Annotated in this window: 50 protein-coding genes, 4 tRNA genes and 2 rRNA genes (1 of these 56 running past the window's edge); 55 read left to right on the top strand and 1 reads right to left on the bottom strand. The window is 55.2% G+C overall.

Annotated elements, in window-relative coordinates; translation table 11 throughout:
• The 51 genes from AD670_RS24370 to bfr form a co-directional block, all read left to right on the top strand.
• Positions 1 to 118: ribosomal RNA gene (locus tag AD670_RS24370) — 23S ribosomal RNA — on the top strand; the annotation flags it as partial.
• 157 nt (positions 119 to 275) lie between these two features.
• Positions 276 to 391: ribosomal RNA gene (gene rrf / locus AD670_RS24365) — 5S ribosomal RNA — on the top strand.
• A gap of 166 nt (positions 392 to 557) precedes the next feature.
• Positions 558 to 1517: a bifunctional biotin--[acetyl-CoA-carboxylase] ligase/biotin operon repressor BirA gene (gene birA / locus AD670_RS24360; protein ID WP_053138327.1), complete on the top strand. Its 960-nt coding sequence runs from the start codon at positions 558 to 560 to the stop codon at positions 1515 to 1517.
• Positions 1507 to 2256 carry a pantothenate kinase gene (locus AD670_RS24355; RefSeq protein ID WP_053138324.1) on the top strand — a complete coding sequence of 250 codons (750 nt, stop codon included), beginning with the start codon at positions 1507 to 1509 and terminating at the stop codon, positions 2254 to 2256. The genes birA and AD670_RS24355 overlap by 11 nt, the downstream gene beginning before the upstream one ends.
• Before the next feature lie 7 nt (positions 2257 to 2263).
• Positions 2264 to 2707 (top strand): hypothetical protein, encoded by a 444-nt coding sequence (locus tag AD670_RS24350; protein ID WP_053138321.1) that lies wholly within the window; start codon positions 2264 to 2266, stop codon positions 2705 to 2707.
• A gap of 142 nt (positions 2708 to 2849) precedes the next feature.
• Positions 2850 to 2934, top strand: a tRNA-Tyr gene (locus AD670_RS24345).
• A gap of 23 nt (positions 2935 to 2957) precedes the next feature.
• A tRNA-Gly gene (locus AD670_RS24340) sits at positions 2958 to 3031 on the top strand.
• 25 nt (positions 3032 to 3056) lie between these two features.
• Positions 3057 to 3132, top strand: a tRNA-Thr gene (locus AD670_RS24335).
• A gap of 161 nt (positions 3133 to 3293) precedes the next feature.
• Positions 3294 to 3369: transfer RNA gene (locus AD670_RS24330), tRNA-Trp, on the top strand.
• 45 nt (positions 3370 to 3414) lie between these two features.
• Positions 3415 to 3783: a preprotein translocase subunit SecE gene (secE, locus tag AD670_RS24325; protein ID WP_053138319.1), complete on the top strand. Its 369-nt coding sequence runs from the start codon at positions 3415 to 3417 to the stop codon at positions 3781 to 3783.
• Positions 3784 to 3792: 9 nt separating this feature from the next.
• A complete protein-coding gene (nusG, locus tag AD670_RS24320; RefSeq protein ID WP_053138316.1) occupies positions 3793 to 4326 on the top strand; it encodes a transcription termination/antitermination protein NusG in 534 nt (177 codons plus the stop codon).
• A 117-nt stretch (positions 4327 to 4443) separates the two neighbouring features.
• On the top strand, positions 4444 to 4875 hold the full coding sequence (gene rplK, locus AD670_RS24315; protein ID WP_003176435.1) for a 50S ribosomal protein L11: 432 nt from the start codon (positions 4444 to 4446) through the stop codon (positions 4873 to 4875).
• Positions 4875 to 5570, top strand: a complete 696-nt coding sequence (rplA, locus tag AD670_RS24310; protein WP_003176434.1) for a 50S ribosomal protein L1 — start codon at positions 4875 to 4877, stop codon at positions 5568 to 5570. The genes rplK and rplA overlap by 1 nt, the downstream gene beginning before the upstream one ends.
• Before the next feature lie 199 nt (positions 5571 to 5769).
• Positions 5770 to 6270 (top strand): 50S ribosomal protein L10, encoded by a 501-nt coding sequence (gene rplJ / locus AD670_RS24305; protein ID WP_003176433.1) that lies wholly within the window; start codon positions 5770 to 5772, stop codon positions 6268 to 6270.
• A gap of 78 nt (positions 6271 to 6348) precedes the next feature.
• Positions 6349 to 6714 (top strand): 50S ribosomal protein L7/L12, encoded by a 366-nt coding sequence (gene rplL, locus AD670_RS24300; RefSeq protein ID WP_053138313.1) that lies wholly within the window; start codon positions 6349 to 6351, stop codon positions 6712 to 6714.
• 219 nt (positions 6715 to 6933) lie between these two features.
• On the top strand, positions 6934 to 11007 hold the full coding sequence (gene rpoB / locus AD670_RS24295; RefSeq protein WP_053138310.1) for a DNA-directed RNA polymerase subunit beta: 4074 nt from the start codon (positions 6934 to 6936) through the stop codon (positions 11005 to 11007).
• Between the two features lie 64 nt (positions 11008 to 11071).
• A complete protein-coding gene (gene rpoC / locus AD670_RS24290) occupies positions 11072 to 15271 on the top strand; it encodes a DNA-directed RNA polymerase subunit beta' (RefSeq protein ID WP_053138307.1) in 4200 nt (1399 codons plus the stop codon).
• Between the two features lie 216 nt (positions 15272 to 15487).
• Positions 15488 to 15859, top strand: a complete 372-nt coding sequence (gene rpsL / locus AD670_RS24285; protein ID WP_002555494.1) for a 30S ribosomal protein S12 — start codon at positions 15488 to 15490, stop codon at positions 15857 to 15859.
• A 118-nt stretch (positions 15860 to 15977) separates the two neighbouring features.
• Complete coding sequence (gene rpsG, locus AD670_RS24280) at positions 15978 to 16448, top strand: 30S ribosomal protein S7 (protein ID WP_002555493.1); 471 nt, start codon at positions 15978 to 15980, stop codon at positions 16446 to 16448.
• Between the two features lie 30 nt (positions 16449 to 16478).
• Complete coding sequence (fusA, locus tag AD670_RS24275) at positions 16479 to 18584, top strand: elongation factor G (RefSeq protein WP_003210087.1); 2106 nt, start codon at positions 16479 to 16481, stop codon at positions 18582 to 18584.
• 30 nt (positions 18585 to 18614) lie between these two features.
• Positions 18615 to 19808, top strand: a complete 1194-nt coding sequence (tuf, locus tag AD670_RS24270) for an elongation factor Tu (protein ID WP_027605166.1) — start codon at positions 18615 to 18617, stop codon at positions 19806 to 19808.
• A 157-nt stretch (positions 19809 to 19965) separates the two neighbouring features.
• Positions 19966 to 20277, top strand: a complete 312-nt coding sequence (gene rpsJ / locus AD670_RS24265) for a 30S ribosomal protein S10 (RefSeq protein ID WP_003186070.1) — start codon at positions 19966 to 19968, stop codon at positions 20275 to 20277.
• An 81-nt stretch (positions 20278 to 20358) separates the two neighbouring features.
• A complete protein-coding gene (rplC, locus tag AD670_RS24260) occupies positions 20359 to 21003 on the top strand; it encodes a 50S ribosomal protein L3 (protein WP_053138304.1) in 645 nt (214 codons plus the stop codon).
• A gap of 12 nt (positions 21004 to 21015) precedes the next feature.
• A complete protein-coding gene (gene rplD / locus AD670_RS24255) occupies positions 21016 to 21618 on the top strand; it encodes a 50S ribosomal protein L4 (RefSeq protein ID WP_003176424.1) in 603 nt (200 codons plus the stop codon).
• Complete coding sequence (rplW, locus tag AD670_RS24250) at positions 21615 to 21914, top strand: 50S ribosomal protein L23 (protein ID WP_002555488.1); 300 nt, start codon at positions 21615 to 21617, stop codon at positions 21912 to 21914. Before rplD ends, rplW begins: the two co-directional genes overlap by 4 nt.
• Positions 21915 to 21928: 14 nt before the next feature.
• Positions 21929 to 22753, top strand: a complete 825-nt coding sequence (rplB, locus tag AD670_RS24245) for a 50S ribosomal protein L2 (protein ID WP_003210080.1) — start codon at positions 21929 to 21931, stop codon at positions 22751 to 22753.
• A gap of 16 nt (positions 22754 to 22769) precedes the next feature.
• Entirely contained in the window at positions 22770 to 23045 is a 276-nt protein-coding gene (rpsS, locus tag AD670_RS24240; RefSeq protein WP_003232420.1) for a 30S ribosomal protein S19, read from the top strand.
• Between the two features lie 11 nt (positions 23046 to 23056).
• Positions 23057 to 23389 carry a 50S ribosomal protein L22 gene (rplV, locus tag AD670_RS24235; protein WP_003103908.1) on the top strand — a complete coding sequence of 111 codons (333 nt, stop codon included), beginning with the start codon at positions 23057 to 23059 and terminating at the stop codon, positions 23387 to 23389.
• Positions 23390 to 23402: 13 nt separating this feature from the next.
• On the top strand, positions 23403 to 24089 hold the full coding sequence (rpsC, locus tag AD670_RS24230; protein WP_003176422.1) for a 30S ribosomal protein S3: 687 nt from the start codon (positions 23403 to 23405) through the stop codon (positions 24087 to 24089).
• Positions 24090 to 24101: 12 nt separating this feature from the next.
• Positions 24102 to 24515 carry a 50S ribosomal protein L16 gene (gene rplP, locus AD670_RS24225; protein ID WP_003232424.1) on the top strand — a complete coding sequence of 138 codons (414 nt, stop codon included), beginning with the start codon at positions 24102 to 24104 and terminating at the stop codon, positions 24513 to 24515.
• A complete protein-coding gene (gene rpmC, locus AD670_RS24220) occupies positions 24515 to 24706 on the top strand; it encodes a 50S ribosomal protein L29 (RefSeq protein WP_002555481.1) in 192 nt (63 codons plus the stop codon). Before rplP ends, rpmC begins: the two co-directional genes overlap by 1 nt.
• Before the next feature lie 2 nt (positions 24707 to 24708).
• Complete coding sequence (gene rpsQ, locus AD670_RS24215) at positions 24709 to 24975, top strand: 30S ribosomal protein S17 (RefSeq protein ID WP_003176419.1); 267 nt, start codon at positions 24709 to 24711, stop codon at positions 24973 to 24975.
• A gap of 23 nt (positions 24976 to 24998) precedes the next feature.
• On the top strand, positions 24999 to 25367 hold the full coding sequence (gene rplN, locus AD670_RS24210) for a 50S ribosomal protein L14 (RefSeq protein WP_002555479.1): 369 nt from the start codon (positions 24999 to 25001) through the stop codon (positions 25365 to 25367).
• 11 nt (positions 25368 to 25378) lie between these two features.
• Positions 25379 to 25693 carry a 50S ribosomal protein L24 gene (gene rplX, locus AD670_RS24205; protein WP_033059465.1) on the top strand — a complete coding sequence of 105 codons (315 nt, stop codon included), beginning with the start codon at positions 25379 to 25381 and terminating at the stop codon, positions 25691 to 25693.
• Positions 25694 to 25715: 22 nt separating this feature from the next.
• Positions 25716 to 26255 (top strand): 50S ribosomal protein L5, encoded by a 540-nt coding sequence (gene rplE / locus AD670_RS24200; protein ID WP_003194642.1) that lies wholly within the window; start codon positions 25716 to 25718, stop codon positions 26253 to 26255.
• Positions 26256 to 26268: 13 nt separating this feature from the next.
• The gene (rpsN, locus tag AD670_RS24195; protein WP_003176414.1) at positions 26269 to 26574 is read left to right on the top strand and encodes a 30S ribosomal protein S14; all 306 of its coding nucleotides are present in this window, start codon (positions 26269 to 26271) and stop codon (positions 26572 to 26574) included.
• 206 nt (positions 26575 to 26780) lie between these two features.
• Positions 26781 to 27173 (top strand): 30S ribosomal protein S8, encoded by a 393-nt coding sequence (gene rpsH, locus AD670_RS24190; RefSeq protein ID WP_003176413.1) that lies wholly within the window; start codon positions 26781 to 26783, stop codon positions 27171 to 27173.
• 12 nt (positions 27174 to 27185) lie between these two features.
• Positions 27186 to 27719 (top strand): 50S ribosomal protein L6, encoded by a 534-nt coding sequence (gene rplF / locus AD670_RS24185; protein ID WP_003176412.1) that lies wholly within the window; start codon positions 27186 to 27188, stop codon positions 27717 to 27719.
• A 10-nt stretch (positions 27720 to 27729) separates the two neighbouring features.
• Complete coding sequence (rplR, locus tag AD670_RS24180; protein WP_003186037.1) at positions 27730 to 28080, top strand: 50S ribosomal protein L18; 351 nt, start codon at positions 27730 to 27732, stop codon at positions 28078 to 28080.
• A 3-nt stretch (positions 28081 to 28083) separates the two neighbouring features.
• On the top strand, positions 28084 to 28584 hold the full coding sequence (rpsE, locus tag AD670_RS24175) for a 30S ribosomal protein S5 (protein ID WP_003186035.1): 501 nt from the start codon (positions 28084 to 28086) through the stop codon (positions 28582 to 28584).
• A gap of 2 nt (positions 28585 to 28586) precedes the next feature.
• Complete coding sequence (gene rpmD / locus AD670_RS24170; protein ID WP_003176408.1) at positions 28587 to 28763, top strand: 50S ribosomal protein L30; 177 nt, start codon at positions 28587 to 28589, stop codon at positions 28761 to 28763.
• 3 nt (positions 28764 to 28766) lie between these two features.
• Entirely contained in the window at positions 28767 to 29204 is a 438-nt protein-coding gene (gene rplO / locus AD670_RS24165; protein WP_003176407.1) for a 50S ribosomal protein L15, read from the top strand.
• Positions 29205 to 30533, top strand: a complete 1329-nt coding sequence (gene secY, locus AD670_RS24160) for a preprotein translocase subunit SecY (RefSeq protein WP_003176406.1) — start codon at positions 29205 to 29207, stop codon at positions 30531 to 30533. It begins immediately after the preceding gene.
• A 27-nt stretch (positions 30534 to 30560) separates the two neighbouring features.
• Complete coding sequence (gene rpmJ / locus AD670_RS31190) at positions 30561 to 30677, top strand: 50S ribosomal protein L36 (protein ID WP_002555468.1); 117 nt, start codon at positions 30561 to 30563, stop codon at positions 30675 to 30677.
• A gap of 129 nt (positions 30678 to 30806) precedes the next feature.
• On the top strand, positions 30807 to 31163 hold the full coding sequence (rpsM, locus tag AD670_RS24155) for a 30S ribosomal protein S13 (RefSeq protein ID WP_024077676.1): 357 nt from the start codon (positions 30807 to 30809) through the stop codon (positions 31161 to 31163).
• Between the two features lie 30 nt (positions 31164 to 31193).
• Positions 31194 to 31583, top strand: a complete 390-nt coding sequence (gene rpsK, locus AD670_RS24150) for a 30S ribosomal protein S11 (protein ID WP_002555466.1) — start codon at positions 31194 to 31196, stop codon at positions 31581 to 31583.
• A gap of 18 nt (positions 31584 to 31601) precedes the next feature.
• Positions 31602 to 32222 carry a 30S ribosomal protein S4 gene (gene rpsD / locus AD670_RS24145; protein ID WP_003176404.1) on the top strand — a complete coding sequence of 207 codons (621 nt, stop codon included), beginning with the start codon at positions 31602 to 31604 and terminating at the stop codon, positions 32220 to 32222.
• A gap of 22 nt (positions 32223 to 32244) precedes the next feature.
• Positions 32245 to 33246: a DNA-directed RNA polymerase subunit alpha gene (gene rpoA, locus AD670_RS24140; RefSeq protein ID WP_003176403.1), complete on the top strand. Its 1002-nt coding sequence runs from the start codon at positions 32245 to 32247 to the stop codon at positions 33244 to 33246.
• Between the two features lie 41 nt (positions 33247 to 33287).
• Entirely contained in the window at positions 33288 to 33674 is a 387-nt protein-coding gene (gene rplQ, locus AD670_RS24135) for a 50S ribosomal protein L17 (RefSeq protein ID WP_003176402.1), read from the top strand.
• Between the two features lie 237 nt (positions 33675 to 33911).
• A complete protein-coding gene (locus tag AD670_RS24130; RefSeq protein ID WP_053138301.1) occupies positions 33912 to 35360 on the top strand; it encodes a catalase in 1449 nt (482 codons plus the stop codon).
• A gap of 155 nt (positions 35361 to 35515) precedes the next feature.
• Positions 35516 to 35980, top strand: a complete 465-nt coding sequence (bfr, locus tag AD670_RS24125) for a bacterioferritin (RefSeq protein WP_032884537.1) — start codon at positions 35516 to 35518, stop codon at positions 35978 to 35980.
• A gap of 64 nt (positions 35981 to 36044) precedes the next feature.
• Here the strand turns inward: bfr and uvrA are convergent, their stop codons facing one another.
• Entirely contained in the window at positions 36045 to 38879 is a 2835-nt protein-coding gene (uvrA, locus tag AD670_RS24120; RefSeq protein ID WP_053138298.1) for an excinuclease ABC subunit UvrA, read from the bottom strand.
• Positions 38880 to 39057: 178 nt separating this feature from the next.
• On the opposite strand from uvrA, the gene AD670_RS24115 reads away from it, so the two are divergent.
• The 4 genes from AD670_RS24115 to tam all read left to right on the top strand — a co-directional run.
• Complete coding sequence (locus tag AD670_RS24115) at positions 39058 to 40452, top strand: MFS transporter (RefSeq protein WP_024077673.1); 1395 nt, start codon at positions 39058 to 39060, stop codon at positions 40450 to 40452.
• Between the two features lie 9 nt (positions 40453 to 40461).
• Positions 40462 to 40977, top strand: a complete 516-nt coding sequence (locus AD670_RS24110) for a single-stranded DNA-binding protein (protein WP_003232445.1) — start codon at positions 40462 to 40464, stop codon at positions 40975 to 40977.
• Positions 40978 to 41095: 118 nt separating this feature from the next.
• A complete protein-coding gene (locus AD670_RS24105; RefSeq protein ID WP_053138295.1) occupies positions 41096 to 41920 on the top strand; it encodes a hypothetical protein in 825 nt (274 codons plus the stop codon).
• Positions 41921 to 42010: 90 nt separating this feature from the next.
• Positions 42011 to 42355 carry the 5' portion of a trans-aconitate 2-methyltransferase gene (tam, locus tag AD670_RS24100; protein ID WP_053138292.1) on the top strand. 417 nt of this gene lie beyond the right edge of the window, so 345 of the gene's 762 nt are visible here — the first part of the coding sequence; its start codon is at positions 42011 to 42013; the stop codon falls past the right edge of the window.

Here is a 42355-nt window from a genome sequence, read left to right as displayed (position 1 = left end):
CACTGGGACCTTGAGTCCCCTGAAGGGCCGTCGAAGACTACGACGTTGATAGGTTGGGTGTGTAAGCGCTGTGAGGCGTTGAGCTAACCAATACTAATTGCCCGTGAGGCTTGACCATATAACACCCAAGCAATTTGACTACTCGAAAGAGCATCAGATTGCGGTGTGTGAAGACGCAATGAACCGAAAGTTCGATGCTCACAAAACACCGACAGCTGTCACATACCCAATTTGCTGAAGCGAGGCCAGCTGGCCACGACTCAGTACCCGAATTTCTTGACGACCATAGAGCATTGGAACCACCTGATCCCATCCCGAACTCAGTAGTGAAACGATGCATCGCCGATGGTAGTGTGGGGTTTCCCCATGTGAGAGTAGGTCATCGTCAAGATTAAATTCCGAAACCCCATTTGCGAAAGCAGATGGGGTTTTGTTTTGCTCGGTCGAAAAGTGTGAAGAGGCGCCTCGGGGTGGCCTTCAATGCTAAAGTTCCGCCTTTCTATGCAATGACCTTGCGCATGGCTATCATGCGTGCCTCATTGTGAGGCGATACTTGCATGCTGACGTTGTTAGAACTTTTGAAAGATGGCCGATTCCATTCCGGAGAGGCACTTGGCGCCGCCCTAGGCGTCAGTCGCAGTGCTGTCTGGAAGCAACTCCAGCACCTTGAAGCCGAATTGAATCTGCCTGTCCATAAGATTCGTGGGAAGGGATATCAATTAGCTTCGCCACTGGTTTTTTTGAGTTCTGAGCAGATTGCGCTGCATGCGCCCTCACTGGCATGGCCTATTCAGATCTACAACTCCATTGACTCGACGAATGCCGAAGCCTTGCGCCTCGTTGGGGGGAAGTGTACGGCCCCGTTTCTGGTGCTTGCGGAGCAGCAGACAGCAGGAAGAGGGCGGCGTGGTCGAAAGTGGGTTAGTCCGTTCGCCCAGAATGTCTATTACAGTCTCTTGTTGCGTGTTGAGGATGGCCTTAGACAGCTGGAGGGCCTGAGTCTAGTTGTGGGCTTGGCGGTCATGCAGGCTCTGCGAGAGTCTGGAGTGCAGGGGGCTGCTTTGAAGTGGCCAAACGACGTGCTGGTAGGACAGAAGAAAATCGCTGGGGTTTTGCTGGAGCTTGTAGGTGATCCCGCGGATATCTGTCACGTCGTCCTCGGAATAGGTATTAACGTGAATATGCAAAAGACTGATGAGGTTGATCAGCAATGGACTTCAGTGCAGTTGGAGACGGGCTCTTCTGTTGATCGCAATTCTTTAGTGGCGCGCTTGGGCCTGCAATTGAAAAGCTACTTGGATCGACATAGGTTGTTAGGTTTTGCGGCGTTTCAGGAGGAGTGGGAGAGCGGCCACGCCTGGCAGGGGAAAGCGGTGTCACTCATAGCTGGCGTCAATCAGGTTGATGGGGTGGTGTTGGGTGTCGATGGACACGGTGCCTTGCGTTTAAGTGTCGGTGGTGCTGAAAAAATATACAGTGGTGGTGAGTTAAGCCTGAGGTTGCGTGATGATTCTTGAGCTCGACTGTGGGAATAGCTTTATCAAGTGGCGTGTACTTGATTCGGATCAGGCAAGCGCCTGTGCAGAAGGTGTCGTTAGTTCAGACGTTGCATTAATTGAAAGCCTGGAGGCGCTGCCTGGTTTGTTATTGACGCGTTGTCGGTTAGTCAGTGTTCGTGCTCAGGATGAGACAAGCAATCTGGTTGGGGCGCTGGAGGCGGCTTTTGGTGTGTCTGTGTCCTGTGCTGTTTCTGCGAGAGAAATGGGCGGGGTGCGCAACGGCTACGAAGATTTCGAGCGTCTTGGTCTTGATCGCTGGTTGGCAATGCTGGGCGGATTCAAACTGGCGTCGGGCGCGTGCCTGGTGCTCGACTTTGGCACGGCGGCAACTGCGGATTTTATTGCTGGAGATGGTGCGCATTTAGGCGGGTTCATTTGTCCTGGTATGCCACTTATGCGTAACCAGTTGCGTACGCATACACGCAAGATACGTTATGACGATGCTGCTGCCGAAAGGGCGTTAGAGTGCCTGTTGCCGGGTCGTACGACTGTAGAGGCTGTAGAGCGTGGCTGTATGTTGATGCTCAGGGGGTTTGTACTGACCCAGCTCGAACTCGCCCGAAGCTACTGGGGGGATGACTTTACTGTGTTCCTGACCGGCGGCGATGCTGATTTGGTGCAGGATGCAGTGCCGCAGGCTCGCCTGGTGCCTGATTTGGTTTTCGTTGGTCTGGCGATGGCGTGCCCTTTATCTTGAGGTGTTTATGCGTTGGCTGTTTTTGCTTTTACTGATCCTCAACGCCTTCTACTACATATGGCATCAGCAAGAAGTGCCATTGCGCGCTAAAGATGTTACCCCTCTGAGTCTCTACCGGAGCAATCAGCAAGATATTCGCCTGCTGAGTGAGTCCTCAGAGGCCGTGGTTCGCAAGGATCGCGCAAAGGCTGATGCGCAAAATACTTGTTTGTATATTGGTGGTTTTGCAGACCAGCGACAGGCGCAATCTGTCGAGCAGCGTCTCACTAGCCTGGATATAAAGGTCAAGGTTCAGTTGCTGAATACTGCTGATGCCCAGGGTTACTGGCTCCAGGTTGCCCCGGAAAGTCGGCGCGTAGCTGACGATCTGCCCTTTGAAAACCTTGCTAAGGAATTCAATGAGTTAAAACATAAAATAATGCTGTGCGAAGGCATTGCAACTCTCGAATAGTTTGCATAGAATGGCGCCCGCTTCGCAGTGAAGACCTCTAAGGTCTACAGCGTGAAGTGAAGGTCAATGCAGCTAACCTCATATTTTTAATGAGAAAATGCTTGACAGAAGGCTGGCATGATGTAGAATGCCGGCTCGCTTAGGAGGGGTTCCCGAGCGGCCAAAGGGATCAGACTGTAAATCTGACGTCTACGACTTCGAAGGTTCGAATCCTTCCCCCTCCACCATTTTAGCGTGAGCTGCAAGCTCCGCGGGTATAGTTTAGTGGTAGAACCTCAGCCTTCCAAGCTGATGATGCGGGTTCGATTCCCGCTACCCGCTCCAAGTTTGCAGGTTGTGCATGTGTTTCGCTCTTGTAGCTCAGTTGGTAGAGCACACCCTTGGTAAGGGTGAGGTCAGCGGTTCAAATCCGCTCAAGAGCTCCATATAACAAGGCAGATATGAAAATATCTGCCTTTGTTTTAACGGCTGACTCGGCTTGAAGGTTTTTTAGATCGCTTTGTTGTTCGGCGATTTCAGGTCTCTGGGGGTTGGTTGTTGTAAAGTCTTTTTCAGGTCTGCATAATGGTCGGCCTGATTTTGTTTTAGGTCAGTAGCTCAATTGGCAGAGCGACGGTCTCCAAAACCGTAGGTTGGGGGTTCGATTCCCTCCTGACCTGCCAGATTCACGTGGTGTGTCTGGCTTTCTTTTCACAGGATCTTCATAGATGACTCCTAAGGCTGAAGCTCAAAGCTCTCGTTTCGATCTGGTTAAGTGGCTCGCTGTAGTCGCTTTGGTGGTCGTAGGCGTTGTTGGCAATCAGTACTACTCTGCTTCGCCGATCCTGTACCGCGTTCTCGCTTTGCTTGCTCTTGCTGCTGTTGCTGCCTTTGTTGGCCTGCAGACTACCAAGGGTAAGTCTTTCGCAGTCCTGGTAAAGGAAGCTCGCACTGAGATCCGTAAAGTCGTTTGGCCGACTCGCCAAGAAACCACGCAGACCACATTGATTGTCGTGGCGGTTGTGCTGGTTATGGCGTTGCTGTTGTGGGGGCTCGATTCCCTGCTCGGCTGGCTTGTTTCCTTGATTGTTGGCTAAGGGTGTCCCGTGGCTAAGCGTTGGTACGTTGTGCATGCTTACTCGGGTTACGAGAAGCATGTTATGCGCTCTTTGCTGGAGCGCGTAAAGCTTGCAGGCATGGAAGAAGGTTTTGGCGAAATTCTGGTTCCCACTGAAGAAGTGGTTGAAATGCGGAATGGTCAGAAGCGCAAAAGTGAGCGCAAATTCTTCCCTGGCTACGTGCTGGTACAGATGGACATGAATGAAGGTACTTGGCACTTGGTCAAGGACACTCCTCGTGTTATGGGTTTCATCGGCGGTACTGCTGATAAGCCTGCTCCGATCACAGACAAAGAGGCAGAAGCAATTCTGCGTCGTGTCGCCGACGGTAGCGACAAGCCTAAGCCGAAGACGCTGTTCGAGCCGGGTGAGGTTGTTCGTGTCACAGATGGTCCGTTTGCTGATTTCAACGGTACTGTCGAAGAGGTTAACTACGAAAAGAGCCGGATTCAGGTCGCGGTACTCATTTTCGGTCGCTCTACTCCGGTAGAGTTAGAATTCAGCCAGGTCGAGAAGGTCTAGCTGAGTATGCATCCCAACCCCGCAGCCTTAGGCTGTGGGGTTTTGTCGTCACTGGGATAAACGCGCAAGTAACCGGGGAGCCTTTCGAGGCGTTTGAACCCGTAATTGGAGTGCCTCATGGCCAAGAAGATTACCGCTTACATCAAGCTGCAAGTGAAGGCCGCTCAGGCCAACCCAAGCCCACCTGTTGGTCCAGCACTGGGTCAGCACGGCGTGAACATCATGGAGTTCTGCAAGGCCTTCAACGCCCGTACTCAGGGTCTTGAGCCAGGTCTGCCGACTCCAGTGATCATCACTGTTTATAGCGACCGTAGCTTCACTTTCGAAACCAAGTCGACCCCGGCTTCGGTTCTGCTGAAGAAAGCTGCTGGCCTGACTAGCGGTTCCGCTCGTCCTAACACCGTTAAGGTTGGCACCGTGACCCGTGCTCAGCTGGAAGAAATCGCGAAAACCAAAAACGCGGATCTGACTGCAGCTGATATGGATGCAGCCGTGCGTACCATCGCCGGTTCTGCTCGTAGCATGGGCCTTAACGTGGAGGGTGTGTAATGGCTAAGCTGACCAAGCGCCAAAAGGCTATCGCTGGCAAAATTGAAGCGGGCAAGTCCTACAATTTCGTAGACGCTGCTGCCTTGCTGACTGAGCTGTCGACTGTCAAGTTCAGCGAGTCCGTTGACGTTGCTGTAAACCTGGGTGTTGACCCGCGTAAATCTGACCAGGTCGTTCGTAGCGCTACTGTGCTGCCACACGGTACTGGTAAGACTGTTCGTGTAGCTGTCTTCACTCAAGGCCCAGCAGCTGAAGCTGCTCTGGCCGCCGGCGCCGATCGCGTTGGTATGGACGACCTGGCTGCCGAAATGAAAGGCGGCGACCTGAACTATGACGTAGTTATCGCCTCCCCGGATGCGATGCGTGTTGTAGGTCAATTGGGTCAGATCCTGGGTCCACGTGGCCTGATGCCTAACCCTAAAGTTGGCACCGTAACGCCAGACGTAGCTACCGCGGTTAAAAACGCCAAGGCTGGTCAGGTTCGTTATCGCACCGACAAAAACGGCATCATTCACACCTCCGTTGGCAAAGTCGGCTTCGACGCCGTCAAGCTGAAGGAAAACGTTGAAGCCCTGATCGCTGATCTGAAGCGTATCAAGCCGGCTTCCTCGAAAGGTATCTACGTCAAGCGCGTTACACTGAGCACCACTATGGGCCCAGGTCTGGTCATCGACCAAGGCTCGCTGGACGTATAAGACACAAATTGGCGCGAGTGATTGCGCCAGTTGAAAAATTGGGGTCCCTGCCTGGCGGGGGCTATCCAAGACCGTAGGCGACGCAAGTCTTAAACCATCAAGCCTACGCAGATGGTGCTCCCGGTTCCTTACCGAATCAGACACCAAAACGACATCCGGCTTCGGCCAGATGAAACGGTAACAAGCAGGAGTTAAACCCGTGGCAATTAATCTCGAAGACAAGAAGGCCATCGTCGCTGAAGTCAACGAGGCTGCCAAAGCTGCTCTGTCCGCTGTCGTGGCTGATGCCCGTGGTGTGACAGTAGGCGCTATGACCGGACTCCGTAAAGAGGCTCGTGAAGCTGGCGTATACGTACGTGTTGTACGTAACACCCTGCTCAAGCGCGCCGTTGCTGACACTGAATACAGTGTCCTCAACGACGTGTTCACCGGCCCGACTCTGATCGCGTTCTCTAAAGATCATCCGGGCGCTGCTGCCCGTTTGTTCAAAGAATTCGCCAAGAGTCAGGATAAGTTCGAGATCAAGGCAGCTGCGTTCGAGGGCAAGTTCCTCGCAGCTAACCAAATCGACGTACTGGCAACACTGCCGACCCGCAACGAAGCCATTTCGCAGCTGATGAGCGTGATTCAAGGCGCTACCAGCAAGCTGGCTCGTACTCTGGCTGCAGTTCGCGAGCAAAAAGAAGCTGCCGCAGCCTAAGGCTGAGCAATTTCTCTCGCGTATTTTTGTTTATTTCGATGGCCGCGTAGGCCGTCCCCCAATTCAGGAAATACAGCAATGTCTATCTCCCAAGACGATATCCTCAACGCCGTAGCTGAAATGTCGGTTCTGCAGGTTGTTGAGCTGATCAAAGCTTTCGAAGAAAAATTCGGCGTTTCCGCTGCCGCTGCTTCCGCTGGCCCAGCTGCTGCTGCTGCCGTTGTTGAAGAGCAAACCGAATTCAACGTCATGCTGCTGGAAGCTGGCGAGAAGAAAGTTAACGTGATCAAGGCAGTACGTGAACTGACCGGTCTGGGCCTGAAAGAAGCCAAGGCTGTAGTTGACGGCGCTCCTGCTATGGTTCTGGAAGCAGTGACCAAAGATGCAGGCGACAAAGCCAAAGCAACTCTGGAAGAAGCAGGCGCTAAAGTCGAGCTGAAGTAAGCATCGACCTTGCGTCTCCAGCCCAAGCGTTAAGCTGAAGGCTGATGGCTGGTGGCTCTTGCCACCGGCCTTTTTCCGTTCTTGGCTGTCGACTCGGTCGCCGCCATTAACGCGCTGTAGCCACCCGATGCGGTGGTGCAAACCATGGGGTTTGCAAGATTTTCTGGCTGCTCCCGTCGGGAGGGCCAAACAAGCAGGTGACCAAGCTGGGGAACGCTGATGGCTTACTCATATACTGAGAAAAAACGTATCCGCAAGGACTTTAGCAAGTTGCCGGACGTCATGGATGTCCCGTACCTTCTGGCTATCCAGCTGGATTCGTATCGTGAATTCTTGCAGGCGGGAGCGACCAAAGATCAGTTCCGCGACGTGGGCCTGCATGCGGCCTTCAAATCCGTTTTCCCGATCATCAGCTACTCCGGCAATGCTGCGCTGGAGTACGTCGGTTATCGCCTGGGCGAACCGGCATTTGATGTCAAAGAATGCGTGTTGCGCGGTGTTACGTACGCCGTACCTTTGCGGGTTAAAGTCCGTCTGATCATTTTCGACAAAGAGTCGTCGAACAAAGCGATCAAGGACATCAAAGAGCAAGAAGTCTACATGGGCGAAATCCCATTGATGACTGAGAACGGTACCTTCGTTATCAACGGTACCGAGCGTGTTATCGTTTCCCAGCTGCACCGTTCCCCGGGCGTGTTCTTCGACCACGACCGCGGTAAGACGCACAGCTCCGGCAAGCTCCTTTACTCCGCACGGATTATTCCGTACCGCGGTTCGTGGTTGGACTTCGAGTTCGATCCGAAAGACTGCGTGTTCGTGCGTATCGACCGTCGTCGTAAGCTGCCGGCTTCGGTACTGCTGCGCGCGCTCGGCTACACCACTGAGCAAGTCCTGGACGCGTTCTACACCACCAACGTATTCAGCCTGAAGGATGAAACCCTCAGCCTGGAACTGATTGCATCGCGTCTGCGTGGTGAAATTGCCGTCCTGGACATCCAGGATGAAAAGGGCAAGGTCATTGTTGAAGCGGGTCGTCGTATTACTGCGCGCCACATCAACCAGATCGAAAAAGCAGGTATCAAGTCGCTGGACGTGCCTCTGGACTACGTCCTGGGTCGCACGACCGCCAAGGTCATTGTTCACCCGGCTACAGGCGAAATCCTGGCTGAGTGCAACACCGAGTTGAACACCGAGATCCTGGCGAAAATCGCCAAGGCTCAGGTTGTTCGGATCGAGACCCTGTACACCAACGATATCGACTGTGGTCCGTTCGTCTCCGACACCCTGAAGATCGACTCCACCAGCAACCAATTGGAAGCGCTGGTCGAGATCTATCGCATGATGCGTCCTGGCGAGCCACCAACCAAAGACGCTGCCGAAACCCTGTTCAACAACCTGTTCTTCAGCCCTGAGCGCTACGACCTGTCTGCGGTCGGCCGGATGAAGTTCAACCGTCGTATCGGTCGCACCGAGATCGAAGGTTCGGGTGTGCTGTGCAAGGAAGACATCGTTGCGGTTCTGAAGACCCTGGTCGACATCCGTAACGGCAAAGGCATCGTCGATGATATCGACCACCTGGGTAACCGTCGTGTTCGCTGTGTAGGCGAAATGGCCGAGAACCAGTTCCGCGTTGGCCTGGTGCGTGTTGAGCGTGCGGTCAAAGAGCGTCTGTCGATGGCCGAAAGCGAAGGCCTGATGCCGCAAGACCTGATCAACGCCAAGCCAGTGGCTGCGGCGGTGAAAGAGTTCTTCGGTTCCAGCCAGCTCTCGCAGTTCATGGACCAGAACAACCCGCTCTCCGAGATCACCCACAAGCGCCGTGTTTCCGCACTGGGCCCGGGCGGTCTGACCCGTGAGCGTGCTGGCTTTGAAGTGCGTGACGTACACCCGACTCACTACGGTCGTGTATGTCCAATCGAAACGCCGGAAGGTCCGAACATTGGTCTGATCAACTCCCTGGCCGCCTATGCGCGCACCAACCAGTATGGCTTCCTTGAGAGCCCGTACCGTGTGGTGAAAGACGCCCTGGTGACCGACGAGATCGTGTTCCTGTCCGCCATCGAAGAAGCTGATCACGTGATCGCTCAGGCTTCGGCCACGATGAACGACAAGAAAGTCCTGATCGACGAGCTGGTAGCTGTTCGTCACTTGAACGAGTTCACCGTCAAGGCGCCGGAAGACGTCACCTTGATGGACGTATCGCCGAAGCAGGTAGTTTCGGTCGCTGCGTCGCTGATCCCGTTCCTGGAACACGATGACGCCAACCGTGCGTTGATGGGGTCCAACATGCAGCGTCAAGCTGTACCGACCCTGCGTGCTGACAAGCCGCTGGTAGGTACCGGCATGGAGCGTAACGTAGCCCGTGACTCCGGCGTTTGTGTCGTAGCTCGTCGTGGCGGCGTGATCGATTCCGTTGATGCCAGCCGTATCGTGGTTCGTGTTGCTGATGATGAAGTTGAAACCGGTGAAGCCGGTGTCGACATCTACAACCTGACCAAATACACCCGCTCGAACCAGAACACTTGCATCAACCAGCGTCCGCTGGTGCGTAAGGGTGATCGCGTTCAGCGCAGCGACATCATGGCTGACGGTCCGTCCACCGATATGGGTGAGCTGGCTCTGGGTCAGAACATGCGCATCGCGTTCATGGCATGGAACGGCTTCAACTTCGAAGACTCCATCTGCCTGTCCGAGCGTGTGGTTCAAGAAGATCGCTTCACCACGATCCACATTCAGGAACTGACCTGTGTGGCACGTGACACCAAGCTTGGGCCAGAGGAAATCACTGCAGACATCCCGAACGTGGGTGAAGCTGCACTGAACAAGCTGGACGAAGCCGGTATCGTTTACGTAGGTGCTGAAGTTGGTGCAGGCGACATCCTGGTTGGTAAGGTCACTCCGAAAGGCGAGACCCAACTGACTCCGGAAGAGAAACTGCTGCGTGCCATCTTCGGTGAGAAAGCCAGCGACGTTAAAGACACCTCCCTGCGTGTACCTACCGGTACCAAGGGTACTGTCATCGACGTACAGGTCTTCACCCGTGACGGCGTCGAGCGTGATGCTCGTGCACTGTCCATCGAGAAGACCCAACTCGACGAGATCCGCAAGGACCTGAACGAAGAGTTCCGTATCGTTGAAGGCGCGACCTTCGAACGTCTGCGCTCCGCTTTGGTAGGCCACAAGGCTGAAGGCGGCGCAGGTCTGAAGAAAGGTCAGGACATCACCGACGAAATCCTCGACGGTCTTGAGCACGGCCAGTGGTTCAAGCTGCGCATGGCTGAAGATGCTCTTAACGAGCAGCTCGAGAAGGCCCAGGCCTATATCGTTGATCGTCGCCGTCTGCTGGACGACAAGTTCGAAGACAAGAAGCGCAAACTGCAGCAGGGCGATGACCTGGCTCCAGGCGTGCTGAAAATCGTCAAGGTTTACCTGGCAATCCGTCGCCGCATCCAGCCGGGCGACAAGATGGCCGGTCGTCACGGTAACAAAGGTGTGGTCTCCGTGATCATGCCGGTTGAAGACATGCCGCACGATGCCAATGGCACCCCGGTCGACGTCGTCCTCAACCCGTTGGGCGTACCTTCGCGTATGAACGTTGGTCAGATCCTTGAAACCCACCTTGGCCTCGCGGCTAAAGGTCTGGGCGAGAAGATCAACCGTATGATCGAAGAGCAGCGCAAGGTTGCTGACCTGCGTAAGTTCCTGCACGAGATCTACAACGAGATCGGCGGTCGTAAGGAAGAGCTGGATACCTTCTCCGACCAGGAAATCCTGGATCTGGCGAAGAACCTGCGCGGCGGCGTTCCAATGGCTACCCCGGTGTTCGACGGTGCCAAGGAAAGCGAAATCAAGGCCATGCTGAAACTGGCAGACCTGCCAGAAAGCGGCCAGATGCAGCTGTTCGACGGCCGTACCGGCAACAAGTTCGAGCGCCCGGTTACTGTTGGCTACATGTACATGCTGAAGCTGAACCACTTGGTAGACGACAAGATGCACGCTCGTTCTACCGGTTCGTACAGCCTGGTTACCCAGCAGCCGCTGGGTGGTAAGGCTCAGTTCGGTGGTCAGCGTTTCGGGGAGATGGAGGTCTGGGCACTGGAAGCATACGGTGCTGCTTACACTCTGCAAGAAATGCTCACAGTGAAGTCGGACGATGTGAACGGTCGGACCAAGATGTACAAAAACATCGTGGACGGCGATCACCGTATGGAGCCGGGCATGCCCGAGTCCTTCAACGTGTTGATCAAAGAAATTCGTTCCCTCGGCATCGATATCGATCTGGAAACCGAATAACACGTGACGCGAATCGAGAGCGGGGCCGTTTGGCCCGCTCTCTGCTCCGCCAGGAGGAAAGGCCTTGAAAGACCTACTGAATTTGCTGAAAAACCAGGGTCAAGTCGAAGAGTTCGACGCCATCCGTATTGGATTGGCATCGCCTGAGATGATCCGTTCGTGGTCGTTCGGTGAAGTTAAAAAGCCGGAAACCATCAACTACCGTACGTTCAAACCTGAACGTGACGGCCTGTTCTGCGCCAAAATTTTTGGCCCGGTAAAGGATTACGAGTGCCTGTGCGGTAAGTACAAGCGCTTGAAGCACCGTGGTGTGATCTGCGAGAAGTGCGGCGTTGAAGTTGCGCTGGCCAAGGTTCGTCGTGAGCGCATGGCGCACATCGAGCTGGCTTCGCCGGTTGCCCACATCTGGTTCCTGAAATCGCTGCCGTCCCGTATCGGCTTGCTGATGGACATGACCCTGCGTGATATCGAGCGCGTTCTCTACTTCGAGAGCTATGTCGTTATCGATCCAGGCATGACCACCCTTGAAAAGGGTCAGCTGCTGAATGACGAGCAGTATTTCGAAGCGCTGGAAGAGTTCGGTGATGATTTCGATGCCCGCATGGGTGCCGAAGCTGTCCGCGAACTGCTGCACGCTATCGACCTGGAACACGAGATTGGTCGTCTGCGCGAAGAAATTCCGCAAACCAACTCCGAAACCAAGATCAAGAAGCTGTCCAAGCGTCTGAAGTTGATGGAAGCCTTCCAGGGTTCCGGCAACCTGCCAGAGTGGATGGTGCTGACCGTTCTGCCGGTTCTGCCGCCAGATCTGCGTCCGCTGGTACCGTTGGATGGTGGTCGTTTCGCGACTTCCGACCTCAACGACCTGTACCGCCGTGTGATCAACCGTAACAACCGCTTGAAGCGCCTGCTCGATCTGTCCGCTCCGGACATCATCGTGCGCAACGAAAAGCGTATGTTGCAGGAAGCTGTCGATGCCCTGCTCGACAACGGTCGTCGTGGCCGCGCTATTACCGGTTCCAACAAGCGTCCTCTGAAATCCTTGGCTGACATGATCAAGGGTAAGCAAGGTCGTTTCCGTCAGAACTTGCTCGGTAAGCGTGTTGACTACTCTGGTCGTTCGGTAATTACCGTAGGCCCGACCCTGCGTCTGCATCAGTGCGGTCTGCCTAAGAAGATGGCACTTGAGCTGTTCAAGCCATTCATCTTCGGCAAGCTGGAAATGCGCGGTCTCGCGACCACCATCAAAGCGGCCAAGAAAATGGTCGAGCGCGAACTGCCAGAGGTTTGGGACGTTCTCGCTGAAGTGATTCGCGAACACCCGGTTCTCCTCAACCGTGCACCGACCCTTCACCGTCTGGGTATCCAGGCGTTTGAACCGGTACTGATCGAAGGTAAGGCTATCCAGCTGCACCCTCTGGTCTGTGCTGCGTACAACGCCGACTTCGACGGCGACCAAATGGCCGTGCACGTACCGCTGACACTGGAAGCCCAGTTGGAAGCGCGTGCGTTGATGATGTCGACCAACAACATTCTGTCGCCAGCCAACGGTGAGCCAATCATCGTTCCGTCGCAGGACGTTGTATTGGGTCTGTACTACATGACCCGTGAGGCGATCAACGCCAAAGGGGAAGGTCGTGTGTTCGCTGACCTGCAGGAAGTTGACCGTGTGTTCCGTGCCGGCGAAGCCGCACTGCACGCCAAGGTCAAGGTGCGCATCAACGAAACGGTCAACGACCGTGACGGCGGCAGCGTGAGCGGCACTCGTATTGTCGACACCACCGTTGGCCGTGCGCTGTTGTATCAGGTTGTGCCAAAAGGCCTGTCGTACGACGTCGTCAACCTGCCGATGAAGAAAAAGGCGATCTCCAAGCTGATCAACCAATGCTATCGCGTGGTTGGTCTGAAAGAGACCGTGATCTTCGCTGACCAGTTGATGTACACCGGTTTTGCCTATTCGACCATTTCCGGCGTTTCCATCGGTGTTAACGACTTCGTTATCCCTGATGAAAAAGCTCGCATCATCAGTGCTGCTACTGATGAAGTGAAAGAGATCGAAAGCCAGTACGCCTCGGGCCTGGTAACACAGGGCGAGAAGTACAACAAAGTGATCGACCTTTGGTCCAAGGCCAACGACGAAGTTTCCAAAGCGATGATGGCCAACCTCTCGAAAGAGAAGGTCATCGACCGTCACGGCGTCGAAGTTGACCAGGAGTCCTTCAACTCGATGTACATGATGGCCGACTCGGGCGCACGGGGTTCTGCTGCGCAGATCCGTCAGCTCGCCGGTATGCGTGGCCTGATGGCCAAGCCGGACGGTTCCATCATTGAAACGCCGATTACTGCGAACTTCCGTGAAGGTTTGAGCGTACTCCAGTACTTCATCTCCACTCACGGTGCTCGTAAAGGTCTGGCGGATACCGCGTTGAAAACCGCTAACTCCGGTTACCTGACTCGTCGTCTGGTAGACGTTGCGCAAGATCTGGTTGTAACCGAGATCGATTGCGGCACCGAGCACGGCCTGCTGATGACTCCGCACATTGAAGGCGGTGACGTTGTAGAGCCACTGGGTGAGCGCGTATTGGGCCGTGTTATTGCCCGTGACGTATTCAAGCCAGGCACCGAGGAAATTATCGTTCCTGCCGGCACCCTGGTTGACGAGAAGTGGGTCGAGTTCATCGAACTCAACAGCATCGACGAAGTGATCGTTCGCTCCCCGATCAGCTGCGAAACCCGCTACGGCATTTGCGCCAAGTGCTACGGTCGTGACTTGGCCCGTGGTCACCAGGTGAACATCGGTGAAGCGGTCGGCGTTATTGCCGCCCAGTCCATCGGTGAGCCGGGTACCCAGCTGACCATGCGTACGTTCCACATCGGTGGTGCGGCAAGCCGGACCTCCGCAGCCGACAGCGTTCAGGTGAAGAATGGCGGTACTGTCCGCCTGCACAACCTGAAGCACGTTGAGCGAGTGGATGGTCACCTGGTTGCTGTGTCGCGTTCCGGTGAGCTGGCAATCGCTGATGACTACGGTCGTGAGCGTGAGCGTTACAAGCTGCCGTACGGTGCTGTGATTTCGGTTAAAGAAGGTGACAAGGTCGACGCTGGCGCAATCGTGGCCAAGTGGGATCCGCACACTCACCCAATCGTTACCGAAATGAAAGGTACCGTGACCTACGTGGGCATGGAAGAAGGCATCACGATCAAGCGTCAGACTGACGAATTGACCGGTATGACCAACATTGAAGTACTCGACGCGAAAGATCGTCCAGCTGCCGGTAAAGACATCCGTCCTGCCGTGAAGATGGTCGATGACAACGGCAAGGATTTGTTGCTGCCAGGCACTGACGTAATCGCTCAGTACTTCCTGCCAGCCAACGCCCTGGTCGGTGTAGCGGATGGTGCGAAGATCGCGATCGGTGATGTTATCGCGCGTATCCCGCAAGAAACTTCGAAGACCCGCGACATCACCGGTGGTTTGCCGCGTGTTGCCGACTTGTTCGAAGCTCGTCGTCCGAAAGAAGCGTCGATTCTGGCTGAAGTGAGCGGCACCATCGCGTTCGGTAAAGAGACTAAGGGCAAGCGCCGTCTGGTCATTACCCCGAACGACGGTACCGATCCGTACGAAGAGCTGATTCCAAAGTGGCGTCACCTGAACGTGTTCGAAGGCGAACAGGTAAACCGCGGCGAAGTTATCTCCGACGGCCCGAGCGATCCACACGATATCCTGCGTCTGCTGGGTGTGAGTGCGCTGGCCAAGTACATCGTTAACGAAATCCAGGACGTTTACCGCCTGCAAGGCGTGAAGATCAACGATAAGCACATCGAGACCATCCTGCGTCAGATGCTGCGTAAAGTTGAGATCGCTGAATCCGGCGATTCCAGTTTCATCAAGGGCGACCAGATGGAATTGACTCACGTGCTGGTGGAAAACGAGCGTCTGGCTGGCGACGAGAAATTCGTTTCCAAGTTCACTCGCGTACTGCTGGGTATCACCAAGGCGTCGTTGTCCACTGAGTCGTTCATCTCGGCGGCCTCCTTCCAGGAGACCACTCGCGTACTGACCGAAGCAGCGGTAACCGGCAAGCGCGATTACCTGCGCGGCCTGAAAGAGAACGTGGTCGTGGGTCGTCTGATCCCGGCTGGTACCGGTTTGGCTTACCACAGCGAGCGTAAGCGTCGCCGTGATGCTGACAAGCCGTTGCGCGTAAGCGCCAGTGAAGTGGAAGCTGCACTGACCGAAGCGCTGAACTCTAGCGGTAACTGAGTTCTGCGATAAATAAGTCCGGGCCCTGGCAGCCCCATTCGTCGGATCGAGGCTATTTTGCCCTGCTTCGACGAGAGGGGAGGTCGGGGCCTTGCCTTGACTGGGGGCAAGATCCTCTTTAGACTCTTGTACCCCTAAATTTGGCGGGAATTCGTTCCTGCCATTTTGCTTTTCTTGCAAGACAATAGCGTCGCAAGACAACAGTGGAGCTAGTAGATGGCAACTATCAACCAGCTGGTACGTCAGCCGCGTAAGCGTATCGTCGAGAAATCCGACGTGCCTGCGCTGCAGAACTGCCCGCAACGTCGTGGCGTATGCACTCGTGTGTATACCACCACGCCGAAAAAACCTAACTCGGCACTGCGTAAAGTATGCCGTGTGCGTCTGACCAACGGTTTCGAGGTTTCCTCGTACATCGGCGGTGAAGGCCACAACCTGCAAGAGCACAGCGTGGTACTGATCCGTGGCGGTCGTGTAAAAGACTTGCCAGGTGTTCGTTATCACACCGTACGCGGCTCCTTGGATACTTCCGGCGTTAAAGGTCGTAACCAGGGTCGTTCGAAGTACGGTACCAAGAAGCCTAAGTAGTAGCGGCTTTTTGTAAAACTGAATCATCTTATTTTCTGAGTCGATAAGAGTAAGGTCGGAGGCGTCCCGAAAGGGCACCGATTCCGAGCGAACCTGAAGACCGTTTGAGGGCTTATCCATGCCAAGAAGACGCGTAGCAGCCAAGCGCGAAGTGCTTGACGATCCAAAATACGGAAGCCAAATTCTGGCCAAGTTCATGAACCACGTGATGGAAAGCGGCAAGAAAGCCGTTGCCGAGCGTATCGTTTATGGCGCGCTGGAAAAGGTTAAAGAACGCAAGAACAGCGACCCCCTGGAAATCTTCGAGAAAGCTCTCGACGCCATCGCTCCGCTGGTCGAAGTGAAGTCGCGCCGTGTAGGCGGTGCTACTTACCAGGTTCCGGTCGAAGTTCGTCCGTCCCGTCGTAACGCTCTGGCAATGCGCTGGTTGGTAGACTTCGCCCGTAAGCGCGGCGAGAAGTCTATGGCTCTGCGTTTGGCCGGCGAACTGTTGGACGCTGCTGAAGGTAAAGGTGCTGCTGTTAAGAAGCGTGAAGACGTGCACCGTATGGCTGAAGCTAACAAAGCTTTCTCGCACTACCGCTTCTAATCTTAGCTTCACTAATTTTGCGAGGGCTTTATGGCTCGTACTACTCCGATTAGCCGCTACCGTAACATCGGTATCGTTGCTCACGTGGATGCTGGTAAAACCACCACCACTGAGCGCGTACTGTTTTACACCGGCAAAAGTCACAAAATGGGCGAGGTGCATGATGGCGCCGCGACCACAGACTGGATGGTTCAGGAGCAGGAGCGTGGTATTACCATTACTTCTGCTGCTATTACCGCCTTCTGGAAAGGTTCCGAGAAGCAGTACAAAGATGAGCACCGCTTCAACGTTATCGATACCCCAGGCCACGTAGACTTCACTATTGAAGTTGAGCGTTCCCTGCGTGTGCTCGACGGCGCTGTCGTTGTGTTCTGCGGTACCTCGGGTGTCGAGCCTCAGTCGGAAACCGTATGGCGTCAAGCCAACAAATACGGCGTTCCACGTCTTGTTTATGTAAACAAGATGGACCGTGCTGGTGCCAACTTCCTGCGCGTGATCGGTCAGATCAAGCAGCGTCTGGGTCATACTCCGGTGCCAATCCAGTTGGCTATCGGTTCCGAAGACAACTTCCAGGGTCAGATCGATCTGATCAACATGGAAGCGGTCTACTGGAATGATGCTGACAAAGGTATGGTTCCTGTTCGCAAGCCTATCCCTGCAGAGTTGCAGGAACTGGCTGACGAGTGGCGCAACAACATGGTTGAGGCTGCTGCCGAAGCCAGCGAAGAGCTGATGAACAAGTACCTCGAAGGTGAAGAACTCACCAACGTGGAAATCAAGGCCGCTCTGCGTCAGCGTACTATTGCTGGTGAGATCGTCTTGGCTGTTTGCGGTTCTTCCTTCAAGAACAAGGGTGTTCCCCTGGTTCTCGACGCCGTGATCGACTACCTGCCTGCTCCAACCGACATTCCTGCTATCAAGGGTACTAACCCTGATAACGAGGAAGAAGAGATGGAGCGTCATGCTGACGACAGCGAGCCGTTCTCGGCTCTGGCGTTCAAGATCGCTACCGACCCATTCGTGGGTACTTTGACCTTCGTCCGCGTTTACTCGGGCGTGTTGGCCTCCGGCGACGGCGTGATCAACTCGGTCAAAGGCAAGAAAGAGCGTGTGGGTCGTATGGTGCAAATGCACGCAAACGCCCGTGAAGAGATCAAGGAAGTGCGCGCTGGTGACATCGCGGCCCTGATCGGCATGAAGGACGTCACCACTGGTGAGACTTTGTGCGACGCTGCCAAGCCAATCATCCTGGTTCGCATGGACTTCCCGGAGCCGGTTATTTCGGTTGCCGTAGAGCCTAAGACCAAGGATGACCAGGAAAAAATGGGTATCGCTCTGGGCAAGCTTGCTCAGGAAGATCCATCTTTCCGCGTCAAGACTGATGAAGAGACTGGTCAAACGATCATCTCTGGCATGGGCGAGTTGCACCTGGACATCCTGGTTGACCGGATGCGCCGCGAGTTCAACGTCGAAGCCAACATCGGTAAGCCTCAGGTTTCCTATCGTGAGCGCATCACGAAGAACTGCGAAATCGAAGGCAAGTTCGTTCGTCAATCCGGCGGTCGTGGTCAGTTCGGTCACTGCTGGATCCGTTTTGCTCCTGCTGACGAAGGTCAGGAAGGTCTGCAATTCGTGAACGAAGTAGTGGGTGGTGTTGTTCCTAAGGAATACATCCCTGCTATCCAGAAGGGTATCGAAGAGCAGATGAAGAACGGTGTTGTTGCCGGCTATCCGCTGATCGGCCTGAAAGCAACCGTTTTTGACGGTTCTTACCACGACGTCGACTCCAACGAGATGGCGTTTAAGGTGGCTGCTTCCATGGCAACCAAGCAACTGGCCCAGAAGGGTGGTGGTGAGTTGCTTGAGCCAATCATGGCGGTAGAAGTTGTTACACCTGAAGACTATATGGGTGATGTCATGGGCGACCTCAACCGTCGTCGCGGCATGATCTTGGGTATGGAAGACACGGTTTCCGGCAAAGTGATTCGCGCCGAGGTTCCGTTGGGTGAGATGTTCGGTTATGCGACCGACGTTCGCTCCATGTCCCAGGGTCGCGCAAGCTACTCTATGGAATTCAAAAAATACAACACAGCTCCGGCGCACATCGCTGAAACTGTATCCAAAAAACAAGGCTGATTCAGTCCTTTAGGCAAGGAGTTAATTGTCGTGGCTAAAGAAAAATTTGATCGTTCCCTACCGCACGTCAACGTTGGCACTATCGGTCACGTTGACCACGGTAAAACCACTCTGACCGCAGCACTGACTCGCGTCTGCTCCGAAGTTTTCGGTTCCGCAGTCGTTGATTTCGATAAAATCGACAGCGCTCCAGAAGAAAAAGCTCGTGGTATCACCATCAACACCGCGCACGTCGAGTACAACTCGAAGATTCGTCACTACGCTCACGTTGACTGCCCAGGTCACGCTGACTATGTGAAGAACATGATCACTGGTGCTGCCCAGATGGACGGCGCGATCCTGGTTTGCTCGGCCGCTGATGGTCCGATGCCACAAACCCGTGAGCACATCCTGCTGTCCCGTCAGGTAGGCGTTCCGTACATCGTGGTTTTCCTGAACAAGGCTGACCTGGTAGACGACGCTGAGCTGCTGGAACTGGTTGAGATGGAAGTGCGCGATCTGCTGAGCACTTACGACTTCCCAGGCGACGACACTCCGATCATCATCGGTTCTGCTCGTATGGCGCTGGAAGGCAAAGACGACAACGAAATGGGCACCACTGCCGTTCGTAAACTGGTTGAAACTCTGGATAGCTACATCCCAGAACCAGTTCGTCTGACTGACAAGCCGTTCCTGATGCCAATCGAAGACGTATTCTCGATCTCCGGTCGTGGTACTGTTGTGACTGGTCGTATCGAGCGCGGTATCGTTCGCGTTCAAGATGCGCTGGAAATCGTTGGTCTGCGTGACACCACCAACACTGTCTGCACTGGTGTTGAAATGTTCCGCAAGCTGCTCGACGAAGGTCGTGCTGGCGAGAACTGCGGCGTTCTGCTGCGTGGTACCAAGCGTGACGACGTTGAGCGTGGCCAAGTTCTGGTTAAGCCAGGTTCGGTTAAGCCGCACACCAAGTTCACCGCAGAAGTTTACGTTCTGAGCAAGGAAGAAGGCGGTCGTCACACTCCGTTCTTCAAAGGCTACCGTCCACAGTTCTACTTCCGTACTACTGACGTGACTGGTAACTGCCAGCTGCCAGAAGGCGTTGAAATGGTAATGCCAGGCGATAACATCCAAATGGAAGTTACCCTGATCAAAACCATCGCAATGGAAGACGGTCTGCGCTTCGCTATCCGTGAAGGCGGCCGTACCGTTGGTGCTGGTGTTGTAGCTAAAATCATCGAGTAAGCGTCTCTTCTGAGATAGCTTCGATGCTTTGAAAAGCCCCCGCTCAGCGGGGGCTTTTTTATTGGGTTGACACCTATCTGGGGCGTCTATAGAATTGCGCCTCCTTTTAACGGGCGTATTGCGCTCGCTGGGAATAGCAGCCGGAGTCTGAAATCCAATGCAAAATCAGCAAATCCGTATCAGGTTGAAGGCTTTTGACCATCGCCTGATCGACCAATCCACCCAGGAAATCGTGGAAACCGCGAAACGTACTGGTGCTCAAGTGCGTGGTCCAATTCCACTGCCTACCCGTAAAGAGCGGTTCACCGTTCTGGTCTCCCCGCACGTCAACAAAGACGCGCGTGACCAGTACGAGATCCGTACTCATAAGCGCGTACTGGACATCGTCCAGCCAACGGATAAAACCGTTGATGCACTTATGAAGCTCGATCTGGCGGCCGGTGTGGAAGTACAGATCAGCCTCGGCTAAGACTCGGGTCTTAGTCGTGTAACGCTCTGAAATGGGCGGCCATAGCGGGTGAAAGCCCCGTACACTCATGAGGTTTACAACATGGCTACCAATAAAATTGGTGTAGTCGGTCGTAAATGCGGTATGACCCGTATTTTCACCGAAGAAGGTGTCTCGATTCCGGTAACGGTTATTGAGATCGAACCAAATCGTGTCTCTCAGTTTAAGACTGAAGAAACCGATGGCTATCGTGCAGTGCAAGTCACTGTCGGCGAGCGTCGTGCTTCGCGTGTGACAGCTGCTCAGGCAGGTCACTTCGCAAAAGCAAACGTTGCAGCTGGTCGTACTGTTCTGGAGTTCCGTCTTGCTGATGGCGACTACCAGGCTGGCGATCTGATCAGCGCTGAAATCTTCGCCGCTGGTCAACTGGTTGATGTAACCGGTCAGTCCAAGGGTAAAGGCTTCCAGGGTACGATCAAGCGTTGGAATTTCCGTGGTCAAGACAACACTCACGGTAACTCCGTTTCCCACCGCGTCCCGGGCTCTATTGGCCAGTGCCAGACTCCTGGTCGTGTATTCAAGGGCAAAAAAATGTCCGGTCATATGGGCGCTGAGCGCGTGACCGTGCAGTCCCTCGAAGTAGTGCGCGTCGACGCTGAACGCAATCTGTTGTTGGTCAAGGGTGCTGTTCCTGGCGCTACTGGCGGCAACCTGGTTGTACGTCCAGCGGCCAAGGCTCGCGGTTAAGGGGAAGCTGACATGCAATTAAATGTAAATGACGCTCAAGCGATCGAAGTTTCCGAACTGACATTTGGCGGCGAATTCAACGAGACGCTGGTTCACCAAGCAGTCGTGGCCTACATGGCCGGCGGCCGTCAAGGTAGCAAGCAGCAAAAGACCCGTTCCGACGTTCGTGGTGGCGGTAAGCGCCCTTGGCGTCAGAAAGGTACTGGCCGTGCTCGTGCCGGTACTATCCGTAGCCCAATCTGGCGCGGCGGCGGTACCACTTTCGCAGCTCGTCCACAGGATCACTCTCAGAAGCTCAACAAGAAGATGTATCGCGCAGCACTGCGCTCCATCCTTGCTGAACTCGTGCGTACTGATCGTCTGGTCGTGGTTCAGGACTTCGCTGTTGAAAGTCCAAAAACCAAAGATCTGCTGGGCAAGCTGAACAACATGAGCCTGACCGACGTTTTGATCGTGTCTGAAGCTGTTGATCAGAACCTGTACCTGGCTGCTCGCAACCTGCCACACGTTGATGTGCGTGACGTGCAAGGTTCCGATCCAGTTAGTCTGATCGCATACGACAAGGTGTTGATCACCGTGTCGGCCGTGAAGAAATTCGAGGAGCTGCTGGGATGAACCAGGAACGCGTATTTAAAGTTCTGCTTGGCCCGCACGTTTCCGAAAAGGCTACGGTTCTGGCTGACAAGAAAGGCCAGTTCGTTTTCAAGGTTGCAACTGACGCAACCAAGCTGGAAATCAAGAAGGCCGTCGAAAGCCTGTTCAGCGTGAAAGTTGAGCGTGTTACTACCCTGAATGTTCTGGGTAAGAGCAAGCGCACTGCTCGCGGTCTGGGCAAGCGTAATGACTGGAAGAAGGCAGTTATCTCCCTTCAACCAGGCCAAGATCTCGATTTCAGCAGCAGTGCTGAGTAAGGAAGGGGTGCATCATGGCAATCGTTAAATGCAAACCGACTTCCCCTGGCCGCCGTTTTGTGGTCAAGGTGGTCAACCAGGAGCTGCATAAAGGCGCTCCTCACGCACCGCTGCTCGAGAAGAAATCGAAGACTGGTGGTCGTAACAACAATGGTCGTATTACCACTCGTCACATCGGTGGTGGCCATAAGCAGCATTATCGTCTGGTCGACTTCCGTCGCAACGACAAAGATGGCATCGCTGCCACTGTCGAGCGTATCGAATACGATCCAAACCGTACTGCTCACATCGCTCTGCTGTTGTACGCAGATGGCGAGCGTCGCTACATCATCGCGCCTAAAGGCGTGAGTGCTGGCGACCAGCTGATCGCAGGTGCTTTGGCACCGATCAAGCCGGGCAACGCTCTGCAACTGCGTAACATTCCAGTTGGTAGCACCGTACACGGCATCGAATTGAAGCCAGGTAAAGGCGCGCAAATCGCTCGTTCCGCTGGTGCTTCGGCTCAGCTGATCGCTCGTGAAGGTGTCTACGTGACCCTGCGTCTGCGTTCTGGTGAGATGCGTAAAGTGCTGGCTGAATGCCGCGCGACCCTGGGTGAGGTCTCGAACTCCGAGCACAGCCTGCGTTCGCTGGGTAAAGCTGGTGCCAAACGCTGGCGTGGCGTTCGCCCAACCGTTCGTGGTGTTGCCATGAACCCGGTTGACCACCCACACGGTGGTGGTGAAGGTCGTACCTCTGGTGGTCGTCATCCGGTATCGCCATGGGGCTTCCCGACTAAGGGCGCGAAGACTCGTGGTAATAAGCGTACCGACAAAATGATCGTCCGTCGTCGCAAGTAAATAGAGGGATACGACAGTGCCACGTTCTCTGAAAAAAGGTCCTTTTATTGATCTTCACCTACTGAAGAAGATCGAAGTGGCGGCGGAAAAGAACGATCGCAAACCAGTTAAGACCTGGTCGCGTCGTTCGATGATCCTGCCACAAATGGTCGGTCTGACCATCGCTGTACACAACGGTCGTCTGCACGTCCCAGTTCTCGTTAACGAAGACATGGTCGGCCACAAACTAGGCGAGTTTGCCGGTACCCGCACTTATCGTGGGCACGTGGCAGACAAGAAAGCCAAGCGTTAAGGGGTAAGGAAATGGAAGTAGCCGCTAAGTTGTCGGGCGCTCGAATCTCCGCCCAGAAAGCCCGCTTGGTCGCCGACCAGATCCGCGGGAAGAAGGTGGGCGAAGCGCTCAACCTGTTGGCTTTCAGCAGTAAGAAAGCCGCCGAGATCATGAAGAAAGTGCTGGAGTCGGCCGTAGCCAACGCCGAGCATAACGAAGGCGCAGACGTTGATGACCTGAAGGTCAGCACCGTTTTCGTCAACGAAGGGCGTTCGCTGAAGCGAATCATGCCACGTGCCAAAGGCCGTGCTGATCGCATCGTCAAGCGGTCTTGCCATATCACTGTCAAGGTTGCTGACAAGTAACGGAGTCGAAGAGATGGGTCAGAAAGTACATCCCATTGGCATTCGCCTGGGAATCGTCAAGGAGCACACCTCCGTCTGGTACGCAGACGGTCGGACTTATGCGGACTATTTGTTCGCTGATCTGAAGGTGCGTGAGTATCTCCAAGACAAACTAAAAAGCGCGTCCGTAAGCCGTATCGATATCCATCGTCCGGCACAAACTGCACGTATCACCATCCACACCGCTCGTCCAGGTATCGTTATCGGGAAGAAAGGTGAAGATGTTGAGAAACTGCGTCAGGACCTGACCAAGCAAATGGGTGTGCCTGTGCACATCAATATCGAAGAGATCCGCAAGCCGGAGCTCGACGGTATGCTGGTTGCGCAGAGCGTAGCTCAGCAGCTGGAGCGTCGCGTAATGTTCCGTCGCGCTATGAAGCGCGCCGTACAGAACGCCATGCGCATTGGTGCCAAAGGCATCAAAATCCAAGTGAGCGGTCGTCTCGGCGGTGCTGAAATCGCACGTACTGAATGGTATCGCGAAGGTCGTGTGCCACTGCACACCCTGCGTGCCGACATCGACTATGCCAACTACGAAGCTCACACCACTTACGGTGTGATCGGTGTAAAGGTTTGGATCTTCAAAGGCGAAGTAATTGGTGGTCGCCAAGAAGAACTGAAACCACAAGCACCAGCGCCTCGTAAAAAAGCTGCTAAGTAAGGGGTACGCCAAATGTTGCAACCAAAGCGTACGAAGTTCCGCAAGCAGATGACAGGCCACAACCGTGGTCTGGCTCAGCGCGGTAGCAAAGTCAGCTTCGGCGAGTTCGCGCTGAAGTCTGTAGCTCGTGGTCGTCTCACCGCTCGTCAGATCGAGTCAGCGCGTCGTGCACTGACCCGCCACGTAAAACGTGGCGGCAAGATCTGGATCCGTGTATTCCCGGACAAGCCGATCTCCAAAAAGCCTCTTGAGGTTCGGATGGGTAAAGGTAAGGGTAACGTGGAATACTGGGTAGCCCAGATTCAGCCAGGCAAAGTCCTGTATGAAATCGAGGGTGTAACTGAAGAGCTGGCGCGTGAGGCTTTTGCCCTGGCTGCTGCAAAGCTGCCGCTCGCCACCGCCTTTGTTAAACGGACGGTGATGTGATGAAAGCGAATGAACTTCGTGAAAAATCCGCACAGCAGCTGAACGAGCAACTGCTCGGCCTGCTGCGCGACCAGTTCAATCTGCGTATGCAGAAAGCAACTGGCCAGTTGGGGCAGTCTCATCTGCTCTCGCAAGTTAAGCGTGACATCGCTCGCGTGAAGACTGTGCTCAACCAGCAGGCAGGTAAGTGATCATGGCTGAAGCCGAAAAGACTGTCCGTACGCTGACTGGCCGTGTTGTCAGCGACAAGATGGACAAAACCATCACCGTTTTGATCGAGCGTCGCGTTAAGCACCCGATCTACGGTAAATATGTTAAGCGTTCGACTAAGCTGCACGCGCACGACGAAACCAATCAGTGCCACATCGGCGACAAAGTCACTATTCGTGAAACTCGTCCGCTGGCCAAGACCAAGTCTTGGGCATTGGTTGATGTTCTCGAACGCGCTGTGGAAGTCTAAGGACTAGGGGTCGGAGAAATTATATGATTCAGACTCAATCCATGCTCGATGTGGCCGATAACAGCGGCGCTCGCCGTGTTATGTGCATCAAGGTGCTGGGTGGCTCCCATCGTCGTTACGCTGGTATCGGTGACATCATCAAGGTTACCGTGAAGGAAGCAATTCCTCGCGGTAAGGTGAAAAAAGGCCAAGTGATGACTGCTGTTGTAGTCCGCACTCGTCACGGCGTACGCCGTGCAGATGGCTCCATTATCCGCTTTGATGGCAACGCTGCTGTTCTTCTGAACAACAAGCAAGAGCCGATCGGCACCCGTATCTTTGGGCCAGTGACCCGTGAACTTCGTACTGAGAAGTTCATGAAGATCGTCTCGCTCGCCCCAGAAGTGCTGTAAGGAGATCCGACATGCAAAAGATTCGTCGTGACGACGAGATCATCGTGATCGCCGGCAAAGACAAAGGTAAGCGCGGTAAGGTGCTGAAGGTTCTCGCTGACGACCGTCTGGTTGTTGGTGGTCTGAACCTGGTCAAGCGCCATACCAAGCCTAACCCTGCGTCGGGCGTACAAGGCGGTATCGTCGAAAAAGAAGCGCCACTGCACGCTTCTAACGTCGCCATCTTCAACGGCGAAACCAACAAGGCTGACCGCGTTGGTTTCAAAGTAGAAGACGGTAAGAAAATTCGTGTCTTCAAGTCGACCCAAAAAGCGGTTGATGCTTGAACACTGCTAGGTAGATAAGACCATGGCACGACTACAAGAGATTTACCGGAAGGAAATCGCCCCCAAGCTTAAGGAAGAACTTAAGCTCGGGAACGTGATGGAAGTTCCGCGCGTTACCAAAATCACCCTGAACATGGGTCTGGGCGAAGCGATCGGCGACAAAAAAGTCATCGAGCACGCTGTTGCTGACCTGGAAAAGATCACCGGTCAAAAAGTTGTTGTGACTTACGCTCGGAAATCCATCGCTGGCTTTAAAGTCCGTGAAGGTTGGCCGATCGGCGTCAAAGTGACTCTGCGCCGTGAGCGTATGTATGAATTCCTGGATCGTCTGCTGTCGATCTCCCTGCCTCGGGTTCGCGACTTCCGCGGCCTGAATGCCAAGTCCTTCGATGGTCGTGGTAACTACAGCATGGGCGTGAAAGAGCAGATCATCTTCCCGGAAATCGACTACGACAAGATCGATGCTCTCCGCGGTCTGGACATCACCCTGACCACCACTGCTAAGAACGATGATGAAGGTCGCGCCCTGTTGCGTGCTTTCAAATTCCCGTTCCGCAACTGATTGGAGTAGGACCATGGCCAAGATGAGCATGAAAAACCGCGAGCTGAAGCGTCAGCTCACGGTTGCCAAGTACGCCAAGAAGCGTGCAGCACTGAAAGCAATCATCGTTGATCTGAACGCAAGTCCAGAAGCGCGTTGGGAAGCTACAGTAGCCCTGCAGAAGCAGCCACGTGACGCAAGCGCTTCGCGCATGCGTAACCGCTGCCGCCTGACCGGTCGTCCACACGGCGTTTACCGCAAGTTCGGCCTCGGCCGTAACAAACTGCGTGAAGCGGCAATGCGTGGTGACGTACCTGGTCTGGTTAAAGCCAGCTGGTAAGTACTTTCAGCGTCCAGGTGGTCTGAATCGCAAGATCCTGACCGCCGGTGACCTTGAATCTGGAACAAGCCCCTTTTGGGGCTTGTTTCATTTCCGGAGTGTGTCTAAAATACGCGGCTCGCCTGAGCCCGTGTTTTTTACCCGGAGATTCTCAGCGACATATGTAGCCGCAAGGCTAATTTTTTTGTATTAGGAGCGTCTAGCCCATGAGTATGCAGGACCCGTTAGCGGACATGCTAACTCGTATCCGTAATGCCCAGATGGCTGAAAAGTCCGTCGTAAGCATGCCATCTTCCAAGTTGAAGGTTGCTGTTGCCAAAGTCCTGAAAGACGAAGGCTACATTGCGGGTTATCAGATCAGCAGCGAAATCAAACCACTGCTGTCCATCGAGCTGAAGTACTTCGAAGGCCGTTCGGTCATCGAGGAAGTGAAGCGCGTTAGCCGTCCAGGCCTGCGTCAGTACAAGTCCGCTGAAGATCTGCCGAAAGTTCGTGGCGGTCTGGGCGTGTCTATCGTCTCCACCAACAAAGGTGTGATGACGGATCGTGCTGCGCGCGCTGCCGGTGTCGGCGGCGAAGTTCTTTGCACTGTGTTCTAAGGGGGGATAAGCATGTCTCGCGTCGCTAAGAACCCCGTTAAGCTGCCAGCCGGTGTCGAAGTCAAATTCGCAGGCCAACAGCTTTCGGTGAAGGGTGCCAAGGGCACTCTTGAACTGAATATCCATTCGTCCGTTGAGATCGTTGAAGAAGCTGGTGAGCTGCGTTTCGCTGCTCGCAATGGCGATCAACAAACTCGCGCAATGGCTGGTACCACGCGTGCGTTGGTAAACAACATGGTCCAAGGCGTAAGCCAAGGCTTCGAGCGTAAGCTCCAGCTGGTCGGTGTTGGTTACAAAGCGCAAGCAAAAGGCACGGTTTTGAACCTGGCCCTTGGCTTCTCGCACCCAGTGGATTACGAACTGCCGGAAGGCATCACCGCTGAGACTCCTAGCCAGACCGATATCCTGATCAAGGGCATCGATAAGCAACTGGTAGGTCAAGTGGCTGCTGAGATCCGCGACTTCCGTCCACCAGAGCCGTACAAAGGCAAAGGTGTGCGCTACGCGGACGAAGTCGTCCGTCGTAAAGAAGCCAAGAAGAAGTAGGGCATAGCAAATGACCGACAAAAAAGTTACTCGACTGCGTCGCGCTCGCAAAGCACGCCTGAAAATGCACGAACTCGAAGTCGTGCGTCTCTGCGTGTTCCGCTCGTCGCAGCACATCTACGCCCAGGTCATCTCGGCCGACGGCAACAAAGTCCTGGCCAGCGCCTCGACTTTGGATAAAGAACTGCGTGATGGTGCCACTGGCAACATCGACGCGGCCACAAAGGTTGGCCAGCTGGTCGCTACGCGTGCTAAGGCCGCTGGCGTCTCGCAAGTGGCTTTCGACCGCTCTGGCTTCAAGTACCACGGCCGCGTTAAAGCGCTGGCTGATGCTGCTCGTGAAGCTGGGCTGGAGTTCTAAGTTATGTCAAATAACGACCAAAAGCGCGACGAAGGCTACATTGAGAAGCTGGTTCAAGTTAACCGCGTAGCCAAAACCGTTAAAGGCGGCCGTATTTTCACTTTCACCGCGTTGACCGTGGTTGGTGATGGTAAAGGGCGCGTTGGCTTCGGCCGTGGCAAGTCACGTGAAGTGCCTGCTGCGATCCAGAAGGCAATGGAAGCTGCTCGTCGCAACATGATCCAAGTTGATCTGAACGGCACCACGCTGCAGTACGCAATGAAGTCCGCTCATGGCGCTTCTAAGGTGTACATGCAGCCTGCTTCTGAAGGTACCGGTATCATCGCTGGCGGCGCTATGCGTGCTGTCCTCGAAGTTGCTGGCGTTCAGAACGTTCTGGCCAAGTGCTATGGCTCGACTAACCCGGTAAACGTGGTTCACGCCACTTTCAAAGGTTTGAAAGCTATGCAATCTCCTGAATCCATTGCCGCCAAGCGTGGCAAAAGCGTCAAGGAGATCTTCTGATCATGGCTACCGTTAAAGTAACGCTGATCAAAAGCATGACCGGTCGCATCCCTAACCACAAATTGTGCGTTAAGGGTTTGGGGCTGCGTCGCATCGGTCACACTGTAGAAGTCCAGGATACTCCCGAGAATCGCGGGATGATCAACAAGGCTTACTACATGCTGCGTGTCGAGGGTTAATCGATGAAACTCAATGATCTGAGTCCAGCGCCGGGTTCCCGTCGCGAAAAGCATCGTCCGGGCCGTGGTATCGGTAGCGGTTTGGGTAAGACTGGTGGCCGCGGCCACAAAGGTCAAACCTCTCGCTCCGGTGGCACCATCGCTCCAGGCTTTGAAGGCGGTCAACAGCCGCTGCATCGTCGCCTGCCTAAGTTCGGTTTCGTATCCCTGAAAGCCATGGATCGCGCAGAAGTGCGTCTGTCCGAGCTGGCTAAAGTGGAAGGCGACATCGTTACTGTGCAGACCCTGAAAGATGCCAACGTGATCAACGTCAACGTACAGCGTGTGAAAATCATGCTGTCCGGTGAAGTGACTCGCGCTGTCACTATCGGCAAGGGAATCGGCGCCACCAAAGGTGCGCGTTCGGCTATCGAAGCAGCTGGCGGCAAGTTCGAGGAATAAATGGCTAAGCAAGGTGCTCTCTCAGCGCTCGGCAAAGGCGGTATGTCTGAACTCTGGGCTCGTCTGCGTTTTCTGTTCCTGGCGATTATCGTCTACCGAATAGGCGCACACATCCCGGTTCCAGGTATCAACCCGGACCGACTCGCAGACCTGTTTCGACAGAATGAGGGGACCATTCTTAGCTTGTTCAACATGTTTTCTGGCGGCGCGCTGGAACGGATGAGCATCTTTGCACTGGGGATCATGCCGTACATTTCGGCATCGATCATCATGCAGCTGATGACAGCCGTCAGCCCGCAGCTGGAGCAGTTGAAGAAGGAAGGTGAAGCTGGTCGTCGCAAGATTAGCCAGTACACCCGCTACGGCACTGTCATCCTCGCCCTGGTTCAAGCTATCGGCATGTCCGTTGGCTTGGCGGGGCAGGGTGTTGCGTTCACTGGTGACTTTGGCTTCCATTTCGTCGCGGTATCCACGTTTGTGGCTGGTGCGATGTTCATGATGTGGCTGGGTGAGCAGATTACTGAGCGTGGTGTTGGTAACGGTATCTCGATGTTGATTTTCGCAGGTATCGTCGCCGGTCTTCCGAGAGCAATTGGGCAGTCTTTCGAGTCTGCACGTCAGGGTGATATCAATATTTTTGCCTTGGTTGCCATCGGTTTGCTGGCAGTAGCGATTATCGGTTTTGTGGTGTTCATTGAGCGTGGTCAGCGTCGTATTGCTGTTCACTACGCCAAGCGTCAGCAGGGCCGTAAGGTTTTTGCTGCGCAGACCAGCCACTTGCCGCTGAAAGTGAATATGGCCGGTGTTATTCCGGCAATTTTCGCGAGCAGCATTTTGCTGTTTCCGGCTTCGTTGGGTACCTGGTTTGGTCAGTCTGAAAATATGGGCTGGCTGCAGGACCTCTCTCAGTCGATCGCTCCTGGTCAGCCGTTGAATATTCTGCTGTTTAGTGCAGGGATTATTTTCTTCTGCTTCTTCTATACGGCGTTGATGTTCAATCCGAAAGACGTAGCGGAAAACCTGAAGAAGTCCGGTGCCTTTATTCCGGGTATTCGTCCAGGCGAGCAGTCTGCGCGCTACATTGATGGCGTTCTGACTCGCTTGACCCTGTTCGGTGCTCTATATATGACGGCCGTGTGCTTGTTGCCCCAGTTTCTGGTGGTTGCAGCAAACGTTCCGTTCTACCTTGGCGGGACCTCGTTGCTGATCGTGGTCGTGGTTGTGATGGACTTCATGTCCCAAGTACAATCGCACCTCGTTTCGCACCAGTACGAATCCCTGATGAAGAAAGCCAACCTGAAGGGTTACGGCAGCGGCATGTTGCGCTGAGTACCCATAAGGTTCGAGGAGTTGGTGATGAAAGTTCGTGCATCGGTGAAAAAGCTGTGCCGTAACTGCAAGATTATTCGCCGCGAAGGTGTTGTTCGAGTAATTTGCAGCGCGGAACCGCGTCACAAACAGCGCCAAGGCTGAGTGTGATCCGCTTGAAGCCCGGCAGCTAGTGCGCTGCCGGGTTGATTATTTGTTATTACAGCGATATTATCTCGCGCCCTATTTCTTGGCTTCCGGGGCGTAGGTAGCTGTCAATTGGAGTCCCACTGAATGGCCCGTATTGCAGGCGTTAACATTCCAGATAACAAGCACACTGTTATCTCGCTGACCTACATCTATGGTGTTGGTCGCACTACTGCGCAGAAAATTTGCGCAGTCGCTGGGGTAAACCCAGCCGCTAAGATCAAGGATCTGAGCGACGAGCAGATTGAATTGCTGCGTGGCGAAGTGGCGAAGTTCACCACTGAAGGTGACCTGCGTCGCGAAATCAACATGAAAATCAAGCGTTTGATGGACCTCGGTTGCTATCGCGGTCTGCGTCATCGTCGTGGTCTTCCAGTGCGCGGTCAGCGTACCAAGACTAACGCGCGTACCCGTAAAGGTCCGCGTAAGCCGATCCGCAAGTAATCGCCCCAGCGAATCGACAGGAAAATTATCATGGCAAAACCTGCTGCTCGTCCTCGTAAAAAAGTTAAAAAGACAGTGGTTGATGGCATCGCCCACATCCATGCATCTTTTAACAACACCATCGTGACCATCACCGACCGTCAAGGTAACGCGCTTTCTTGGGCTACCTCCGGTGGTTCGGGTTTCCGCGGTTCCCGCAAGTCCACACCGTTTGCTGCTCAAGTAGCTGCTGAACGTGCTGGTCAAGCTGCGCTGGAATATGGCCTGAAAAACCTCGACGTTAACGTCAAAGGTCCAGGTCCAGGTCGTGAGTCTGCTGTCCGTGCTTTGAACGGCTGTGGCTATAAGATCGCCAGCATCACCGACGTGACGCCAATCCCGCACAACGGGTGCCGTCCGCCGAAGAAGCGCCGCGTGTAATCCAGGAGATTGTAAAGAATGGCTCGTTACATTGGTCCAAAATGCAAACTCGCTCGTCGCGAAGGCACCGATCTCTTCCTGAAGAGCGGCGTGCGCGCGATCGAATCGAAGTGCAACATTGAAGCAGCACCTGGTATCCACGGCCAACGCCGCGGTCGCCAGTCCGATTACGGCACCCAACTGCGTGAAAAGCAGAAGGTCCGTCGTATTTACGGCGTTCTCGAGCGTCAGTTCAGCGGCTACTACAAAGAAGCTGCTGGCAAGAAAGGTGCAACCGGTGAAAACCTGCTGCAACTGCTCGAATGCCGTCTGGACAACGTTGTATACCGTATGGGCTTTGGTTCGACTCGTGCCGAATCCCGTCAGCTGGTATCGCACAAGTCGATCAGCGTTAACGGTCAGACCGTAAACGTTCCGTCCTACCAGGTTCGTGCTGGTGACGTGGTCGCAGTCCGCGAGAAAGCAAAAAACCAACTTCGCATTGTCCAAGCTCTCGATCTGTGTGCCCAACGTGGCCGCGTAGAATGGGTAGAAGTAGACACTGAGAAGAAGTCGGGCGTTTTCAAGAACGTTCCTGCTCGCAGTGATCTGTCCGCCGACATCAACGAAAGCCTGATTGTCGAGCTCTACTCCAAGTAAGGGCTAGAAAATAGGTGCATCCATGCAGATTTCGGTAAATGAGTTCCTGACACCCCGCCACATTGATGTGCAGGTTGTCAGTCCAACCCGCGCCAAGATCACTCTCGAGCCTCTCGAGCGTGGTTTTGGCCACACCCTGGGCAACGCGCTGCGCCGCATCCTGTTGTCCTCAATGCCCGGCTGTGCAGTAGTCGAGGCCGAGATTGACGGTGTGCTCCACGAGTACAGCGCCATCGAAGGTGTACAGGAAGACGTAATTGAAATCCTGTTGAACCTTAAAGGTCTGGCTATCAAGCTGCACGGCCGTGACGAAGTTACGCTGACCTTGTCGAAGAAGGGTTCGGGGGTGGTTACCGCTGCCGATATTCAGCTGGATCATGATGTCGAGATCGTTAACCCCGATCACGTAATCGCTAACCTGGCGTCTAACGGCGCCCTGAACATGAAGCTCACCGTAGCTCGTGGTCGTGGTTATGAACCGGCCGACTCGCGTCAGAGCGATGAAGACGAAAGCCGCAGCATTGGTCGCTTGCAGCTTGACTCTTCGTTCAGCCCGGTTCGCCGTATCGCATACGTGGTGGAAAACGCCCGTGTCGAGCAGCGTACTAACCTGGACAAGCTGGTTATTGATCTGGAAACCAACGGTACTCTGGATCCTGAAGAGGCTATTCGCCGCGCTGCAACCATTCTGCAACAGCAGTTGGCTGCGTTCGTCGACCTCAAAGGTGACAGCGAACCAGTGGTAATCGAGCAGGAAGACGAGATCGATCCGATCCTGCTTCGCCCGGTTGACGATCTGGAACTGACTGTACGTTCGGCTAACTGCCTTAAGGCGGAAAACATTTACTACATCGGCGACCTGATTCAGCGTACCGAAGTAGAACTGTTGAAGACTCCGAACCTGGGCAAGAAATCCTTGACTGAAATCAAGGACGTTCTGGCCTCCCGCGGTCTGTCCCTCGGCATGCGCCTCGACAACTGGCCGCCTGCAAGTCTTAAGAAGGACGACAAGGCGACTGCCTGATCGTCGTAATCACCGAACGTGAGTTTGGTAAGGAATGAACCATGCGTCATCGTAAAAGTGGTCGTCACCTGAGCCGTACCAGCTCGCACCGCAAGGCCATGTTTCAAAACATGGCGGTGTCGCTGTTCGAGCACGAGCTGATCAAAACTACACTGCCGAAAGCTAAAGAACTGCGTCGCGTTGCTGAGCCGCTGATCACTTTGGCCAAGACAGACAGCCTGGCTAACCGCCGTCTGGCTTTCGACCGTACTCGTTCGAAAGCTATCGTTGGTAAGCTCTTCAACGACCTGGGCAAGCGTTATGCTACCCGTGAGGGTGGCTACCTGCGCATCCTCAAGTGCGGTTTCCGCGCTGGCGACAACGCGCCTATGGCGTACGTCGAGTTGGTTGATCGTGCTACTGCTGGCGAAGCTGTAAGCGCCGAGTAAGACGACAAGCTGTAACGAAGAACCGGGCCTAGTGCCCGGTTTTTTGTGCGCGTAACAAAAGCACGATTTGTACAAGCTTCCACAGGCAGCGCTTGACACTATATGCGCTGGAGGGGTGTTAGTTATTTTCTATTGATGCTTACAATTTAATGAATTTGTAGGTGTCATGTTGATGGTCAATACTCCCTCCAAGCCGATTAGCCGGCAGTTCCAAGTCCGACCTGAGGAAAATTGAGCATGAGCCAGAATAAAATCCTTACTACCGCCAGCGGCGCTCCCGTTGCGGACAACCAGAATTCCCGCTCCGCCGGCCCGCGTGGTCCTTTGCTGCTCGACGACTTTCACTTGATCGAGAAGCTCGCTCACTTCAACCGTGAAAACATCCCTGAACGTCGGGTGCACGCCAAAGGTTCAGGTGCATACGGTACGTTCACCGTCACCCAAGACATCACCCAATACACCAGCGCCAAGTTGTTCGAGTCCGTCGGTAAGCAAACTCCAACTTTCCTGCGCTTCTCCACCGTGGGTGGCGAGCGTGGCTCGGCGGACACCGAGCGCGACCCACGTGGCTTCGCCTTGAAGTTCTACACTGAAGAAGGCAACTGGGACATCGTGGGCAACAACACCCCGGTGTTCTTCATACGCGACCCTCTGAAATTCCCAGACTTCATCCACACTCAAAAGCGACTGCCGCAAAGCAATCTAAAGAGCGCGCAGATGATGTGGGACTTCTGGTCGCACTCCCCAGAGGCGCTGCACCAGGTCACCATCCTGTTCTCGGACCGTGGCATTCCCGATGGGTACCGTCACATGCACGGCTTCGGCAGCCACACCTACAGTTTGATTAACGCGAAGGGCGAGCGGCACTGGGTGAAATGGCACTACAAGACCAAGCAAGGTATCAAGAATCTGGCGCCTGCTGAGGCTGCACGTTTGGCCGGTACTGATCCCGACTATGCCCAGCGCGATCTGTTCGGTGCTATCGAGCGTGGTGACTTCCCGAAATGGCGCGTCTGCATCCAGATCATGACCGAGGCCCAGGCGAATGCTCATTACGAGAATCCGTTTGATGTGACCAAAACCTGGTCGCAGAAAGAATTCCCGCTGATCGAAGTAGGCGAGCTGGAGCTTAACCGTAACCCGCAGAACTACTTCGCTGAAGTCGAGCAGGCTGCATTCGGCCCGAGCAACATGGTTCCAGGCGTTGGCCTGTCGCCAGACCGCATGCTGCAGGGGCGCGTTTTCGCTTACGCAGATGCTCACCGGTACCGCGTGGGTACCAACCACCAGCAACTGCCGGTGAATGCTCCACGCAGCCCGGTGAACAGCTACCAGCGTGACGGCTCGATGGCATTTGGCAGCAATGGTGGTGCGACTCCGAACTACGAGCCGAACAGCTACGCCGAAGCACCCAAGCAAGCGCCTCAGTACGCCGAGCCTGCGTTGGCTTTGAGCGGTGCAGCTGATCGTTACGATCACCGCGAAGACACTGATTACTACAGCCACGCAGGTGCGCTGTTCCGCCTGATGAATGATGAGCAGAAAGCACTGCTCACCAATAACATCGCCGGCGCAATGACCGGTGTTTCCAGTGATGTGGTCCAGCGTCAACTGCAGCACTTCTATAAGGCAGATCCAGCTTATGGAGACGCAATCGCAAAGGCACTGGGTGTATCGCTTAACTGACTCTAAACGATAAGCAGAACCGCCCTCATTTGGGCGGTTTTTGCGTTATTTCAGCTATTTTTCTCCAGAAATCTTCACTTTTCTGCCATTAGTCCCGTGACCTCCAAGTCATCATGGTTCAAACTACAGACTTTCAAGCAGGGAGATGTAGGGCGATGCAAGGTCACCCCGACGTAATCGATTACCTCAACACGTTGCTGACGGGCGAACTGGCAGCTCGTGACCAATATTTCATCCACTCGCGCATGTACGAAGACTGGGGTTTTACCGAACTCTACGAGCGTATCAACCACGAAATGGAAGAAGAGGCACAGCACGCCGACGCACTGATGCGCCGTATCCTGATGCTCGAAGGCACGCCACGTATGCGTCCCGACGACTTGGACGTGGGCACCAGCGTACCTGACATGCTCGCAGCCGATCTTCGTCTTGAGTACAAGGTGCGTGCCGCGCTCTGCAAGGGCATTGAGCTCTGCGAGCAGCACAGCGACTTCGTTACTCGTGAAATCCTGCGAGTGCAGTTGAACGATACCGAAGAAGATCACACCTACTGGCTCGAAAAGCAGTTGGGCCTGATCAAGCTGGTTGGCTTGGAAAACTACCTGCAATCGCAGTTCTGATTTCCGGCCACCAAAAAGCCCCTGTCACCGTAAGGTGTCAGGGGCTTTTTCATTGCCCAATAGATCAGGCGCGATCGCGCTCCAGCAACGGCTTCAAATAGTAACCGGTGTGAGATTGCGACATTTCGGAGACCTGCTCCGGCGTACCCACCGCGATGATCTGGCCGCCCTTGGATCCACCTTCCGGCCCTAGATCGACCAGCCAGTCGGCGGTCTTGATCACATCGAGGTTGTGCTCGATCACCACCACGGTGTTGCCGTGGTCTCGCAAGCGGTGCAACACGTCCAGCAACTGCTGAATATCCGCGAAGTGCAGACCGGTTGTTGGTTCATCCAGGATATACAAGGTCTTGCCAGTATCGCGTTTGGACAGCTCGCGAGACAGCTTCACCCGCTGCGCCTCACCACCGGACAACGTCGTCGCCGACTGCCCCAGCTTGATATACGACAGGCCCACATCCATCAGCGTCTGCAGCTTGCGCGCCAACGCCGGAACCGCATCGAAGAACACCCGGGCTTCCTCGATGGTCATCTCCAGGGTTTCATGGATGCTCTTACCCTTGTACTTGATCTCCAGGGTTTCACGGTTATAGCGCTTACTCTTGCATACATCGCACGGCACGTAGATGTCTGGCAGGAAGTGCATCTCTACTTTGATCAGGCCGTCGCCCTGGCACGCTTCGCAGCGCCCGCCCTTGACGTTGAACGAGAACCGCCCTGGCCCGTAGCCACGCGAGCGCGACTCTGGTACCCCGGCGAACAGTTCGCGAATGGGTGTAAACAGCCCGGTATAGGTCGCCGGGTTGGAGCGCGGTGTGCGGCCAATCGGGCTCTGGTCGATATCGACCACCTTGTCCAGGTGTTCCAAGCCCTTGATGCTGTCGTGCGCCGCTGCTTCCAGGGTGGTCGCGCCGTTCAAGGCGGTGGCACTCAGGGGGAACAGCGTGTTGTTGATCAGCGTCGACTTGCCTGAGCCGGAAACACCGGTCACGCAGGTCAGAAGCCCCAGGGGGATTTCCAGGTCAACATTGCGCAAATTGTTGCCGCGCGCGCCCTTGAGGTGCAATGCCATCTTCTTGTTGCGCGGTGTGCGCTTGGCTGGCACTGCGATCTTCACGCGGCCAGACAGGTACTTGCCGGTCAACGAGTCCGGATGTGCCATTACCTCGGCAGGCGTGCCCTCGGCAACAATATGCCCACCATGCACGCCGGCGCCTGGGCCAATATCGACCACGTAGTCTGCCAGGCGAATCGCGTCTTCATCGTGCTCGACCACGATCACCGTGTTGCCGATGTCCCGCAGGTGTTTCAACGTGCCCAACAGGCGATCGTTGTCGCGCTGGTGCAAACCAATCGATGGTTCATCGAGGATGTACAACACCCCCACCAGGCCGGCACCAATCTGGCTGGCCAGGCGAATCCGCTGAGCTTCACCGCCGGACAAGGTGTCGGCGCTGCGGTCCAGGGATAGATAGTCCAGGCCTACGTTAACCAGGAACTGCAAGCGCTCGCGAATTTCCTTGAGGATCTTGTCGGCAATTTCCCCACGTCGTCCGGTCAGCTTCAGTACACCAAAGTATTCGCAGGCATCGCCGATCGGCAGGTTGGTCACCGCGGGCAAGGTTTTCTCGCCGACCCACACATGCCGTGCTTCACGACGCAGGCGAGTGCCCCGGCAATCCGGGCAGGGTTGGGTACTGAGGAATTTCGCCAGCTCTTCTCGCACGCTCGCCGATTCAGTCTCACGGTAGCGCCGCTCCAGGTTCGGTACGATGCCTTCGAACGGGTGGGAGCGCTTGACGATGTCGCCACGGTCGTTCAGGTACTTGAAGTCGACGTTCTGCGAACCACTGCCATTAAGGATGACTTTCTGCTGGTCTGCCGGCAGTTGGTTGAATGGCACTTCAAGGCTGAACTTGTAGTGCGACGCCAGCGACCCCAGCATCTGGAAGTAGTACACGTTACGCCTGTCCCAGCCGCGTATCGCCCCCTCTGCCAACGTCAGGTCACCATTGACCAGGCGCTTGATGTCGAAGAATTGCTTCACGCCCAGGCCATCGCAGGTCGGGCAGGCGCCGGCCGGGTTATTGAAGGAGAACAGCTTAGGCTCCAACTCGCTGATGGCATGGCCACAGATAGGGCAGGCAAACCGCGCGGAGAAGATGATCTCTTCGCCCGGCTCGTCATCCATTGGCGCCACCAGGGCAATCCCGTCCGCCAGCTTCAACGCGGTTTCGAACGATTCCGCCAGACGCTGCTGCAGGTCGGCACGCACCTTGAAGCGATCGACCACGACATCAATCGAGTGCTTCTTCTGTTTATCGAGCTTCGGCGCTTCGTCCAGTTCATAGAGCTTGCCGTTGATGCGCGCACGCACGAAACCTTGCGCACGCAGCTCTTCGAATACAGAGAGATGTTCACCCTTGCGCTCGCGAATGACCGGCGCCAGCAGCATCAGCTTGGCGCCTTCGGGCTGGGCCAGCACCAGGTCGACCATTTGGCTGACGGTCTGGGCTTCCAGCGGAATGTCGTGGTCCGGGCAGCGCGGGATACCTACCCGCGCGTACAGCAGGCGCAGGTAGTCGTAGATTTCGGTGATGGTGCCCACGGTGGAGCGTGGGTTATGGGAGGTCGACTTCTGTTCGATGGAAATCGCCGGCGACAGGCCTTCGATGGTGTCGACGTCAGGCTTTTCCATCATCGACAGGAACTGACGGGCATAGGCCGACAGCGATTCCACATAGCGACGCTGACCTTCGGCATACAGCGTGTCGAACGCCAGGGACGATTTGCCGGAGCCGGACAAGCCGGTGATGACGATCAGTTTGTCCCGGGGCAGGGTCAGGTCGATGTTCTTCAGGTTGTGGGTTCTAGCCCCACGAATCAGGATCTTGTCCAAGATGGCCTCGCACGGCGGGCGTAAATAATGCAGGAGTATACGGCTAAAGACTGGATGAATATACACTGTCAAAGTGCCGGGTGCAGCCTTACATGAAAGCTGCGCGGCAAAGCGCCGCATATACCCTCTCAATCGATGGGACTGGTAGAATCGCCGCCGGTTCACACGAGGTTTTTCCATGCACGATCCCCACAGCGAACGCATGAGTAGCGGCGAGACCCGAGCAGCAAGCGGTCTGGCCCTGGTGTTCGCGTTCCGTATGCTTGGCATGTTCATGGTGTTGCCGGTACTGGCGACCTATGGAATGGATCTGGCAGGCGCGACCCCCGCATTGATCGGCCTGGCAATTGGCGCCTATGGCCTGACCCAGGCGATTTTTCAGATTCCATTCGGGATCATTTCCGACCGTATTGGCCGTCGTCCAGTGATTTACCTGGGCCTGATCGTCTTCGCCCTCGGCAGCGTGCTCGCGGCACAATCCGATTCGATCTGGGGCGTGATCGCCGGACGCATCCTGCAAGGCGCCGGGGCGATTTCCGCTGCCGTCATGGCGCTGCTCTCCGATCTGACCCGTGAGCAACACCGCACCAAGGCTATGGCCATGATCGGCATGACCATCGGCCTGTCGTTCGCCGTGGCCATGGTCGTGGGCCCATTGCTGACGCGCGCCTTTGGCCTGCATGGCTTGTTCCTTGCCACCGGCGGCATGGCGTTGTTCGGGATCGTGATCGTGGCCTTTATGGTGCCGCGCTCCACCGGCACCTTGCAGCACCGTGAATCCGGTGTGGCGCGCAAGGCATTGTTGCCGACGCTCAAGCACCCGGACCTGCTGCGCCTGGATTTGGGTATCTTCGTGTTGCACGCAATGCTGATGTGCAGCTTCGTCGCCTTGCCCCTGGCCCTGGTGCAAAAAGCCGGGCTGCCCAAGGAACAGCATTGGTGGGTCTACCTAACGGCCTTGCTGATCTCTTTCTTTGCCATGATCCCGTTCATCATCTATGGCGAGAAGAAACGCAAAATGAAACGAGTTTTGCTCGGTGCCGTCGCGACATTGATGCTCACTGAACTATTCTTCTGGCAGTTCGGCGACAGCCTACGGGCGCTGGTTATCGGCACGGTGGTGTTCTTCACCGCGTTCAACCTGCTGGAGGCTTCATTGCCTTCGCTGATCAGTAAAGTTTCACCGGCCGGCGGCAAAGGCACGGCGATGGGGGTGTATTCCACCAGCCAGTTCCTTGGCTCGGCGCTGGGCGGCATCATGGGCGGCTGGATGTTCCAGCATGGCGGTTTGTCGGTTGTGTTCCTCGGATGCGCCGGGCTGGCTGCACTTTGGTTGGCCTTTGCTGTTACCATGCGTGAACCTCCCTACGTCACAAGCCTGCGTTTGCCGCTATCGCCTGAGGCGATCCGTGAAAGCGGTCTGGTAGAGCGCCTGAAGGCAGTCGTAGGGGTAACAGATGCAGTCGTGGTCGCTGAAGAGGCGGCCATTTACATCAAATTGGACACCGAATTATTGGATCGCGCGACGCTCGAGCAACTGGTCAACCCAGTGCCGACAGCGCGCCCAGCATAGGAGAACGTTATGGCCCGTGGGGTTAACAAAGTCATATTGGTCGGTACATGCGGCCAGGATCCCGAAGTTCGCTACTTGCCTAACGGTAACGCCGTGACCAACCTGAGTCTGGCGACCAGCGAACAGTGGACTGACAAGCAAACCGGCCAGAAGGTCGAGAAAACCGAATGGCACCGTGTGTCGATGTTCGGCAAGGTCGCAGAGATCGCCGGTGAGTACCTGCGCAAAGGTTCGCAGGTCTACATCGAAGGCAAACTGCAAACCCGCGAGTGGGAAAAAGACGGCATCAAGCGTTACACCACTGAAATCGTGGTCGACATGCAAGGCACCATGCAACTGCTGGGCGGCCGTCCACAGGGCGACCAACAGGGCCAGGGTGGCATGTCCAACTCGGCACCGCGTCCACAGCAGTCGCGCCCGCAGCCAAGCCAGCAGCCACAGCGTGAGTCGCGTCCAGCACCGCAACAGGCCGCTCCGCAACCGGCTCCGGATTTCGACAGCTTTGATGACGATATTCCGTTCTAGGATACCGCTCGGAGCAATCCGTAAAGCTTTCCCGAAAAGCCCCGTGAGCCCCGCTCTCGGGGCTTTTTTACAGGTTCGCACGCAGAACCGCTGATCAACACAATCATGGAAGAACACCGTGTCGAACAAACTGTTCCGCAGCCTACTGGCACTTGTTTTCGCGTCTGGCTGCACCTCGCTACACGCTGACTCAAACACTTCCGCGACGCTCGCCAGTGACAAACGCTTGATTGTCGGTATCTGGGCCATGCAGGCATTGAACGAAGGTCAAACGACGGTGGCTGAGTTCAAGCCCGATGGCCAATTGTTGATGCACGCGTTCGATTGCGTGAAATCAACCCGGGCGCCGACGAATGTGGTCGCGTATTCGGTGTCCGACGATGGCCAGGTGATCAACATGATATTGCCGACAAAAACCATCGAGCTGAAGGTATTGACCTTCTCGCCCCAGGCTATGCAGTTCACCTCCCGAACGGACGGCATGGAGATCAGGTACGACTTGGAAAAAGTCGATAAGGTCGACGCCGTGTGCGACCGCTACCCTCAGTTGAAGGCCGAACAGGCGCGGATGACGCCCTACAAGGCCAGTGATTTCATCGCCGACCCAACCATTCCCGCCCATCCGGATATGGACCGCTACGTCGGTAAGTGGAGTTCCAGCAATTTCGTGATGTATGAAATCACACGAGATGCTAACGGCGGTTTTTACCTGACTACACCCCGGGACAAAAACTGGCATTACCTTTACAACGACGTCCACTGGGTCGGCAATGCACTGCATTTCCAGTTGTATACCTACTCGGATCATGAAGAGGCGTTTCGTCTCCCCAAGCACAAATTACTCATCCCCACGAGTCTTGAGCCCATGCTTGACGGCCGGATGCGCGAGGACTTCATCCTGAATGGCGATCCGTACATGAGTTTTCTGAAACGGATGAAATGACGGCATGGAAGATCGCCGGCCCTGGCATTTGTCCTTGCGGGTCACACGATTTAGGCTGTCACCCACTTCCGAAGAACTAGGAGAGCCGCGATGACCTGGTCTGCCAAGCAATACACGATGTTTGAACAACAACGCACTCGTCCGGTCCGTGACCTGGTCGCGGCCATCCCCAATACCGATGTGCGCACAGCGGTCGACCTGGGTTGCGGCCCTGGCAACTCCACCGAAGTACTGGCCGAGCGTTTCCCCCAGGCGCATGTGACGGGGGTGGACAGTTCCGACGACATGCTGGTCGACGCCCGCAAGCGCCTGCCCGCGCTTAACTTTGAGCTGGCAGACATCGGTGCCTGGAATCCGCCGCAGACATTCGACGTGATCCTCGCCAACGCCTCGCTGCAATGGCTGCCGAACCACGCCACGCTGTATCCGCATCTG

This window comes from Pseudomonas sp. MIACH, assembly GCF_001269925.1.
In the GTDB taxonomy this organism is placed as follows: domain Bacteria; phylum Pseudomonadota; class Gammaproteobacteria; order Pseudomonadales; family Pseudomonadaceae; genus Aquipseudomonas.
This window is presented reverse-complemented; position numbering and strand designations above follow the sequence as displayed.

Excerpts from the sequence above, each read along its gene's own strand:
- rplV (WP_003103908.1), top strand. The coding sequence starts at position 23,057 with ATGGAAGTAGCCGCTAAGTTGTCGGGCGCTCGAATCTCCGCCCAGAAA.
- rpsN (WP_003176414.1), top strand. The coding sequence starts at position 26,269 with ATGGCCAAGATGAGCATGAAAAACCGCGAGCTGAAGCGTCAGCTCACG.
- rpoB (WP_053138310.1), top strand. The coding sequence starts at position 6,934 with ATGGCTTACTCATATACTGAGAAAAAACGTATCCGCAAGGACTTTAGC.
- rplD (WP_003176424.1), top strand. The coding sequence starts at position 21,016 with ATGCAATTAAATGTAAATGACGCTCAAGCGATCGAAGTTTCCGAACTG.
- AD670_RS24355 (WP_053138324.1), top strand. The coding sequence starts at position 1,507 with ATGATTCTTGAGCTCGACTGTGGGAATAGCTTTATCAAGTGGCGTGTA.
- rplP (WP_003232424.1), top strand. The coding sequence starts at position 24,102 with ATGTTGCAACCAAAGCGTACGAAGTTCCGCAAGCAGATGACAGGCCAC.
- rplL (WP_053138313.1), top strand. The coding sequence starts at position 6,349 with ATGTCTATCTCCCAAGACGATATCCTCAACGCCGTAGCTGAAATGTCG.
- rplX (WP_033059465.1), top strand. The coding sequence starts at position 25,379 with ATGCAAAAGATTCGTCGTGACGACGAGATCATCGTGATCGCCGGCAAA.
- rplF (WP_003176412.1), top strand. The coding sequence starts at position 27,186 with ATGTCTCGCGTCGCTAAGAACCCCGTTAAGCTGCCAGCCGGTGTCGAA.
- rpmJ (WP_002555468.1), top strand. The coding sequence starts at position 30,561 with ATGAAAGTTCGTGCATCGGTGAAAAAGCTGTGCCGTAACTGCAAGATT.
- rplA (WP_003176434.1), top strand. The coding sequence starts at position 4,875 with ATGGCTAAGCTGACCAAGCGCCAAAAGGCTATCGCTGGCAAAATTGAA.
- rplR (WP_003186037.1), top strand. The coding sequence starts at position 27,730 with ATGACCGACAAAAAAGTTACTCGACTGCGTCGCGCTCGCAAAGCACGC.
- rpsK (WP_002555466.1), top strand. The coding sequence starts at position 31,194 with ATGGCAAAACCTGCTGCTCGTCCTCGTAAAAAAGTTAAAAAGACAGTG.
- rpmD (WP_003176408.1), top strand. The coding sequence starts at position 28,587 with ATGGCTACCGTTAAAGTAACGCTGATCAAAAGCATGACCGGTCGCATC.
- rplK (WP_003176435.1), top strand. The coding sequence starts at position 4,444 with ATGGCCAAGAAGATTACCGCTTACATCAAGCTGCAAGTGAAGGCCGCT.
- AD670_RS24115 (WP_024077673.1), top strand. The coding sequence starts at position 39,058 with ATGCACGATCCCCACAGCGAACGCATGAGTAGCGGCGAGACCCGAGCA.
- rpsQ (WP_003176419.1), top strand. The coding sequence starts at position 24,709 with ATGGCTGAAGCCGAAAAGACTGTCCGTACGCTGACTGGCCGTGTTGTC.
- birA (WP_053138327.1), top strand. The coding sequence starts at position 558 with ATGCTGACGTTGTTAGAACTTTTGAAAGATGGCCGATTCCATTCCGGA.
- rplQ (WP_003176402.1), top strand. The coding sequence starts at position 33,288 with ATGCGTCATCGTAAAAGTGGTCGTCACCTGAGCCGTACCAGCTCGCAC.
- rpsJ (WP_003186070.1), top strand. The coding sequence starts at position 19,966 with ATGCAAAATCAGCAAATCCGTATCAGGTTGAAGGCTTTTGACCATCGC.
- rplW (WP_002555488.1), top strand. The coding sequence starts at position 21,615 with ATGAACCAGGAACGCGTATTTAAAGTTCTGCTTGGCCCGCACGTTTCC.
- AD670_RS24130 (WP_053138301.1), top strand. The coding sequence starts at position 33,912 with ATGAGCCAGAATAAAATCCTTACTACCGCCAGCGGCGCTCCCGTTGCG.
- fusA (WP_003210087.1), top strand. The coding sequence starts at position 16,479 with ATGGCTCGTACTACTCCGATTAGCCGCTACCGTAACATCGGTATCGTT.
- AD670_RS24350 (WP_053138321.1), top strand. The coding sequence starts at position 2,264 with ATGCGTTGGCTGTTTTTGCTTTTACTGATCCTCAACGCCTTCTACTAC.
- rplO (WP_003176407.1), top strand. The coding sequence starts at position 28,767 with ATGAAACTCAATGATCTGAGTCCAGCGCCGGGTTCCCGTCGCGAAAAG.
- rpsL (WP_002555494.1), top strand. The coding sequence starts at position 15,488 with ATGGCAACTATCAACCAGCTGGTACGTCAGCCGCGTAAGCGTATCGTC.
- rplN (WP_002555479.1), top strand. The coding sequence starts at position 24,999 with ATGATTCAGACTCAATCCATGCTCGATGTGGCCGATAACAGCGGCGCT.
- secY (WP_003176406.1), top strand. The coding sequence starts at position 29,205 with ATGGCTAAGCAAGGTGCTCTCTCAGCGCTCGGCAAAGGCGGTATGTCT.
- rplE (WP_003194642.1), top strand. The coding sequence starts at position 25,716 with ATGGCACGACTACAAGAGATTTACCGGAAGGAAATCGCCCCCAAGCTT.
- rpsM (WP_024077676.1), top strand. The coding sequence starts at position 30,807 with ATGGCCCGTATTGCAGGCGTTAACATTCCAGATAACAAGCACACTGTT.
- rpsE (WP_003186035.1), top strand. The coding sequence starts at position 28,084 with ATGTCAAATAACGACCAAAAGCGCGACGAAGGCTACATTGAGAAGCTG.
- rpoA (WP_003176403.1), top strand. The coding sequence starts at position 32,245 with ATGCAGATTTCGGTAAATGAGTTCCTGACACCCCGCCACATTGATGTG.
- rpmC (WP_002555481.1), top strand. The coding sequence starts at position 24,515 with ATGAAAGCGAATGAACTTCGTGAAAAATCCGCACAGCAGCTGAACGAG.
- rplC (WP_053138304.1), top strand. The coding sequence starts at position 20,359 with ATGGCTACCAATAAAATTGGTGTAGTCGGTCGTAAATGCGGTATGACC.
- rpsH (WP_003176413.1), top strand. The coding sequence starts at position 26,781 with ATGAGTATGCAGGACCCGTTAGCGGACATGCTAACTCGTATCCGTAAT.
- secE (WP_053138319.1), top strand. The coding sequence starts at position 3,415 with ATGACTCCTAAGGCTGAAGCTCAAAGCTCTCGTTTCGATCTGGTTAAG.
- rpsC (WP_003176422.1), top strand. The coding sequence starts at position 23,403 with ATGGGTCAGAAAGTACATCCCATTGGCATTCGCCTGGGAATCGTCAAG.
- bfr (WP_032884537.1), top strand. The coding sequence starts at position 35,516 with ATGCAAGGTCACCCCGACGTAATCGATTACCTCAACACGTTGCTGACG.
- rpsD (WP_003176404.1), top strand. The coding sequence starts at position 31,602 with ATGGCTCGTTACATTGGTCCAAAATGCAAACTCGCTCGTCGCGAAGGC.
- rpsG (WP_002555493.1), top strand. The coding sequence starts at position 15,978 with ATGCCAAGAAGACGCGTAGCAGCCAAGCGCGAAGTGCTTGACGATCCA.
- rplB (WP_003210080.1), top strand. The coding sequence starts at position 21,929 with ATGGCAATCGTTAAATGCAAACCGACTTCCCCTGGCCGCCGTTTTGTG.
- AD670_RS24110 (WP_003232445.1), top strand. The coding sequence starts at position 40,462 with ATGGCCCGTGGGGTTAACAAAGTCATATTGGTCGGTACATGCGGCCAG.